This is a genomic window from Rhizobium skierniewicense Ch11, assembly GCF_023757665.1.
Classification (GTDB): Bacteria; Pseudomonadota; Alphaproteobacteria; order Rhizobiales; family Rhizobiaceae; genus Agrobacterium; species Agrobacterium skierniewicense.
Genome location: NZ_RXPG01000005.1, coordinates 355,297 through 412,602 on the forward strand (window position 1 = coordinate 355,297; position 57,306 = coordinate 412,602).

The following is a 57,306-nucleotide window of genomic DNA, read 5'->3' on the forward strand; positions in this document are numbered from 1 at the left end:
GATCTTCCACGGTGTGAGGCGCGTTCTTCAGCGGATTGTTGGTCTTGTCGGACCGGCCTTCCTCGATGTCGCGGGCTTCCTGACGGATAGCGAGCATCGCGTCGCAAAAGCGGTCGAGTTCGGCCTTTGGCTCGGACTCGGTCGGCTCGATCATCAGCGTACCGGCTACAGGCCAGCTCATCGTCGGGGCGTGGAAGCCGCAGTCGATCAAGCGCTTGGCAACATCGTCCACCGTCACGCCACAGCTGTCGTTCAGTGGACGGGTGTCGATGATGCATTCATGTGCCACGCGTCCGGCCTCGGACTTGTAAAGCACATCGTAAGCACCCTTCAGCCGTGCCGCGATGTAGTTGGCGTTCAGGATCGCGACCTTGGTCGCCTGCGTCAAACCTTCGCCGCCCATCATCAGGCAGTAGCTCCAGGAGATCGGCAGGATCGAGGGTGAGCCGAACGGTGCTGCCGAGACCGCACCTGAACGCCCATCGCTGGCCGGGTGGCCGGGCAGGTAAGGCGCCAGATGCGCCTTGACGCCGATTGGGCCCATACCGGGACCGCCGCCGCCGTGCGGAATGCAGAAGGTCTTGTGCAAGTTGAGGTGCGAAACGTCGGAGCCGATATCGCCCGGACGGGACAGGCCGACCATAGCGTTCATGTTGGCACCGTCGAGATAGACCTGGCCGCCATGCGCGTGCGTGATATCGCAAATTTCCCGGACCGTCTCTTCAAACACGCCGTGGGTCGATGGATACGTGATCATGCAGCACGAGAGGTTGTCTGCGTACTGCTTTGCTTTTTCACGGAAATCATCGATATCGATATCGCCGTTTTCACGCACTTTCACCGGGATGACGCGCATTCCCACCATTTGCGCCGAGGCAGGGTTTGTGCCGTGTGCGGATGTCGGGATAAGGCAGAGATCACGATGCGCATCACCCCGTGCGAGGTGGTAGTTGCGAATGGTCAGGAGACCCGCATACTCGCCCTGCGCACCGGAATTCGGCTGCATGGAGAAAGCGTCGTAACCGGTGACTTCGCACAGCTTGGCAGAGAGATCGTCGATCATCTCCTTGTAGCCCAGCGCCTGATCGGCTGGTACGAAGGGATGAATATCGGAAAATTCCGGCCATGTGATCGGCAGCATTTCGGCTGTCGCGTTCAGTTTCATGGTGCAGGAACCGAGCGGGATCATGGAGCGATCAAGCGCCAGATCGCGGTCCGAGAGACGGCGGATGTAACGGGTCATCTCGCTCTCGGCGCGGTTCATGTGGAAGATCGGATGCGTCATGTACTGGCTGGTGCGCAACAAATCTTTCGGCAGGCGGTACTCCGGTTCGAAATCCGAGATCGAGAAATGACCGCCAAAGGCACGCCAGACGGCTTCGAGCGTCGCCGGGCGTGTGCGCTCATCGAGACTCATGCCGATCTTGGTTGCGCCGATCTTGCGAAGGTTCACTCCACCTGAAACAGCCGCGCCCAGGATAACGCCCTGCATGTGGCCAACATCGACGGTAATGGTGTCGAAGAATGTCTCAGGCTCGATCACGTAGCCCAGCTTTTCGAGCCCCTTTGCCATCAGCACGGCTTTCTGGTGGGTCTGCTGAGCAATGGCCTTGATGCCTTGCGGGCCGTGGAATACGCCATACATCGAGGCCATGACGGCGAGAAGCACCTGCGCGGTGCAAATGTTGGACGTGGCTTTCTCGCGGCGGATGTGCTGCTCGCGTGTCTGGAGCGACAGGCGGTAGGCACGGTTGCCGCGCGCATCGACGGATACACCGACAAGACGACCAGGCATGGATCGCTTGATCGCATCCTTGACGGCCATGAAGGCTGCGTGTGGGCCACCGTAACCGACGGGAACACCGAAACGCTGAGAGGAGCCAATGGCGATGTCAGCCTTCATTTCGCCGGGCGATTTCAGAAGCGTCAGCGCCAGAAGATCGGTGGCCACGGCCGCAATCGCACCGGTCTGGTGCAAGCGCGAGATCAGGCCCGTGAAATTATTCACGTGGCCATGCGTTCCGGGATATTGGAACAGCGCACCGAAAACATCGACAGGGTCGAGATCGGTGAAGGGATTGCCGACAATGACGTTCCAGCCCAGTGGCGCGGCACGCGTTTGGATGAGCGCAATGGTTTGCGGATGGCAGTTGGCGTCCACGAAGAAGGCCGTCGCCTTGGACTTCGCCACGCGCTGGCACATGGCCATGGCTTCGGCAGCAGCCGTTGCTTCATCGAGGAGCGAGGCGTTGGCGACATCCAGACCCGTCAGATCGGAAATCATGGTCTGGAAGTTCAACAGCGCCTCAAGACGGCCTTGAGAAATTTCCGGCTGGTACGGCGTATACGCGGTGTACCAGGCCGGATTTTCCAGAATGTTGCGCTGGATGACGGGCGGCGTGATGGTGCCGTAATAGCCCTGACCGATGAGCGAAGTCAGGACCTTGTTCTTGTTGGCGGTTTCGCGAAGACGATCCAGCGCCTCGCGTTCCGTCAGCGCAGTGCCCCAGGCGAGCGGCGTCTTCTGGCGAATGGAGGAGGGTACGGTCGCATCGATGAGCGCATCCAGGCTGTTATAGCCGATGACCTTCAGCATATCCGTCATTTCCGACGGTGACGGCCCGATATGACGCCGGTTGGCGAAGTCATAGGGCTGATAATCGGTGAAATGGAACTCTGTGGGAGTCGTCATTACGCAATAAGCTCCTTATAGGCCGCTTCATCCAGCAGCGCATCGGCGTCGGACGCGTTGGCAAGCTTGAGCTTGAAGAACCAGCCCGCACCCTGCGGATCGGAGTTGACCAGCGACGGGTCGTCGACGATGGACTGATTGATCTCGGTGATTTCGCCGTCAAGCGGACAATAGACGTCCGATGCTGCCTTGACGCTTTCAACCGTTGCGGCATCTCCATCCTTGGAGAAGGTTGCGCCGACTTCCGGCAATTCCACGAAGACCAGATCGCCCAACTGTTCTGCGGCGTGGGTGGTGATGCCAACAATTGCGACATCGCCTTCAATCTTCAGCCACTCGTGTTCTTGAGTAAATTTCAGCATTGGTCTCTCCGGAAACTAGCGTTTGTACGTGGGTGTAATGAAGGGCAGGGCAGCAACGGCCACTGGCAGATACTTGCCGCGAACTTCCGCGAAAATAGCCGTGCCAGGTGTCGCGAATTCTTTTGGCACGTAACCCATGGCGACAGGGCCTTCGACCGTCGGGCCGAAACCCCCCGATGTGACTTCGCCGATTTCAGTCTTGCCTTCTGCGTCGGCAAACAGCTTGGCGTGGCCGCGCACGGGCGCCTTACCTTCCGGCTTCAGGCCTACGCGGCGGCGGGTCGTGCCGTTTGCCAGCTCACCCAAAATTCGATTTGCACCAGGAAAACCGCCCTCGCGATCACCTCCTGTCCGACGCGACTTCTGTATCGCCCAGTCAAGCGAGGCTTCGATCGGCGAGGTCGTGGTATCGATATCATTGCCGTAAAGGCAGAGACCAGCCTCGAGACGCAGGCTGTCGCGAGCACCAAGGCCAATGGCTTCACAGTCAGGGTGTGCAAGCAGCGCGTTCGCAACCTCTTCGGCCTTGTCGGATGGAACAGAAATTTCAAAACCGTCTTCGCCGGAATATCCGGACCGGGAGACGATGCAGGGAACGTCATGCAGCGGAATTTCACGCACATCCATGAATTTCATGGCGGACACGCCCGTCCAAAGTTCGACCAGAACAGCCTCGGCACGGGGACCCTGGAGAGCAATCAAAGCGCGGTCATCGAGCAGTGTGATATCGCAGCTATCGGAAAGATGCGCTGTCATATGCGCAACGTCCGCGTCCTTGCAGGCGGCGTTTACGACGACGAAAAGATGATCGCCACGGTTGGTGATCATCAGGTCGTCCAGAATGCCACCATTGTCATCGGTGAAGAAGCCATAGCGCTGACGGCCTTCTTTCAGAGTGAGGATATCGACGGGAACCAGCTTTTCGAGTGCCAGCGCTGCGTCTTCAACCTTCCCTGACTTTGCCCTCACGATAACCTGACCCATGTGGGATACGTCGAACAGCCCGGCGGATGTGCGGGTGTGCAGGTGCTCCTTCATGACCCCGGCAGGGTAATGCAGAGGCATATCATAACCTGCGAAAGGCACCATGCGCGCGCCAAGAGACATATGAAGGGAATGCAGTGGTGTGACTTGTAACTCGGCTGTATCGGCCAAGGACGCCTCCAGGGTTACGCGATGTCGCGCGGGCTCATGTCAAGACACCGTTGAAAGTGCCGGGTTCAAGAGCCCCCTCTGTCCTTGTCGCCTGAGATTGTTATCCCTTCGGCGAGCCGTCCTTGTGCAGGTGGCTTCTCTCCAGAGTTCCGTCCTTTTCCGCTGGTCCTTTTGCCTGAGAGTTTCCGGGGCGGTTGCTCCTTCGGCCCCGCATTGAAGCGGTGTCTCCCAGCGGGATAGACCTTCATTATCTGCTAAGCCAGTTTCTTGGCAAGGACCAAATGACGCAGCCAAGCAGTTTTTTGTTCCGCTTGCGCCATCCCTGACACGAGACGGCGGCACGTCGCCTGCGCTTTTCGCGAAGGCAGCTAACCGGCTTTTTTCTCCGGCAGCTTTTTGTGCTTGGTAGACGCCAAATCCTCAAGTTCCTTTTCTGTCATGGACTTAGCCATGGTTTTTGAAGCACCTTGTAAGCGTGATTTTGGCATGTCGCCGCGTTTGGCGGCAAGTGCGGCCCCGGCTGCTTTCTGTTGGGCTTTGGACTTTGCGGGCATGATGATCTGTTCCTCAGGGTTTTCGAATGGTGGGGAAACGTGTCTTTGAATGCGGTGGTTCCCATCGCGCGCAATTGCGCTTTGATTTACGACAAAAACCGAGATATCGCTTCGTGTCATGAGAGCCTCGATGAGCAAGCAACTGGTATCGGCGACAACGATTCTGCGCATCTTTTGCGCCACGCTGATGCTGTCGCTGGGTTTTGCTCACAGGCCGGTCGAGGCTTTGGCGGCTCCTGCGCGTGCTTTCGATGAAGCCTACCGTTTTCCCGACGGAAGTTTTGCCGAGATTTGCGAAGCGCATGCAGATGTCGATGCGCCTCATAAAACCAGGAAGTCGGATCACTCAGGCATGCCGTCGCTCTTTTGCGACGCCTGCCGTCTGGCGTCCTCCATTCTTCTCCCAACACCGGACGCGACGTCCTGGGTGAGGGCGCATTTCGCGTGGCTGGACAATCGCCCTACGCCTTACATGTCGCCATCGCAGAGTGTCGATGACCACCGCCCCAGAGCCAGGGCACCGCCTGTTCCTCTTTGATCCTGATAATAACTTTTGCCTGAAACGATGATTGCCGCGCTCCAGGAGCCGCAATCGAGAGGATTCAAAGATGAATATTCGTCACATTTCGCTGTACACCGCTTTGCTGACATCCGCTTCTGCCCTGCCGGCGCTCGCTCACACCAGCTTCGTCAACACCACAGCCGCACAGGAAAGCACCATCGTCGCCGCCCTTCAGGTTCCGCATGGCTGCGAGAGTGGCCTTGCCACCACAGAGGTGCACATCAAGCTTCCGGAGGGCTTCATTTCGGCGAAACCACAACCCAAGGCAGGTTGGGACATCGAGGTCATGCAAGGCGATTACCAGAAGAGTTACATGAACCACGGCACCGAGGTTAAAAGCGGACCGGTGGAAATTCGCTGGAAGGGCGGCGATTTGCCGGATGCCTATTACGATACCTTCAATGTGCAGGGGAAGATTTCCGGCGTCGATGCGGATACCAACCTGCCATTCAAGGTGACGCAGGTGTGCGGGAAGCAGGGAACAGCACGCTGGGATGAGATTGCCGCAAACGGCCAGGACCCGCATGCGCTCAAAAACCCGGCACCCACCATTCACATCGTCGCCCAGCAATCTTCAGGCATGGAGCATGACCACAGCTCGGCTGCCCCAGATCACGGCGCCATGGAAGCGATGGAGGATGTCGTCAAAGTCGGAGATTTGGAAATCTCTGATGCGATGAGCAAGGCCATGCTTCCCGGGCAGCCGGTCGGCGGCGGTTTCGTTACGATCAAGAATGATGGTTCTGTTGATGATCGTCTGGTTTCGGTGGCGTCGCCACTCGCCGGTCGTGCCGAAATTCATGAAATGGCGATGGTCAATGATGTCATGAAAATGCGCAAACTGGATGCCGGTATCGCCATTCCCGCTGGCAAAACGGTTCAGCTGACGCCGGGGGGCCTGCATTTCATGTTCTTTAATGTCAGCAAACCCTTCGCCGAGGGCGATAAGGTACCGGTAACACTGACGTTCGAAAAGGCCGGGAGGGTCGATGTGATGATGAACGTCGGCTCAGCCAGGGGTGGCCAGGAAAAGCATCAGCACAACTGATCAGAAAGAGCTGCCGGGGAGAGATCTCGACCCGGCAGCCAATCTTGTAGACGAAATCGCTCAGATATCTGCGCGACCCTTGTTTTCCTCATAGGCTTCGATGACTTCCTCAAGAGTAACCTGCGGGTTCTGATGTTGTCCGGCGGTCAGAAAATGCGCCGACATTGCGGATGGCATGACGACGGCGTTCATCACATTGATGTCAGTCTCGTCCCTCTGACCCGTCTTGCGCGTGAGCTCGCGAACGGCCTGCTCGACCTCCGCCTTTCTCGACGGACGCTGGACAGACTTGATGCTATCAGCCACATATCCGGCGGTGGTCGCTGAGACTGTCAAAACTTGCACCATGCGATCACCCTCCTGATCTTGAATTGTACCACGTTATCAGCGGCGAATTTATTCTCAATTAAATCCATCGGTTGTATTTGAGGCGTGTCTTCATGAATTCGTCAATGGATTTTTTATGACGTTTGGGATGTTGGGTATTTTCTCTTTCCTGATCTTTGTCGTAGACATCGTTTCGGCTTTCATTGTTGTCCGTTCCTGCTGGAGAACCCCATGCTCAACATTGCCCTTGTGGCTTTCGGAGGCGCAATCGGCTCGGTTGCCCGTTATCTCGTTGGCGTTTGGAGTGTGCGTCTCGCTGGCCCGAATTTCCCTTGGGGTACGATGACCGTCAACATCGTTGGTGCGTTCCTGATCGGCCTCCTGGTCGAGGTGGTGGCCCGCCGCTTTGACGCTTCGGCCGAAATCCGGGTGTTTGTCGTCACGGGTGTCCTTGGCGGCTTCACGACCTGGTCGTCCTTCACGCTGGATGCGGTGGCGCTTTTCGAGCGTGGAGACGTCGGGCAGGCGGCGCTTTATCTCGCGGGAAGTCTCACCCTTTCTTTCACCGCCATCTTTGCCGGGCTGGCCTTGGGACGCAGTTTGTTCTAAAGGCAACACAAATGCCGCACATCAACGATGCGGCGCCCAATAAAAGAAAGACTAGAATCGTCATGGCAGGTATCGAGCACATCAAGGTTGAAGCCGAAGAGTCCGGCATGCGGCTCGATCGCTGGTTCAAGATTCACTACCCTGGCCTCGGCTTTGGTCCGCTGCAAAAGCTGATGCGCTCCGGTCAGGTTCGTGTCGATGGCGGACGGGTTAAGACCGATGCACGCGTGGAAGCCGGACAGATGGTTCGGGTTCCGCCACTGGATGTCGATTCAAAGGTCAAGGGCGGGCCGATCAGTTCGACCGATCTCAAGAACTCCGACGATGTCGATCTGTTGAAACGCATGTTGCTGCATGAAGACGAAAAGGTCTTCGTGTTCAACAAACCCGCTGGCATTGCCGTGCAAGGCGGTTCTGGCATCAATCGCCACATCGATGGATTGCTGGAGGCCTGGACGAGCTCCAAGGGCGAAAAGCCGCGTTTGGTTCACCGCATCGACCGCGATACATCAGGCGTTCTGGTCGTGGCTCGCACCAGAGGTGCCGCGCAAAAGCTGACCGCCGCGTTCCGCGAGCGCGACACCAAGAAGACGTACTGGTCGCTGGTCAAAGGCGTGCCGCGCAAGCATCAGGACAAGCTTTCGACCTGGCTTGTCAAGGAGCAAACGCCGGATGGTGACCGTATGCGCATTGCAAAGCATGGTGAGGAGGGCGCCGACCACGCCATATCCTACTATCGCGTCATCGATACCGCTGCGCAAAACCTCGCATGGCTGGAAATGGAACCCTATACGGGCCGCACCCACCAACTGCGCGTTCACGCGCTTCACATGGGCCATCCGATTATCGGCGATCCAAAATATTACGTCGAAGACACCAACTGGGATTTCCCCGGCGGTGTCCAGAAACGCCTGCATCTGCATGCGCGAAAGATTGACATTCCTCATCCCTCTGGTGGACGCCTGCGCGTAACGGCGCCCCTACCACCGCACATGGTTCAGACCTGGAACCTGCTGGGTCTCGACGTGGCCGATGGCGACAGGGACGACGAATGAAACTCGTTCTTTTCGATTGCGATGGCACGCTGGTCGATAGCGCCGGACTGATCCATGAGGTCATGGCCCGCACCTTCGTCCATTTCGGTTATGATCGACCTGACGTCTCGCTGACGAAATCCATCATCGGTCTGACGCTGGATATCGCCATTGCCCGCATGCAGGGAAAGCCGCATGTGGATGACGAAGCCGTCGCGATGACCGCGCATTATAAGGCGATCTATGCCGAAACGCGCGCAGAGGCGGGCTTTGAAGAGCCAGTGTTTGAAGGCATCCATGCCATGGTCGATGTGCTGGCAAAACGTGACGAACTGTTGATGGGCGCGGTCACGGGAAAGTCTCGTCGCGGCCTGAACCTCATTATGGACACGCACGGTTTCCGTCAGCATTTCATCGTCTCGCGCACGGCAGACGATTGCCCTTCCAAGCCGCATCCGGCCATGGTGACGGAATGTTGCGGCCAGACGGGCATCGTTCCGACAGATACCATTGTTATCGGCGATGCGATTTACGATATGCAGATGGCGAAGGCCGCCGGCGCCAAGGCTATTGGCGTTTCGTGGGGCTACGCATCCGTCGATGATCTCTGGAAAGCGGGTGCTGACGCCATCGTCAACCACCCCAATGAAATTCCCGGTCACATTCCGGGTTGATGAGGACGTATCATGCGTGACCTGTTGAATGATTTGACAGAGGGTCTAAGCCATCCGGACCCCATTCGCCGCTCGCAAATCCAGATGCAGAAGCCTTTGCCAAAGCGTTTCTACAAGCATGTGACCGTGGGTGAAACGGAGGAGGGTGGCTTTACCGTTCTGCTCGACGGCAAGACGATGCGCACTCCCGCGAAAAGCGTGCTGACTGTGCCGACGCGCGCGCTTGCGCAGTTGCTGAGAGATGAATGGGATGCGCAGGTCGAGGTCGTTGACCCGACGATCATGCCGGTTTCCCGTCATATCAACACCGCCATCGATGGCATCGCCAGCGATCCGCAGGCGGTGTTCGAGGATATCCTGCGCTTTTCGTCCAGCGATCTTCTTTGCTACAGGGCAGGCGAGCCGCAGGCTTTGGTCGAACGCCAGTCGGAGCAGTGGGACCCCATCATTGACTGGGCCGCCAACACGCTTGGAGCACGGTTCATTCTGGTCGAAGGCGTCATGCATCAGGACCAGCCGCGCGAAGCGATCGCCGCGTTTGCCGTGACGGTGAGGAAATACGATACTCCGATCGAGCTTGCGGCGCTCCACACCATGACGACGCTGACCGGCTCTGCTCTTCTGGCGCTTGCCTTGGCTGAGGGTGAACGCAGCGTAGAAGAGATTTGGGCACTGGCCCATCTGGATGAAAACTGGACGGCCGAGCAATGGGGCGAAGACGACGACGCTCAGGTCAGAACCGCAAAGCGGTTTGTAGAGATGCGCGCCGCCGTTGACGTCCTGCATGCTGCCAGGGCAAACCACGCTTGAGGTTTTAACGGTTTTCTAACCGTAAATGATGATGATGGACGCAGAGCCTGACGTAGGGGGAGGCGTCTATCATGCATCATTCGCTGAAGCGCCTTTGCGTTCTTTTACCCATGTCGCTCGCCCTCATGTCCTTCCGGCTTGAGCCCGAGGCGCGTGATGCAGACCGCTTGCTCTACGATGTCCGTGGCGCGTTCGTGGCTGCCAGACCCGACATTTCGGCCGAGCTGATGCAGTCGATCCAGTATGAGATATCCAACGCCATCGATTCTACCACGCGCGATAAAACCCGCCCGCGTGTTGTTCTGACCATTCGTCTCTTGAACGTTTCCAATGCGTCGCTGATGTTCGGAGAGCGCGCGTCTGCTCGTGTTGTCGTGCGTGCCGCCGCCGTGCAGACCGGCGAGGTCATTGCAGAAACAAAGTTTACCGCCACCATTCTTGGCATCGATAGATCCTTTATCCAGCGTGAACTTGCACATGGCATTGCCGAGCGGGTGATCACCGAGTTTCGTCTGAACCACCCATCTGCTGTCACGACGGCCTTGTTTCCGAGCCGTTTTTAATTCACCGTCACAATCTTTGTATAGGCAATGGTTGAAACGGCTGACGGAGGATAAGGTGAAGTTTATCGGTATCATTGGTTTGACGTTCTCTGTCCTCATGCCCTTCAGCCTTCACGCAGACGAAAACCGCATCGACAGGGTTAGACCGGACGCGCCGCTTCTCGCTCCCTACGGCACGTTTCCCGTCGGCGTCCGCAGCCTCAAGGTTGTCAATCCAAAGCAGATCGATATCGTTCATAGAGAGCCCGGCAAGGAGCCTCCGCGCTATGACCGTCCGCTGCAGCTGGAAGTCTGGTACCCGGCCGATCATGCCGATGGCGGCGGCACATACAGCGTTCTGTTGCGCGACGGAGAGACATCGGTATCCCTCACGGGTCGCGCCAAGCGTGACGCAGAGCCACGCAAGGCGAATGGCGAAAAATTCCCGCTGATTATTATGTCGCATGGTTATCCGGGCAACCGCTTCCTCATGAGCCCGATTGCAGAAAATCTTGCCAGCAAAGGATATGTCGTTGCGTCGATCGACCATACTGACAGCACCTATGACGACCAGAAGGCTTTCGGCAGCACGCTTGTCAACCGCCCGCTCGATCAGCGCTTCGTTCTCGATGAAATCGGGAGACTGTCCACTGACAAAAACAGCTTTCTGTCAGGTGTGGTCGACGTCAACAATACGGGGTTGATCGGCTATTCCATGGGTGGGTATGGCGCCGTGGTGACGGCTGGTGCGGGTGTGTCGGCGACGGCGGTGGGCGCTGACTGGAGCGCGAAGGATGGCGCACTGGCTATTCACCAGGCAGGAACCAAAGAGCACCAAGCCCTCTTCGATCCGCGCTTCAAAGCCATCATCGCCATCGCGCCGTGGGGCATGCAGCGTGGTATGTGGGACGACAAGGGATTGGCTGAAATCAAGGTGCCGATCTTTTTCATGGCAGGCAGCGCCGACGATGTCTCCGACTATCAAAAGGGAATCCGCAAGATATTCGAAGGCAAGATGCCGGTCGACCGCTATCTCCTGACCTTTGCTGAGGCCAACCACAATGCTGCCGCCACCATGCCAGCACCTGCGGAAAGCTGGGCAATGAACGAGAAACTCGGCTTTGCGCCGTTCGAGCACTATGCCGATCCCGTATGGGACACGGTACGCATGAACAACATTGCGCAGCACTTTGCCACCGCATGGTTCGACATTAAGCTTAAGAACGACGAGACAAAAGCGCGCTACCTCGACCTCGTCGAGCAGTCCGACGATGGGGTGTGGGCCGCCAACAAGGATGGTAGCCTGAAACCCGAACATACCTATTGGGCTGGTTTCGCCAACCGCACCGCCAAGGGCTTGCGACTGGAACATCGCAAGCCGGACTGATCTTTTGGCGGCGCCAACAATCAACCCAGGCGTTCGGCATGCCACTTCAGGTGATCGTCCATGAAGGTGGAGATGAAATAATAGGAGTGGTCGTAGCGATCATGCATCCGCAGCGTCAGACCAATGTCCGTATCTTTGATTGCTTCCTCAAACAGCCAGGGACGCAGGCCTGATTCCAGGAAGTTGTCGGCCTTGCCCTGATCGATCAGAAACTCCGGGAAACGAGCGCCATCTTCCACCAGCGAGCAGGCATCGTACTGACGCCATGCGGCCCGGTCTTCTCCGAGATATTTCTCGAAGGCAGGTGCGGACCAATCGGCAGACGAAGGGGCCACGATGGGCGCGAAGGCCGAACAACTCTTGAAACGGTCAGGGTTTTTCAAGGCAATCGTCATAGCGCCATGGCCACCCATGGAGTGTCCGAAGATGCCTTGGCGGGTCATGTCTACCCGGAACTGCTGAGAGATGAGGGCAGGGAGCTCTCGTGTGATGTAGCTGTACATCTGGTAGTGATCGGCCCAGGGCTTTTCAGTCGCGTCGAGATAAAACCCGGCGCCCTTGCCCATCTGCCAGTTGGTGAGTTCATCTGCGACGTCATTGCCACGCGGGCTAGTATCGGGGCAGACCACGATCAGTCCGAGCTCCGACGCCATGCGCCTGTATTCCCCCTTGTCCATCACATTGGCATGGGTGCAGGTCAGGCCAGACAAATACCAGAGAACAGGGCAGGGCGCCTCGATCGCTTTTGGCGGGACAAAAACTGCAAACGTCATCTCGCAGTTATTGACCTCCGAATCATGTGTGAAAACGCCCTGCATGCCGCCAAATGCGGTGTTTTGAGAGATGATTTTCATGGTTATTCCTATTCTGGGTGAGCAGATTACGTCGCGAGCGACACCGCGGCATTGACGGCCGCCGCGACCAGCACGGTGTTGAAGAAGAAGGACACGATAGAATGCAAAAGCACGACCTTGCGCATCGATGTGGTCGTCACTGAGACATCCGATGTCTGCGCCGTCATGCCGATGACAATGGAGAAATACAGGAATTCATAAATGCTTGGCTCTTCTGTCTGGGGGAAGTCCATGCCACCGTGCGTTTGCTGTCTGCCGGTGGCCTTCGTCGGACGCCAGAACACGTGGGCATAATGCATCGCGGTCATGGTGTGTATCGTCAACCAACCGAAAACGACGGACAGAAAAGCCAGAGTGAGCGACCAGACCGTTTCACCACTCGTATGATTGAGCGCGCTGAAAAGAGACACGACCGCTACACTTACGGCCAGAAAGGTGATCGCGATGATCAGAATGGCGGGCAGGTCGTCGCTATCGGCATGCGCCTTCAAATGACTTGCGGTGAGGCGAGGGAGCCGGAACAAAATGATCACCAGATATGTCAGGAAGAAGACGACGGCAGCACCCTCAACCGCCAGGGAGGGCTCGGCGATGAGTGAGCCGATCAAGACCAGCGCAGCCAGAAATATCGCGATCAGAAAAGGACGATGGCGGTAAAAATTGCTGACCCGGGGCTGGGTGGCTTTCATGATGGTGCTCCGATCCACTGCCTATCTTTTGACGCGGCGGCAGAGGCGGTCAAGCGTTTCAAGAAACTGCGAGCGGTCGCGCGGAGAGAATGCAGCGTTATAGCCCTTGCTTTCACCTGTCTCACGTAAATGTGCGCCCAAATCTCGCATCGCAGTCGCCATGCCGATATTGGTCTTGTCAAAGACTCGACCCGTTGGCCCGGTGACCTGCGCGCCGTTGGCAACGCAGCGTCCAGCCAACGGAACGTCGGCGGTGATGACGATATCGTCGTCGCCAGCGCGCTCTGCAATCCAGTCGTCCGCCGCATCGAAAGAACTTGAGACAATCACATTCTTGACCATGGGATCACGGGAAGGTCGCAAACCCGAGTTGGCCACGAACGTCACCTCCAGTCCATGCCGCTCCGCAACTTTCAAAATCTCGGCCTTCACAGGGCAAGCATCGGCATCGACATAGATTTGCGGCATCGTTCTCTTCTTACGCTTAATCTTCAGATCGCTTTTAGAAGGACTGGCCAAAATACCCAAGAGCTATTTGCGGCGGTTGATGGCACTCATTCGAAAATGGAAAATGGAAGCCGCAGCTTCGTGGGGCGCCGGCCAGCCCGTGAGGCGTGTGACACGGGCTCCGACAATCAGCTCTAGACTTAACCTGCGGGCCGGGTTGCAGCGGAAGGAGCGGGGCATGGACGTCGCTTTTTTGCCTTTGGCCTTATCAATTCCCGGGGAACACAGGGTCGCTCGTTGACAGAGAGAGTTTTCTCACAGCTTGACAATTAAACGATATATATAATAATATATTGTATATCGTATTGGAGGATTCCGTCATGCAAGCCGTCGAACTATCACCAAAACTCTCCGTCGCACCGCAGCCTTCTATCGAAGATATCAGGGTTCTTCGTGACCTGGGATTTACGACACTCATCAACAACAGGCTGGATAAAGAAGACGATGTTCAACCGGGCACCCGCGCTGAAAGAGATGAGGCGGAGCGCTCTAACCTCTCCTATTCATTCATTCCCATCAGCGTTACGACGATAACGGAGGCGGACGTTCGTGCGTTTCAGCAGGCAGTTGATCAATCGGAAGGCCGCGTATTTGCCCATTGCAAAACCGGAACCCGATCCCTCAGCCTGTATCTGATAGGTGAGGCTCTTGACGCTCGCATGTCCGTTGATGGGGTGGTTGAATTCGGGCGCCGTCACGGCTTCGATACCAGTAGCGCTGTCACTTGGCTAAGTCAGCATGCAGCGCGAAAGCCGCGGGTAAAGGGATTTTTCGATAAACACACATCAAGCATTCAGTATGTCGTGTCCGACCCATCAACGCGGAAATGCGCAGTCATAGACCCTGTGCTCGACTTTGATGAGAAGTCCGGTGCGATTGCGACGACCAACGCCGACGCGATCGTCGACTATATCCGTGACAATGACCTCACCGTCGAGTGGATACTCGACACCCATCCTCACGCCGACCACTTTTCAGCAGCTCACTATCTGAAGGGAAAGACCGGTGCGCAAACGGCAATCGGTGAGCGCGTGGTGGATGTTCAAGAGCTATGGAAAACGACCTACCACTGGCCGGATTTCGCAACTGACGGCTCACAGTGGGATCGACTACTTGCCGATGGTGAGACCTTCAAGATCGGCTCGATTGACGCAAAGGTCGTGTTTTCGCCCGGGCATACGCTCGCTTCCATAACCTATGTCATTGGCGACGCGGCCTTCGTAAACGACACGCTCTTTATGCCAGACGGCGGAACCGCCCGTGCCGACTTTCCTGGAGGCGATGCTCGCCGTTTGTGGCAGTCTATCCAGAGCATCCTCACGTTGCCGGATTCGACGCGGATATTCACCGGCCACGACTATCAACCGGGCGGTCGGTCACCGCGCTGGGAAAGCACTGTTGCCAGTCAAAAATTATCCAATCCTCATATCGCCGGTCTTGGGGAGGAAGAATTCGTTGCGCTTCGAACGAAACGCGATAAGGAACTTCCCATGCCGAAGCTTATTCTGCATGCATTGCAGGTAAACATTCGGGGAGGGCGTCTGCCGGAACCTGAAGCCAATGGCCAGCGCTATCTAAAGTTTCCGCTGAACGCACTCAAGGGGGCCGCATGGTCATGAACTTGGATCCGAAGATAAAGACTAAACTGCCGCCTGCGGAGATGGCCCTGCGTGCTGACACGGTTTCAAGTCTGTTGAAGGTTTTATCGCACCCCGCACGGTTGATGATTGTCTGCACGCTGGTGGATGGCGAATACTCCGTTGGTGAACTGGAAGACAAAGTCGATGTTCACCAACCGCATCTGTCACAACACATGACGGTCCTACGCAGTTCCGGGATCGTTGAAACGCGAAGGGAGGGCAAGCAGATATTTTATCGTCTAACGGAGAAAAAGGCCGCACAACTGGTCGGCGCGCTCTATGATATTTTCTGCGTGGAGGACGATCAGTGAATACATTTCTTCTCTCCACAGTCGGAGGCATGCTGATTGGTACGTCCGCCGTCATGCTGTTGATCCTCAACGGACGCATTGCCGGGATCAGCGGTATCGTTGGGCGTCTGGCGCTGGGGATCGATGTGGTGACCAATCTCGCCTTTATCCTCGGGCTGCTGCTTGGACCCATCGTCTATCTGTTTTTCTTTGGCGGTTGGCCCGTCATACAGATGACCGGTGGCTGGCCGCTCGCCATCATTTCCGGGGTGCTTGTCGGGTTCGGCACGCGCATGGGGTCTGGATGCACCAGTGGTCACGGCGTACTGGGCCTGGCACGACTTTCTCCGCGATCCATAGTCGCCGTCGTTACGTTTCTGACTGCTGGCGTGGTCGCCGTCGCCGTCCTTCGAGGTCTCGGATTATGAAAAGAGCCATATCTCAATTTGCGGCGGCGCTTGGCTCCGGCTTGGTCTTTGGATTTGGATTGTCACTGTCTGGAATGCTGAACCCGGTACGCGTTCAAGGTTTCCTCGACATCTTTGGTTTATGGGACGCCAGTCTCGCATTCGTCCTTGGTGGTGCAGTCATGATCGCCTTTGTCGGAACGCAGATAATAAAACGCATGCCGCATCCGGTTCTGCGCGACACCTTCGATCTGCCAACAAACCGGCGGGTCGATGCACCGCTTATCGGCGGCTCAATTCTCTTCGGTCTCGGCTGGGGACTGGGCGGCTTTTGCCCTGGTCCGGCCATTGCATCCCTTTCGGTAGGGCTGCCTCAAACCGCTCTGTTCGTAATCGCCATGCTGGTCGGCATGACCTTACATGACAGATTATGGAGCAAACGCATGTGAGCGCTTCCGACGCCAGCTTTAAAGACAGAGGCAATCAGTGGACTCTCTACCGCCTTGCGACGTTCACCTCGATCAATAGGGGAGTAAGAGCTCTCCATTGCATCTTCCTTTGACTGATAACCCATTGGTATCATTGATGGTACGCACTTCAAGCGTGAACTCACCCCCGCTAAGTACAATGTCAAAGCTGATTAGAGATGCAACGCCGCTGGCCCGTTAGAAACGCGACACTGACCGCCGGCGTGCTCTGACGGTCAGCCCCCGAGCGGACGGGCTGGGCCGGGTTGCAAGGGTCGGGAGGCGGCGGGTGATGGAACGGCTTCTTCGGCTTTAGCTTCCTCAGTCCTCACGTCTGCATTGTGCCAATAGCGGACGTTGTGCCCTTGATGGATTCCTTTAGCCAGCGAGCTTCTGCCCGAGGTAGGTTCCCGCGAAAGCTCCGCATCCCGCCGCAATGCATAGTACCCAAAATGGAGCGTCGAAAGCACCTGCAAACGACGATGATAGACCAGCGGCGATGCCGCCTAAAACACTTGGCAGATGTTTTTTCATTTGATCTCCAAATTTGAATGCCAGTTAATTTGGAAGAGCTTAGCTCAACTTTTGCTTGGAACAACTCCTATGTCCATAGTGGGCCAAAAGCTGCCTTCATTCAGCTGCTTCCAGTCGAGCGAGAGCTTTCTGTCGTCTTGCAATCACTTCCGGATCGTTCATGAAATCCGTCCTGCGCCCACGTTTTCGGCCACGTTTCTGATAATCGTTGCTCTGGCTGCCATCTGGAATCTCGAACATGCTGTTAGTCTGTCCGGTTCTTCGCGGCCCACGCTTGCTGCGCTGTAGATCGCGGCCTTCCTGCATCTCCGCAACCAGTGACAGCATGTCATCCAGTCGCTTGTTCTCAACCACAGGCGGCCGCCTGGATAATCGCAAACGATGACTTTTTGACCTGCGAGCGACGTTGCCCGTTCCGTTGGATCTAGGGTGAATATCACCTTGTCATAGCGCAGCTTCAGAGACTGAGACAGCGTGCCGACTTCTTTGCGGCACATGGCGCCGTCGAGGTTCTCATGGGCGGCGAGGGGACGGTACATATCTTTCGGATTGCGTGGTGGCTTGCCGAAGCGGGCATTGAAATCGACAATAAATTCTGGAGCATAATTATTGGCAGCCTCTATCGTGTCGATACCGCGGAGCCGCAGCTCCTTGACCAGTCGATCCTGCAGAGTCTGATTGGCCCGTTCAACCCGGCCCTTGGCCTGTGGGGTATTGGCGCAGATGATGTCGATGTTCAGCTCATAGAGTGCGCGTCCAAACTGCGTTAGCCCACTCGTTCGATCTTTCTGCGAAGCATGTGTAGAACGAAACACGCCATGCTTGTCGCTGTAGAAAGCCAGCGGTTTACCCCATTGCTGCAAATAAGCTTTTGTCGCATGCAAATAGTCGAATGTGTTCTCAGATCCGGCAAAGCGCAGGTGCAACAGCTTTCCGGTGGCGTCATCGATGTAGACGAGCAGGGCGCATTTTGGGCCGCGGTTCTCGAACCACCGGTGATGAGATCCATCGATCTGCACGAGCTCGCCAAACCAATCGCGCCGGCCGCGTGGTTGAAAGACGCGTTTCGTGCGTTCTTTCCGTGATATCCAGATGCCTGCCTCGGTCATCCACTGGCGCAGCGGTTCCTTGCCGATCGCCAGTTGGTGCCGTTCAATCAGCTTCTCACGAGCCAAGGTCGGGCCGAAATCGGCATACCGTTCTCTGACAAGATCGAGAACGGTGTTGCGAAAATCCTTGCTGTGACGCCGGTTGCTTGGTTGCTGACGCTTCTTAGAGACCAGACCGGGCATGCCGTACGTCTCATATGCATTTAACAACCGATGCATCTGGCTGCGGCTGATGCCGAGCACGCCGGCGGCCTGGACAACACTCAGGCGCCGATCGTGAATCTTCTGGATGACTTCGAGGCGATGCAATTCTTTCTGCGACATGGTGATCAAAAAGGACATGGCAACTCCGAACCCTCCTGACCGCTGTCAGGCTGAACATCGTCGCATCCTTGCTCCCAACGTTGATATTGACCAGCGTCGTCGTGCGAGGAAGGTGTCGCATTACTAAAAGGGCGTTACATACAAAGATTGCATAATATATATTATGGAACAACCGAGCCATTTTGTTTTTATTGCGTTCGCGTTGCTTTTACGGAAATGGCTCTCTGCTGGTCCGGTAAAAGAGCCATTTGGTTGTTGCGAAATTCATTCGCCAACGAGACCGTTGCATTCAACACATGACGTTCGGATCACTGAAAACGTCCTCGATGATCCTCCAAGCGATTTCCATACCATCCGGCGCGTCTTGTTTGTCCAGCGCTGGGATTCGTTCAGACAGAAATGACAAAGCGCATAGCTTTCGTCATCGAACGGTTGATGCCTAAAGATGCCGCATCCGTCGACGATAGCTTTCGACGATGTGGAGCCAAGCATTGACCGCCCAGTCGTGTAGCGAGAAAGCCCAGGGATTGTGACCGAGCCGGAAAGCTGCTCATGCCATTGTTCCACGGCCCTAACGATGTCTGTATTAGACCTACGGAGTACCTTAGGAAGGCCTTCAAGGAACTGATCTAGCGCGCGCGCCACCTTTACCGGATCACGGGCTTTCCATACGCGGTGGAAGGCCTTGCGGGCTGCATAAGCGTGTTCCAGGTAAGGATTTACTTCAACGATATTCAACGATCGTTGGACAGGTTCCGCAAACGACCTGAAGGACAATAAGTACGGATCAGTCTTCTTGAATGCCTTAAACTGGCTTTTCGACAGGAGTTCCGAGCCAATCTCCAGCATTCGCTCGCGTATCAGGAAGGGATTCACTGCGATCATGGAATCCGGCAACGTCTCTGCCACGACATTGAAAAGACTGTCCACGGTGTCGACCACCGCAACCACGATGGCACCTTTGTCTGGCATACCTTGAAGCCACCTGCGGATGTCGGCCGCCCTACCTGACATGATATAGTGAATGACGCGACGATCGCAGACATCCCACATCACAGTTGCCGTCCGACCGCCGATCTCGCACTTAGCAACACCTAGTACTTGCGGCGTCGACTGAAGGTGCTTCAACAAGCTTTTTTCCGCCTGATCGACAAGAATTTTGCGAACCGTCTTTCGGTCAAGGCCAACTCGCACCGCCAATTCGGACACTGAGACGCTCGAGTCTGCCTCTCGTCGCAGATATTCGACGAGGCGAGAAGTCGTCCGAAAATTTTCCTCAACTCCCGGAATCGTCTGGCGATAGGATGTCAAACACTTATGACACCACATCCGATGGTAGCTCACGAGCAAAGCGACTGGAGACCCCGACCGAGGGACATCAGATATGAGGATCTGCCTTCGTCCATGCATCCGCGCCCGCCCTCCGCATGTGCAAAAGAGCCCTACCCTAGCCGTCTCGACGCGTGTCACGTACTTCTGTGTCGTTACATTGAAGTCCGGCGGCGCGAGAGCGACCAGTCCCTCTGGAGGTTCGATTGCAGCGTCAATCATGGCCATGCACCTGATACTGTATACGATCTGCAACCAAAAGATCCCAGATGACTGCTTGCCAACATAATTATTTAAGATGTTTTGTCAATGTTCACAATTACTTAGTCTTGCTTTTAAAGCTTGCGAATTCACTCACTCAGCGCAATATTGAGCCCAACCGGAGGTGACGCATGAGTGTTATTAATCTTGACGGAATGGTCGCGTGCGTTGACGTGGACGGCGGACCGCGACTGTGGGCAACCTTGTGGTCTGAACTTTGGCCTCTGAATTTGAGCGAGGACGTCATCAGGAGACGGCTTCGTAGCGCCGAGCGGCTGTATGAGGTTACAGACGAGCTATTCGGCCCCGGCTCCCTTGATCGTTTCATGACGCACTGCGATTTGGAGAAGCTAGAAGTAGCTTTAGATGCATTGTTTCATCGCTTACGCAATGAAGCACGGTCCAACGACACCAACATGAGCAAAACTTTCCACCGCTCCAAATCCTTCATCTCAGAAGCTATGGCGAGCTGGCATCCGAAGGCTAACACACGTGATTTGCAGGCTGCACTCGCTGAGATCGACGACTTTCACAAGAATACCGCGTTGGGACGAGAAGCATCGGCAGCCGCCATTCGCTCTCTTCCTCCGATTGTGATCGTGGAGCTTGGTAAAATCTTCGATCCAGGGTCCCCGCGAAATCCTTTCCGCACATTTGTCGTCAAGTTTCGCAACTACCTAATCTTCTTAATCCTTCTGAGGTGCGGACTCCGGCGAAGTGAGCTCGCTCTTGCGACCACTAACGACATCATTTCCGAATTCGACCGTCGGCTGGACCGAATGGTCTATCGCATAAATGTAGTGGAGACGGGCGTAGAAGACGAACGAGCGCAGCGCCCTTCTTTAAAAACGATCCAGTCGCGCCGTCAGATTTTCATTCCGGAATATTTATACAAGCTAATCCGGCGCTACGAAATCGAAGTACGGCCACCGACCACTACGCCGTTTCTCTTTGTGTCGCAGAAAAGACGTCCAATCTCGACGCGGCAATTGAATAATATCTTCGAGGTTGCGTCGAAAGCGCTTTCCGAGGACGCAAAAGCTGCGCTCGCGCAGCAACAACTCGACAAAGCTTCTTGCCATCATTTGCGCCATACCTGTGCGGTCGGTCGCATGAAAGCGCACCATGCCAAAGGTACGCATCACGACGAAATCATGAGAATGATGCGCGTGTACTTCGGGTGGGACAAAGACTCCGAAATGCCCCTCCACTACGCCCGCGCGTATTTTGAATCGGAGAATGCGAAAGTATGGGACGCGGCGTTGGACGCCAGCGTCGACGTTTTGCGAGCAGCCGGGCTCTGCTCATCTGAGGAAGATTGAAATGGAGACGCTTCCATCCGGTTTTCAGGAACTCCGACTTCCTAAGCTCCCCAAACGGCTATCTTACTATGACGACTTCGCCTGCAAGGAGCGGATAATTGAAGATATCGAAGGGTGCGATACCGTGAGAATTATGATCGGCGGTGATGTCCACTGCTGTAATCTGCAGGTTTTCGGTGACGCAGCCAAGACGATGAGGGTGGTTATCAGCGAATGGGTCCGAAAGGTAAAACCAACGACTGCTACGATACAGTTCGCAGGGATGACCGCATTCGTCCGTGAGTGCGGAAACGACAAGTTAAAGGAACTTATACTGCTCGATCCGCTGGAGCTCGCTCGATGCTGGAATTTTACGATCAAGCCGTTCGTGACCTACGAAATGGCCAGCGCGATACGCTCGTTCCTGCATGTCCTAGCGTCGAATGAGATAGCGCATTGGAGACCGTGCGACGCCGTCAGGATTCGTCACTCGATCCGTAGCCCAGCTAAGGACAGGTTCGCAAAGATCAGAGCCGGTGCAAGCTATCTGCGGCAGGACGAGCAGTCACGAGTAGTCAATTACCTCGATCATTTTAGCGCCGAAGTCTCTGACACGACAGCATTAGCGGAGGTCATTCAAGCCGCGCTTCTTGTACTTGGATTTCAGCATGGGCTACGACCAGGACAGTCCGCTCGACTTTTAGAGAACGAAATGGAGTTTTTCGACGACGGCACGATGCACATAACGGTTCCATATCTCAAGCAGCCGCGCGGAACCGTCCGACGTGTGAGCATTCGCTCGATCAAGAAGGAATGGGTTTCAATCTTTCGTGAGTTATCAGGTCGAAATAAGCGGAATCTCACCACAGGAGGTACGGAATCCAGGCGATACCTATTGCGTCTAACACCAAGACAGGTGACGTCCGAGACAAGTCAAGCGCTGGCCTCTCTTGCGATCGAGAGGAGCGCTACTGACTTGCGTCACACTGCGGCGCAAAGGCTCGCGGACAATGGAGCTACTGCTGCGCAGATCATGGACTTTTTGTGTCAAACGAGCGGAAAGATCGCTCAGCTCTACATCGACGCCTCTCCATCACAAGGAAAGATAATAAACGATGCTCTCGGGCTCTCGCCTTTCCACCAAGACCTCCCAGCGAAACACGCTTCTCGGTTCTTGACAAAAGAGGAACTGCTCGCACTGCAAACTGGTAAGAGGCGTGCCACATGGGTTCGCTACCGGAGTAGTTGGTGGCTGCGCCAATGGCCAGAGCTTGTGCGCGCGCAGCCCGGTTACCGCATGCTACGACTGCGACCGCTTCATCCCGAGTGCTGACATTGAAGTACATCGGGAAGTGGAGGTCGGATTAACGCGTGTCGTTCAGCAGTTTCAGAGCCATGGTAACTGGCACTCCGGCACCCCTGCCTTTAATCAGCTTGGATGGACCATCAAGAATGTGAAAGCTGTGATCAAGGCACTTTCTCTACGAGCTTCGAAATGAAGGAGTTCGCACGTTTCATTAACGATTCCAGAGAATTAGCAGAAAAGAAAAACGTCTCTTGGAATATTTCCGTCGACGCAGTGGGCAACATCGTGAAGGGCCACCGATTGGAACTTGGAAGGATGGCAGGATCGCGTCAAAACGGCCCTTCTTTTTCTCGGACGATGCCAGATGAAAAGACCTTGGATTTGATGAACATAATTAGGGCAAGACAGAGACTTGACCCGATTTTTTGCAAGGCACCGGCGGAACCGTGGATCGACCTAATGATGGCAGTCATCATCGACCAGATTTTCGTCAAGGTCAACAGGCCTGCACAAGTGCAGCGGCATTTGCTCATGATCAGGATCATAGCGGCCGAGAGCGGCCCTACGCCGCCGTGGCAACTAGAGCCCTCAACCGTCCGCCGTGCCTATAATGTCGCTCTTGGCATAGGGGCATCCGGCAAGAGTGCCTTGGATCTCTCCACCACGATTAAAGTCTATTTCGACCAACTGCGACTCGCAGAGGTCCCAGCTCTCGGGAAGTATTGCGTTGCCTACGATGATGCCGCGGGCGAAGAGCGCGTGCGATCCAGAAAGGCGTATCAAAACGACCGACATGCCAGCAATCAGATTCTGGATCGACTATCAGATCGGCGCTCTCCGGAAAAGCTGCCCGACAAGAGATCATATTTCATGATTGTCGATATCGTATTCGCAATGGAGCCGCACAACGTCTCCGACTGGATACGATTCTCTGCAATCAAGCTGATGATCGTGACGGGACTTCGCGCCGAAGAGGTCCTAGGAGCGCCGGTCAATTGCCTTTCCTGGCGTGAATACCTTGACAGTGACGGCAACCCGCCTGCCCTTGGCGGCGGCGTTTCGAGGGAGGTGTTCTTTCGATATTTTGGTCTCAAAAAGGAGTCAGAAAGTAATCGTGGAAGCGCGGCGCTCTATGAAACAAGTCAAAACGTACCATTGCTTTTTCAGAGGATATTTGAAGACACGGTCGACGATGTTCGACGCGTCACGGCACCTGCTCGGGAACGCTTGGCTGCGCAGGCAGCTTCGGGCCGGCTGCTTCCCGAATACGGTCGACACGAGATCGTCCCAGCGATGGAAATTTTCTCTCGCCTCACCGGAAACCTCAAATATGCTGACTGCGAGCTCCCACCAGAAGTCGTGGCGGCCTATCGGAAGAGCCTTGATTTCGAGCATTTAAAATCCTTGCGCGACTATCAGGAGTCGTGCGGTCGCGTCTCGCATACTGTCATATCGTTCTTCTCACGAAAAAGCTTCCAACCATACGATCATCATGGCACCCCTATCCTCGGGAAGAACAAAAACTGGTTCTCATGCTATTTTCGCGTCGGCGAAGTCGAGGACGCACTACAATGCGAGCTGGTAACAAAATCGCCGGAACTTAACTCGCTCGTGATGCAAGGAGATCGACGTTACGGCACACATGATATGCTGTTTCTTATGCCCGTCCGAAACTTGGTCGAGGGCCGAAATCGAGGCGTGCTGGATGTCGAACGCTACTATGCGTTTGGGAGAGCTGACTACGGAGACATCGATCTCGCTCTTGATGGTAGCAATCCGAACTCGATTTTTCGCCGCTACCTTGGCGAAGACGGCAGCTCCCTGTGCGTCAACACCCTCGAGTTCAGACATCTTCTCAGTGACGTTCTGTTCTGCAACCACGTCTCCGACGTTATCAACGCCAAGTTTTTTGGACGTCACACGTTGAAACGAACGGCTCAGTATGATCACACGACTTTGTCAAAGGTTCTCGAGGAGATGGACATAGGCGTCGAGGAAGACGAGCTTCTCGATGATACGCAGCGCGAGATGATCGCCGAGATCCTTCGCGACAGCATCGGCGGCCTGAAGGTGGAGCAATTTCGCAAAATCCAGCGCGAAAAAGGCGATAAAGCGGCTGTTCGGTATCTGGCCGGCGCTGTGGCTGGGTTCACTATCACCCCACTTGGAGCGTGCACCTCGAATTTCGTAGCGGCGCCGTGTCCACGTCATCTAGAATGCTTTCGCCGTTGCGAGCATCTGACACGGACCTCCGACCCCGCCGAGGCTCAACGACTTGACGACCTCTTGGAAGGGTTCGAGATTCAGCGAGACGCTATCCTCGAAATCCCCGAGGCACGACGCACTCTCGGTTGGCAAAGCCAGCTATCCCATGTGAATGTGCAGATCGAAGGCACGCAAGCTGCGATTGCCGCCGCGCCAGGTAGCAAGGTCTTTGCGAATGGGGACGATCTCTTCTTACCGGTAGAAGATGAGGAAGACATTCTTCCCAGAAAGCCTCCGCGTGGCTGACAAGGACGCCCTACTCGCCGAGATCCTTCAAAAGATGCTTGCGGATGATAGGAAAATTACACTCGGGGCCGTTGTTCGGCATTCAGGCGGCGCGTTCAAGCACGCTAGTGATTTATGCCGCGTTAGAAGCAGAGATCTTCTCGTGAAGGCCGCGATTGTACAGCAGGATCAGCTCCGATCAAAATTAGAGGGCATCGATGTTCTCGATGTTGAAACCTTATCGATTGAGCTGGCGAGGAGTAGGGCTAACGAAGAGCGTCTTAAACACCAGAAATGGGTTCTATCGTCTGCTTTGTGGAAGCTAACCAGCATCATGACAGAAGCGGGTAGGATCAAGATGCAGGAGTATATGCGCCGGCATGCTGAAGTCTTCGATGATTTGGAAAAGGAAGCCTCGATACTTCAGTCGAGAGGAAAACAGGCTGACTGACCGCACAGGCAAGAACGGCACCATGATCGCCCAGGAGCATGTGGACTCGTTGGTCGAGTACTTGGAGGCCATGACTGGGCGTCCCCTGCCCCGTCGTGGAACGGAACTTAATAAGACGCTCGTCGCACGAGCATGCGGTTTCGACAGGCAGGTTTTTAGAACCAACCCGCGGTGCGCAAACCTGCTCGCTAGGGCGGACGAGGACGATCGCGTTGCCAATCTCGATCTTTTGGCTCAGGGCGAGCTCAAGCGCGAACAAAGAAGCTCGAGCGACGCTCAGTTGCACGCCATAGAGGAAAAACTATTGCGAACCACTGCGGAGAACCGTTCTTTAAGACAACGACTTGAGCGGCTTTTAAGGCTTGAGGCTCTCCTCATCGAAACAGGTCGACTGCCTTGACCAGCAAAACAGCATCCGAGACTCCCCGAGAGCACACGATGGAGGTTGTTGTAACATCCATTCATCCTTCTGCTGCCGGGGATATCATCCTCATTGGTCGCGACAAGTTCGAAAATCTCGTTCGCGCTTTGGTTCCGGGCCGGCTGTTTGCGGATTCTCCACGCGAAGGCGAGACTTGGCGGATATCCGGAAGCCGGCGAGTCCACCCTGTTTACGGTGACCAGACCTATGCTACCGTTGCGTTACCTTTACTACCAAGTGGCAAGTCAATTGTGAGGTTTCTTGCCGTCAATCCTCGCTTTGTGGGAGTCGGCTGGGCCACGGCCGAGCTTTTGTGGACGAGGTTTGGTATCGCCCTCTACGACACCATCCAGAGCGCCGACGTTGCAACGCTCGCAAGCGTCTGCGGCATAGAGCGTGCAGCGACGATCGTCGCGGAGTTCGCTGGTTTTGCGGAAAATCTGGAAGTCTTCAAAGAACTCGACAAGTACGGGACCTCCCCGCAGACCGCCGGCGCTGCGGCGAGGCTGTGGGGGCGAGCCGCCATCGCCAAGATCAAGTCGAACCCCTACTCGCTCACCCTTCTCGAACCCTGGTCGTCGGTGGATGACCAAGCCCTAAGAATGGGAGTTTTAAAAAACGACGCCCGGCGTCTCGTTGCGGGAGCCGAGCAGGCTTTAACCACGGCTCTCAAGAAGGGACACATGTTGCTCTCTCGGAAAGAGGCCCTTCGAGCCACCCAGGCAGTTATTGGATCGGGAGCCGATCCTCGTCGAGCACTCCATGTTGCGATCGAGTCTGGATTAATCGTCAACGTTGCTGAAGACTCCTTACAATTGCGCGGCTGCGAGTTCATGGAGCGGGAGATCGAGAGGCAGATCGGCCTTCGACTCAAGTTAGCCCGAAAGGTTGAAAGCGACAGTATCTTAACAACGCTTCGAAACCTCGCTGCACTCCAGCGCTTTGAACTTACCGATAAACAACGCGATGCCGTGTTCATGGTCGCGTCCGGCTCGGCAAGTATTCTTACAGGCGGCGCGGGAACGGGAAAGACCGCGGCACTGCGCGCGATCGTCGAATGCGAAGAACCGATACACGACGAGACATCCGACGCACGCATTCGTCTCGTCGCCCTCTCCGGACGGGCGGCCCGTCGTATGGCGCTGGCAACAAGAAAGGAAGCATGGACGCTGGCTCGGCTGCTCACGGCGTTCGACACTGGTGTGAGGATGGAAGAGGGGCTGATTGTGTTCGACGAGGCGAGCATGCTCGATACACCCAATGTCTACCGCGTCCTTTCCAAGCTGGGAGAGGACGTACGAGTTCTTTTCGTCGGGGACCCCGGACAACTCCCTCCGATCGGGCCGGGATTGCCGTTTCAGAAGCTCGTCACGTCCCCGCACGTTCCACAGGTAAAACTTGATCTCGTCCATCGCCAGGCAGAGAACACCGGGATTCCGTTCGTTGCCTCTGCCATCCGGCATGGATCCTTACCGACGTTTCAGACCTTCGACTTTGCTTTTGCACACAGGCCAGGGGTCTTTCTCGTACCTTGCCGAACCGGGGATGTGCCCACTGCCGTCCGCAAAGTCTTCCGAGCGATGGTAGGACCTCCGCCACGAGCTGGCTTCGCCGACGCTCTGTGGAAACGTGACGTTCAGATCGTGACGCAGATCAATTCCGGACCGGCGGGAGCCAGAGATCTCAGTAGGGATATCGAAAGCGAATTCATGGTTAAACAAGTACCGGTTGAGGACTGGGGATTTCACGAGGGTTCCCGCCTCATTTGGCTTAAGAACGACTATAGGAAGGCACCCGTCGTCGATGCCAAGGGAAAGGCGGTCATCGATCCAACGACCGGAGAGCCTCGTTTTAACGGTTTTTTCAACGGATCACTTGGCATCCCTCGACTCGTTGACGGGCGCTGTCTTCTTTCCTTGGACGACGGAAGCTCTGACTTCATCACCCGGTCGGATGTTGAAAAACTCGCTCTCGGGTGGGCGATCACGATTCATAAGGCGCAGGGTTCGTCATTTGACACTGTAATCGTGCCCATCACTCCCTCCCCTTTGCTCGACCGAACAATGCTCTACACTGCCGTCACCCGCGCTGAGAATACGGCGGTGCTTGTTGGCGATCCTGACTTAATCCGAGAAACGATCGAGTCTGTGGCTAGAACTACATTCAGGGGCTGCGGTCTGGTGTTCCACATCGAACCAGAGGCCCCTTATCTTACTTAGCGAGCGGACCCTTCCGGCTGCATGGAGCTTGAAAACGTGTCCACAAACCCATGTTCCTTGTTCGATCCTCCAGAGGATCGAACATCGCGCACAGCGCGATCCTAAGATGTTCCCCGTCCCGATACCTACATAAGGACATGAATACGGAGCCGGTCACCGAAGGCCGAAACGAAGAGAAGGACGGCAACGCCGTTGACAGGCTTCGTCTTCATGTCACTCTCGACGCTCTAGTGAAATCGATAGTTTGGAGTCGTTTGCGCGATGCCGTTGGACCGCCGTCTCTGTCTCACAGCATGGCGCACTAATGTAAGGCCTGACCGGAACAAGTCCGCGGCTCTCCGTCGAATGGTAGGGGGATACTCCTCAGCTTCTTCGATTTGATATGTTTCCCGCACAACGGGAGCATCGTAAGCGGTGTGCCGCTGGCACATTGAATTCGCACCCCTAACAAACATGCAATTGCGGCGCGGGCATTTCACAGGATCATGCTTGATCACTTGATGGCGCATATCTGGCTCATGCGGGTCGAATTTTGTAGAAATCAGCACAGATAGTCGCTAAATATTGCCCACAGCGCGTGCTGCGGTGCTGCGGGTTCCCCCGAAATCCACGGAGACTACGATCAACCTCTCACAAGGAGCGCGAACCCATGTCTTCAACGATGTCCAAGGGCCGCATTCAATCCACTCTCCGCCACTTTCTCGATAACGAGGCATCAGGCGGTGTCATCCTGATGTTCGTTGCCGCACTGGCAATCGCGACAGCGAATTCGCCCTTGGCGGACGCGTATTTCAATATCCTTCATGTCTATATCGGGCCGCTCAGCATCCAGCACTGGATCAATGACGCACTGATGGCTGTCTTCTTCTTGCTGGTAGGACTGGAAATAAAGCGAGAGATGCTGGACGGCCAGCTATCGACCTGGAGCAGACGTATCCTCCCAGGAGCCGCCGCCGCCGGAGGGATGGTGTTTCCGGCGCTGTTCTACATTTACTTTAACTGGAACGATGCGTCCGCGCTCAGGGGATGGGCCATTCCGACGGCGACCGATATCGCTTTTGCGCTCGGCGTGCTGTCGCTGTTCGGGAAACGTGTCCCGGCATCGCTGAAAATCTTTCTAGCCGCGTTGGCAATCATCGATGATCTCGGGGCAGTCATCGTAATTGCACTGTTCTATACCGCCGACCTCAACCTGCTGGCACTTTCCGGCGCGGCTATTGTCGTCGGCAACCTAATCATTTTTAACCGGATGGGCGTGAAAGCATTGTGGCCCTACCTGATGCTGGGTGCAGTGCTCTGGGTTCTGGTGTTCTCATCCGGTGTCCATGCTACGCTGGCGGGTGTTGTATTGGCGCTGACGATTCCGCTGAAACTCACGCCGGGCACTCCGGAAGCCACTCATGCACAATCTCCTTTGCATAAGCTGGAGCACCATCTTCACAAGCCCGTGGCGTTTGCCATCGTCCCGATCTTCGGGTTTGCCAATGCTGGTGTCTCGTTTGCCGGGGTTTCCATGTCAATTGTCACCGAGCCGCTGACCATGGGTGTCGCCGCCGGGCTGCTGCTCGGAAAACTGGTCGGCGTTCTTGGCACGGTTGCAATTCTCGTGAACCTCAAACTTGCCGAGCTTCCTGCACAAGCGAGCTGGGGACAGATGGCCGGGGTAGCACTCTTGTGCGGTATCGGCTTCACCATGTCTCTGTTTATCGGACTGCTGGCATTCAACGATCCTGATGTACAGGATCACGTGAAAATCGGTATTCTGCTGGGTTCACTAACATCGGGCTTGATCGGTGCGGTTTTGCTCACCGCATTTGGCCGTCGATCCGAGACTTAAATCGGGCGCTCCACGGTAGCAGGTCATCGATCTGACTCTGCTTGTGGCCGTTGGCGATGGCGGTCAGGGTGGCGCTCATGTAGGCGAACGGATCGACAGCATTGAGCTTGCAGGTTTCGATGAGTGAGGCGATTGTCGCCCAGTTCTCCGCTCCCGCATCGTGTCCCGCGAAGAGAGCGTTCTTCCGGTTCAACGCAATCGGCCTGATGGTCCGCTCAACCGTATTGTTGTCGATCTCGATGCGGCCGTCTGTCAGGAAGAGCTTCAAACCATCCCAGTATTTGTTGATGTAGGCCAAGGCCTCGCCAAGCGGGGACTTGGTCGCGACACGGCTACGGTGATGGGCAAGCCAGGCCTGCATGTCGGCGACGACCGGCGCTGAGCGTTCCTGTCGTCCAGCAAGACGAGCCTTTGAATCACGGCCTCGTAGCTCGGCTTCAATGCGATACAGCTCCCCGATCCGTTTGACGCCGTCCTCGGCAATGGGTGCTGATCCGTTGCGCGTGATCTCCACCAGCTTGCGCCGTGCGTGGGCCCAGCAATAGGCAAGCCGAATGTTTGGGCCAATGCGCTCTGGTGCGATCAGTCTGTTGTATCCGGCATAGCCATCCACCTGCAGGATGCCGGAGAAGCCTTGCAATATCCGCTCGGCATGAAGGCCCCCTCGACCAAGAGCGTAGGTGAAGGCCACGCCCGGTGGAGCGCCGCCGCCCCATGGGCGATCATCCCGCGCCAGCGCCCAGAAGTATCCGGTCTTGGTCTTGCGCGAGCCGGGATCGAGAACCGGGGCGCGGGTCTCGTCCATGAACAGCTTGGTAGAGCGCTTCAGGTCGGCGATCAGAGCATCAAAGACTGGACGGAGTTCGAATGCCGCCCGCCCGACCCAATCGGCGAGCGTCGAACGGTCGAGATCGATACCCTGGCGGCTCATGATCTGTGCCTGCCGATAAAGCGGCAGATGTAGGCCATCACCAGACCGCTGCCATCCCAGTAGATCAGCTTCAATCGGTCCGCCTTGCGTGATCGGAATACGAAGACCGTCCCCGTGAATGGGTCCTTGTGCAGTTCATTCTTGACCAGCGCCGCCAATCCATCGTGACCCTTGCGGAAATCGACAGGCTTGGTCGCCACCATGATCCGAACCCGGTTCGAGGGAAAGATCATGCAGGAACCGCACAGGCACGTGCAACAGCGGCGATCCGGGAGGCGGACGCGCCTTCTTCCAAGCGGATCGTGATAGCGCCGATGACGATCTCGGGACGGCTGGCCTTCTTGAGGGGCGGCTCCACAACGGGCGGATCGACGATCACCGCTGCAAACTCCATCGCATCCTCGGGTGGAGGCAAAACCAGCTTGCCCTGCCGTGCCATCGTCCGCCAAGTGGAAAGGTGGTTCGGCTTCAGGCCATGTCGCTCTGCCACTTTATTCACCAACGCTCCGGGCCGAAGGCTCTCTGAAACAATCTGCGCCTTGACGTCGTCTGGCCAATGCCGCTGCTGTTCACGCCCAGACTTTCTGGTCGTGAGAAACTCCAACGTACTCTCCATGGAGAAACTCCCTTTGCTCATCCATGGAAAGCGGATCACAGATTAGGACGGACAGAACAACGTGGGAGCGGGACACCGGTTACGGAGCATCCCGATGCAGACTATGCATCCGTCGCCTTTACGCGTCACAGAACGCGTGGCGTCCAAAAGTCCTGCGGAAAATTAGAGGAATCTAAAGGATTTAAATATCCTTGCGTGGAAGTAACTGCTAGAGCGATTCCGTGAAAATGGGATGGAGTCGCATGGCTGGTCTCGCGGTAAAAATCCAGGAACTCGATGACAAACTCCTTGAAGAGTTCATAGACATATGGCTCACCCGGAAGGCGACGAAGTATCTTCGTGTCGAAACGCTTGGGAAGGCGAATGACAAGGGTCGCGATGTTGTCGGGTTCTGCTCTGATGATCTGCACGAGGCTGACTGGGATCTGTATCAATGCAAGCGGAAAACGCATGGAGCCAAGCTTGGGATGCCAGAATTCCTCGCTGAACTTGGAAAGGTTTTCCACCATCACACGACAGGCACCTACAAGACGATGCCGCGGGAATTTTTATTTGTGGCACCGCGGGGAGTTGTCGGGCCGGTGCAAGACCTCCTTTTGAATCCTTCGACAATCGCTCCCGCGTTAGTCGCGGGATGGGATCAGTACTGCCGGAAATCGATTACGGCAAAGGTAGACATTCCACTCAGCACGGCCGTTTCCGCGGCTATCGCAAGTTTCGACTTCAAGCAGGTAGACTACTATTCCGCGGCAAGGCTCGCCAAAGACCCGGATGCGAACCCGGCGATGAGCAAGCTGTTCAATCTCCTTCCCGGCGACGCGCCGGAGGGTACGATGCCGGACGAGATTGCAGTCAGCGAGTTGACCTATCTGGCACAGTTGACGCAGGTTTACAGTGAATTCGCAGGCAAACCCTTCTTTTCTACTGATGACGTCCTCTCCCATCCCGAACATGGAAGACACCTCAGGCGACAGAGAACCAGATTTTTCGAGGCCGCCGCCTTTGAAAGATTTCACAGAGACAATACTGCGCCAGGTGCGGTGGAAACGTTCAAGAAAGATATCTACGATAGCGTCATAGATGCATACGAGCGATCGCACTCTACAAAGCTCGATCGCGTCGATGCCGTTCTTAACCACGCACTGTTGGTTCCCACAGATCTGCGTGGAAAGATTGCGCGAGGTCCTGTTCGCCAAGGGATGTGTCACCATCTCGCCAGCGACGGAAAACTGAAGTGGGACTAATGTCGGAAGAATTCGGGGAACTGTTCAACTCGCAGCTCGAGGCAGGCATACGCGCCGTCGTCGTGCTCGAGAACCTGCGTCCAGTGGCCGCCGACCTTTCCGAGATGGTTCTCTTCGATCACATCGTCGTCCATTCCGCGGATATTGGCGGCCCCAAATCTCTTCATGCCGACGTGCCTGGCCGGAAAGGGGAACTCCTTGTTCGAAGAAGGCTAGTAGAGGCTGGGCTCGACCTCATGCGCCGGTGTCATCTTGTCGAAAAGGCAACTGACGACAACGGCTTCGTCTGGAGGGCTTCGGACGACGCGGCATCGTATGTCGAGCTTCTCGAAACCAAATACTCCGAGCATCTCAAGACGTGCGCTGTCCGGCTCGCGACGGAAGTCAGACGTCGCTCGAAAGAAGGGTTCAAGGAATACGCGCGGGAGAGACTTGGCGACTGGGGTGAGTCCTTCGGCACCAAGGGCGGGGCTTGATATGGCTGCTGATCGGATCGTCATCAAACGCCTTGCGTTCACGGGGCCGGAGAAGGCGCTGAAGGATCTCCCGTTCGTTCCGGGGCTGAACGTTCTATGGGGAGCGTCCAACGCCGGTAAGTCTTTCATGATCAAATCGCTGGACTTCATGTTCGGCGGTGGAACGCCGCTGCCTGGAATCGCACAGCTTCAAGGATACGACCGCTGCTGGATTGAATTGGATCTCCCCCGCTCTGGCGCGACGACCTTGTCGCGGTCACCGAGAGGCGGCAGCTTCGCCGTATACGCTGACCCCGTCGAAAACGCGCTCGGGACGGATCCAGAAGGAACACTGTCGGCTACCCACTCTTCTGGGACAGATAGTTTATCCGGATACCTCCTTGACCAGGTCGGCATTCAGGGCAAGCAGATCGCATCGACGTTATCCGGCGACAAAGTCGGGTTCAGCGTCCGGCACTTGGCCCGCTATATGTTTACGGAGGAAACTCCGATGATGTCGGAGGCTGCTCCGATTAGGATATCGGAGCGGAACAGTGAGACGCTGGATCGCAATGTCCTCAAATTCATTCTTTCAGGCATCGACGACAGCGCCGTGGTGGTCTCGAAGAGCACCAAGGAGCAGAGGACTGCGAATTCCGGGAAGATAGAGATCGTCGACGAAATGATCGCTAGCACGCAGGCTGAGCTTGCGAAATTATTTCCCCAAGACGATGCCATAGACGAGTTGGATCTCGCAGCGCAGAATGAGCGTCTGACGGCTTCGCTGCGCGCCTACCATACCACCCTTTCGGCAGCGCAGCAGCGTCTCGACCTCCTTGTGCAGGGCCGCCGTCGGGCTAAGGACGAACTCGAGAACCTCCACTTCCGCATCGCTTCGATCAATTCAACCGTCGACCGCTTTGGGCTGCTTGAAAACGTCTACAACAGCGATATGGAGAGGCTCGAAGCTCTTGAGGAAGGCGCGGCTGCCCTTATGGCTGGCGCTCGCCGACCCTGCCCTCTATGTGGAGCCGACCCCGCCCATCAACATGAGGCGCACGGTCTTGAGGTTGTTGAGCTGTCGCGGGCTGCGGTGGTCGCAGAGATTGTCAAAATACGAGGTGAGAGTTCCGATCTCAAGCTCACCGTCCGATCACTGACCGCGGAGTGGGAAGGACTGGTAGCTCGAGCAGCTCAAATACAAGAGCAGCTCGCTCAAGCCGAAATCAGGATCGCCGGTGCCCGACCTGCCGAAGTCCAAGCTAGAAAGTCCTACGAAGAGATCGACCAAGCGCGGCAGAGGATCAAGGATGGTCTTGCCTTGAAAAGGCGTATCGACAGTCTGAAAGTCAGGAGGCAAGAGCTCGAGTCCTTCAAGGCTGTGAAAACCTCCGACCCAGTTGTTCCTGGAATCAGCGGCCCGCTGGGGCACGAGTTCGCCATGACGGTACAATCAATACTCCACGAGTGGCAGTTCCCCGGCGAACCCGTGGTCTCCTTCTCGGAGAAGCACGACATCCTCCTGAACGGTTCGGATCGAGGAAGCAACGGCAAGGGCGTCCGTGCGCTTATGAACGCAGCCTTCAAGATTGGCGTCCTGATCTTCTGCCGTGAGCATAATCTGCCGCATCCTGGTATCGTGGCGCTCGACAGCCCGCTCCTAAGCTATCGTGACCCCCACACATCGAGGCACGGCGAGCTTTCTGCGGACGAACAGCAGGTAAAGAACGCCGGGCTAAACACGTATTTCTACGAATATCTCGAACGGCAATCGTCGCACGCGCAATTCATCATAGTCGAGAACGATCCGCCGCCCTTCAAGCTCGGCCCAGACGCAATGGTGACGACCTTCAGCGGCCCTGTTTCCGTGAGTGGTCGTAGTCCCACAAGCCAGCGAAGCGGACTTCTGTAGAAATCGGCAATCCTCCGTGACCTTAGGTGCTTCTCTTCAACCCTGCCTGGTCAGCACCAACTATGGATGATCCTGCCTTTCGACATTCGGATGATATGGACGTCGTCTTTTGACGAAGGGTCGCGTGCCACCGAATTTTGGTCGGTTCCATTAGGGGCTCAATTAAACGATTGCCCCTACGCAGGGCGGAAACACTTAAAAAAGCATGTATTCCGGTTGCGCTTTGAGGAATGCACCTTTCGTGACCGTAGAGAAGTAAGATTCTTGAATGAGGTTTTTTTTCTCGGCCGACCAGCTATCAACATGCGACGGTCGAAGGAAAAAATTCTCCGTCGTATCAAGCGCCAAAGTAGAAAGCGCGAGCAATCGCTCTTCGCCCCTCTTCAGCATAACGGGCGCAATGTATTTCCTGGCGTTTGCTGACTGCGCTTTGGGATAGCTGAAAATCACCGCCGTTTCACTCCCTGAAAGCGGGATCATATTCAATGCAATGCGCGGCATTTTATTGTCTTTTGGATTTTCGATGGTTGGAAAGAACGACGACGACGCCAGCACTGCGGCGCGATCCGAGATCACGAAAATCGAATGCGTTATTTCTCCGAAGCGGCCTTTCAGCATGTTCGTGTCATAGTGGTCGAGGCGATACCGCCACGTCATCCATGCTTTGTGCATAGCTTCGACGGGTGCAATAGCTGACATGGTTCTGTCATTGGGATTGACCAGCCCCAGTTTTACATTGGTCTCGTGGGTAAATTGCAGTTTCGCTGCACCTTCTAAAATGGCATGTAGTTCCCGCGTTAAAGAGCGATACGCTATTAAAAATAGTTGCTCGGCATTTTCCAGATCGAGTAGTTTGGTATCGATAGGACGGAAGATTTCCGTGTCGTGTCGATTGCAGAATCCCGTGAATGTAGACGCATTGTTACGGCCGACCCTCTCAAATTCGCAGACGGGTTTCGCACCAGCGAAATTTATCTTTAGGCCGTAGACGTGCTTATCTTCTTCAATGAAAGATAGAGCCGTCGACTTCTGGACGGAGTGAGCACGAATTGCAGGTTTTTCGCAACCCATGTCCGGACACAAGCATTTGTTGAATTTCTGATTTATCGCCTCGAAGAAGAGCCCTTTGTGTCTGCCGTCAGTCATCGTTTTCATTCTCACCCCTATCCGCGCCTGCAGTATTCAAATCGATTTAGTTGACATACGTAGAGATAAAATCGACCAAGCAGCGCAGTAAGTAATCAACAGGAGGTACGATGCCAAGTTGGCTCAACAGCTTCTTTTCCTTAAGCCATGAAATCCCCTCCAAGACCGCTCTAACTGTATTTTGTGCAACGCTCCTGATACTTTTTCTACCATCAGAGTGTTTTCAGGCACAACGAGATTGTTGGACACGTGTCAGCCCAGCCTGATCCATCGGGGTCCGTTCCTGGCGCAAAGTTGCCGAGACAGCAGTTGGCCCCAAGAGGTGATAGGCGACCAAACGCGATGGCGCAGCTTCGCGCCCTCATTTCGGTCGTGCGGGAGTTTCGATAGATGTGCCGAGAGCCGCCAGACCACTTAGAGGCAGCATAAGGGTCATTGCCCGTGGGCATTAGCGGTGCCTGAAGGGGGCAGAGCGAGTCGGCCGCTCCTGACGACGGGGCTCAGGAAAGCAGGGTCTGCTTGAGTTCGAGAAGTATAGAACGTTGGGGATTTGTACCCATGCCATAGTCATCCACATTTCTTAATGTGGTGCGGCATCCTATATTCTTGGCCTATGACCGAATCAACAAATACCGCATCCGAAAAACCCAAGTATGCTCCGTCGCGTTACATGCGTGACCGCCACCCCGACCTGTTCTCCGACTCGGTGTCGGAAGTGGAATATGAGGTCGAGCGCGAGGTGTTGTCATACCACCTCGAAACGCTTACCAATCAGAAAGGCGAAACCGCATTCGAGAACTTCGCTCAGCGCCTTTGCGAGAAATTCATCGCGCCGAATATTCGTCCTCAGACGGGTCCGGTTGGCGGGGGCGACGGTAAGACCGACGCAGAGACATTTCCCGTGTCGAGTGAAATCTCTACGCGCTGGTTCGTGCCCGACAATGACAAGGCCGGCGAGCGCAAGGCTTTCGCATTCAGTGCCAAGAAGACTTGGCGCTCAAAAATCAAGTCTGACGTCGCCGCCATCGCCGGTACCAAACGTGACTACGATCAAGTCATCTGCGTCACGAACCAGTTCGTCCCCGCGAAGAAGTCTGCCGACCTTCAAGACGAGCTTTTTAAGGAACATGGCATTCCAGTCACCATTCTGGATCGCACATGGCTCCTCGACCGCGTCTTCAAGCACGACAGTATGGCGATTGCCGTCGAGGAGCTTGGCGTTGGCAAGGGCACGGAGAAGCAGACCAAGAAGCTGGGGCCGAATGATACCAAGCGCGCGGCGGAGCTGGATGCCCTTGAGGCAAAGATCGCTGATGGTTCGCAGTATCAGGGGCAAACTGTCGCGCTGGTCGAAGATGCGCGACGTGCTGCGCTTCTGGCTCGAGGATTGGAGCATTCGAGCGCCGAAGTGAACGGGCGTTTCGATCGCGCACTCCGTCTCGCGCGAGATAACCACATCAAAAAACTTGAACTCGCTATTGCCTACGAGTGGGCATGGACCTCCCATTTCTGGCATGAGGACCACCTTCGCACGTCTGAACTCTACGACGATGTCGAACGTCTCGCTTTCGGTTCTGACGATGCAATTGACTTGGAGCGTCTAAGCAATCTTCTGCCCCTGATACGCATGAGCGTGCACACGGGCTCGATGGACGCATCGAAAGGAAAGCTCAAGAACCGCACCGCTGCACTCAAGTCCGCGCTGGAAGCTCTGATGGTGCAGACCAATCGGCCCAACAACGCGCTACATGCTGAAGCCATGTTGCTGATGACTCGTGTCTCCGAAAAAGGTGTTGAGCATCGCGACGACCCGCTGAAGAACATCTGGGTCTCGTTCACCGACGTTATCAAACGAGCCGAAGGGCTAGGAACATTCCCGTTCACGAGCATCGCAGATGCCCTCACACAAATCGGCGAATTCATCGCTGACAGCGACGAATTCGACACGCTGTTCGAGACCATCACCGATGCCCTCGCGGCACGCAGCGGCCAAGGCGAGGCTGCAAGGAAGAATGTTCAAAGGGCGTATCAGAAGCTTGCGAAGGGATTGCCCTATGACGCCATCCGCTGGTTCGGCCGTGCCGTCGCGCTGCTCATCAAGGAGGAGTACGGGGACGAGCTCATCGATGCGTTGCTAGGCGCAGGATTCGCCTTCGAACAAGTCGGCCTTCCGTGGGCTGCAAGGAATTACACCCTCGCCGCCGTCAGTCAGGAATTCTTCGCCTTCAAAAGATACGGCAGCATTGGCGCGTTGCGGTCCTCGGTCTTGTCCAGGTACTTCGACACGGAATTCAAACTCGGTCGAGTTCCACAGATCCTGAGCGCGCACGAGCTCGAAATGATCGTTTGTACTGCCCAAGCACGCACGGACGGGCAGCGCCGCCGCCTCAACAAGGTGCAAGAGTCGCACATGATGCAGATCGCATCGCTGCTTCTGCAAACTCCCCTCGATAAATTGAGCGAGATCGCTCAGCTTCCTGATGCGCTCGAACGGCTCGCATTGCCAATGTCGCGCACCGCTCTTCTCTACCTGATGGGAAATGAAGACATCCTGAGAACGGAGGGCTGGATACCGGAACAAGAGACCCCCGAAGGCGCAGAGATCTTCATGCGAGACCTGCGTGATTACGGCGTGAAAGCGGACTACCCTGCTCCAGACTTAGCCCTTGGGGAAACCGTTACGCTCTCGTCCAACGTGCTCGGATGCCGCATCGAGTTGGCTTGTGCCAACAATCTAGTCTCCATCGGCATTGGCGAGGCTGTCCTCGGGTCACTGGAAGCCTTGCTAGCGACGAGTCTCGATCATCGCATGTTGCCTCAGGTGGATCACTTGCAACTGCGGGTTACGCCGTCCGACACCGTCGGACTCAGCCCCGTTCTGACGTTTGCCGATGTTGACGGCGAGCCCATCGGCACGATCGCGCATCGCATGGTCATGGAATACAAGACCAAAGAGGATGCGCTATCGTTTCCGCATTGGATGAGTGATGCGGTTCTCGAAATCTTCCTTCGCTTCGCCGCGCCTCAGGATGCCGAGGCGTGGGGTAAGGCGCTGTTCGAAGATGAACGCGCCCTAGATCGCGCGCTGACGTTCTCGAACGTTCCAGTCATGCTCGCTAATCTGCACGGTGATCGCGCGCAGCTTTCTCTCGCTGATTGGATCGATCCTGCCGACCCCACCTATGAGGTCAAACGCACGAAAGTATGGCCCCCCGCACCAGCTCCCGAGGCGATCAAATCGTTTGGCAACACACAGCGCGGCGAAGGCCTTGCGCCCAAAGAAATGCGCGATGCGGCCAAAGGCAAGCACTCTAAGACGCGCTGGCTCTCGCCTATCGATATGCAGAAGTGGGACAAGGCGAAATGGAACGGCACCTTCTTCATGTGGTCCCCGCCCGGCCCCGACATGCCGCCTCCCATGCTGGGACTCGCGTACGAGAATTCTTCGGTTGCTAAAGACATCTTCAAGTCATGGCGTAAGCGGTATGGCGATGACGACGTTAAAGACGATCTCAAAATTACTATCGTTCGCGGCATATCGCGCGATTATCCCGCTGCTTATGCCGTGATGGTCAGTCAAAATCCGGACAATGTTCCAATATCGGAGGGGAATATCATCGGATTTGTGTCACGCATCAATCGCATGTACCCGAATTCAACACAGAACCTCGATCGGTTCGTCGCGGACTATTCGCGTCACGGTCGGTACGTGCTGTTTCCTGCCCACTTGCCAAACAAGCTGGCGCAGCCCGAACCTATTTTCGACCTGCCTATAGGCAAGCACAATCTGACCGTCATTAACGCCTGGGAAATCACCACCAATGATATCGTGGCCTCAGTCTTGGATTTGGATGAACCGCCCTTTATCCCAGCGGACCAGCCGAATGCGCCCGTCCTCAAAACGCTGGAATGGCTAAAATCCTTACGCCTCGAGTAAGTGATGTCCGGATTGGCGGTGGTTTTGATCGGCGAAGGATTGGCTAGCGTAAGCACACGAGTGACCGCTTCGGGCCAGCTTGAGACCTTGGCCTGGCTAACCTGAACGCCCGCGTCCTCGATATGGACGCTGAAAGTGGTCAGTCTGGTTCCGGCCCCATTACAGCCGTTAACCGCGACGCAGCTCAATGTCTCCTGTTGGCGGATACTGTTGAAAAACTCCAGCAGGCCGCTTTTCATTCGGGCTCATTGAAATAATATCGCGCATTCCACGCTCCCAGCACGTCAGACGCAAAGTGGTTTCCTCTCTCCCGTACCGACAGAAAACTATGCCTGACGGTCGGGCAAGCCGCGCCTTACCGATGCTCAGGGGAGTATTTCAACAGTATCGGCGCAATCCGGCCATTAACCTCGCATCTTCGAGACGACCTTTGGTCGTTTGGTCCATGTACCAAGACCTACACAAGATTCATCTTTCCGAACCTAAGGGGCGTTACACGACGCGGGAATGTTGAACAGGCGGCTGCATCAGCTCAATTGTGATACCATCCGGGCCAGAGATGTACGCGACCATTGTTCCGCATCGGGGTCCGGCCGGTATCGGCTGCGGCGAACCCTTCACGGCCCACCCCGCCCTCTCAACCCGCGCGATCGCCCTGCGGATATCCGTAACCGTGAAGGCGATATGCGCGGCGCCGATCGCACCCGCGCTCTGAGGTGTCTCCCCCAGCGTACGGCCTGTCGAATATTCGAGAAGCTCGATAGGGTAGCCATTTGGAGATGCCACCAGCGCCATTCGGCAGCGCGGATCGTCAACCCCCGTGGCCTCCCGTAGAAACTCTCCACCCATCTCTCCTCGGCGAACAAGGTCGAAACCCATCGCCTCAGTCCAGAACTGGATCGCATCCTCCAGCGAGGCGACTGAGAACCCCGTGTGGTCCACAGCTATCACGCCTGCATGTTCGGTCATTTTAATCCTCTCATATCTACCAGTTAATTCTTTGACCGAGCTAACCACGGCTCGATAGCCTTAGAATCTTTCTTTCGTCTCTCGACATCGTTGGGAGCAAAACTTCACGTTGTCCCAAGTCTTCTTCCACTTCTTTCTCCATGAGAATGGCCTGTTGCAGACCGGACAGAACTTAGTGGGCAGGTCTGACTTCTCACGACGCTTCGGCATCCGTTACTCCAGACAGTCTCCATCGATAACGAGACCTTGCCGTGCGTGGCCAACTCAAGCCGACGGTAGCGTGCGCGCGGTCAGCTTGTTTCCATCCGGGTCGCGGAGATAGGCGACAAATGAGCCATTCGGGCGTTCTGACGGCGGTGTCTCGATCGAGTTTCCTCCGTGGCTTGTCCCGGCGTCGTGCCATGCTTTCACATGCTCCGGGCTTCGAGCGACAAGACCGATCGTCCCACCGTTGGCGACCGTCGCTGGTTTCCCATCAATCGGCGTTGTTACCATAAGGCGGCTTCCGCCATGTTTGTAGATAAGCCTCCCTCTGGCGTCGATTTCACCGGGCTCGCCGCCGAGGGCAGCGAAGGTGGCGTCGTAGAAAGCTTTCGATCTCTCCAGATCATTGCTGCCAATCATTACGTGAGTAAACATCGGTCGTCTCCTGTCAGCGGTTGCTTCCAAATATGGCCGAAATTTAACACAAAGGGATCTCAAGTCTCGGAGCCCTGATGCCGGAAGAACCCAAATCGACTACACGAGAGTTCGTGGTACAGACCTGACAGAATCAGTTGGCAACATTGTGTGTAATAGGATCAGCATGAAGACGATCGGGATACTCGGCGGCATGTCCGCCGCTTCCACGCAAATCTATTATCGCGAACTCTGCCGGATGACGCGATAGCGTCTCGGAGGGCTTCATTCGCCGGAATTGCTCATCCGTTCGCTTGATTTCGCGACGATAGAGAGCCTCCAGGCATCGGGAAGATGGGAAGACGCGGGCGACATTCTGAACCGGGAGGCGAAAGCCTTGGAGCGTGGCGGTGCAGATTTCATCATCCTTGCGACAAACACGATGCACAAGCTTGCTGATGCAATGATGCAGGGCGTCTCTATACCCTTGCTGCATATTGCAGACGCCACTGCGGCGCGCATCAAGCAGCAGGATTTGCGAACGCCTGGTCTCATGGCTACTGCATTCACGATGGAGCAGTCCTTCTACGTGGACCGGCTGAAAGCTGCGGGTCTTTCTTATATCCTCCCGGATGCGCCGGACCGAGCCGAGACCCATCGGATCATCTACGAAGAGCTCTGCCGCGATGTCATCACAGCGGACAGCGGGACAGCCTATCGCGATATTGCTGCGCGTCTCGTCGAGCGCGGAGCTGACTGCTTGATCCTCGGCTGTACTGAGGTCGGGATGTTGCTCAATCAAGAGCTCGTCGCCGTACCCGTATTCGATACGACGCTAATTCATTGTGATGCAGCGCTCGCAATGGCATTGGACGATTAGCTTTATCCTGTAACTCAATGAAAATTTCGCGCCTTAACTTTCAACGTATCAATGTGCAGATCCCTGATGAAGATGTCCCGCGCCTCAGGCACCGGTTTCTGTCTATCTCGAGAATCTCCACCACCTACTGAGCCGTGAGCGAACTCGTCGCCGCGTCCGGATGGTGCTTTGAACACGACATCCATGTCAGCCAGACCGGAGAGATCCCCAGAAAGGTCGAATAGCTGCTGGGCGACCAGATGCACGACCTCCCCTTCCCGCTGAATTCGTCCGTTGATGGCCATCATGCTCGATCCAAGCACAACGCGGCGCCGCCTCTCGAATAAACTCGGCCAGACGACCACGTTCGCGGGACCGGTTTCGTCTTCTATCGTGATAAACATCACGCCTTTCGCGCTTCCCGGCTTTTGTCGAACCAGGACAAGACCTGCGGTGTAGACCCATCTGCCGTCGCGGGCAGACATTGCGTCTTCGCACGTAATCATGCTGCGCTTGGTCAAGCTCTCCCGCAGGAATGCCATGGGATGTTCGCGCAGTGTCAGGCCGACGTGTCCGTAGTCCGCAACCACATTATGCCCCTCGGTCATCTGCCGGAGCTCGACTTCAGGCTCCGCCTGCTCAGCGATCGATTTCTGCTCGCGGTCTGCGGCAGCCGCAAACAGCGGCAAAGGCTCGTCACGCAGCGCCTTGATCGCCCAGAGCGCATCGCGGCGTTCGAGCTGAAGCGATGGCCGGAAGGCGTCGGCCTCTGCGAGTTCTACGAGAGATGCTGCCGGAACACCGGATCGTCGCCACATATCATCGACGGAACTGAACCCATCGTTCATGCGCGCGGCAACGATTCGAGCCGCATCCGACGCTGCCAAGCCCTTCACCATCCGCATCCCAAGGCGCACGGCATGACGGTCGGTATTTCCGATCGGCTCCAGCGTGCAGTCCCACCTGGATCGATTGATACAGACAGGCCGGATCTCGACGCCGTGCGCACGGGCATCGCCAACAATCTGCGCAGGGGCATAGAAACCCATAGGCTGGGAATTCAGCAATGCAGCACAGAACACATCCGGGAAATGGCACTTGATGTAATTCGAGGCATAGGCGATCAGCGCAAAAGAGGCAGCGTGGGATTCCGGGAAACCGTAGGACCCAAAACCTTCGAGCTGCGAAAATGTCTTCTCGGCAAATTCGGCGGTATAGCCGTTTCGCACCATTCCGGAGACCAGCTTCTCCTTGAACCTGCTGACGCCGCCCGTAAATTTGAAGGTCGCCATTGACTTGCGCAACTGATCGGCCTCACCTCCCGTGAACCCAGCGCAGACCATGGCGACGCGCATGGCGCTTTCCTGAAACAGCGGCACGCCCAGTGTTTTGCCCAGCACGGCTTCCAGTTCCGGCGTTGGATAGTCCACCTTTTCCTTGCCTTCCCGGCGGCGCAGATAGGGATGCACCATATCCCCCTGAATAGGACCGGGACGCACGATCGCCACCTGAACGACCAGATCATAAAATGTCCGCGGCTTCAGACGTGGCAACATCGCCATCTGGGCTCTGGATTCGATCTGGAACGTGCCGAGGGTGTCGGCTTTGCGGATCATTGCATAGGTCGCCGGATCCTCTTGGGTGATCTTTGCGAGATCCAGATCGTCGTCCTTATGCTTGCGGATCAGGTCGAATGCTTTGGACATGCAGGTGAGCATGCCCAGTGCCAAAACATCGACCTTCATGAATTTGAGGGCTTCCACATCATCCTTGTCCCATTCGATGATCTGCCGGTCTTCCATCGTGGCAGGCTCGATGGGAACGAGGTCATCGAGGCGGTCGTGGGTGAGCACGAACCCGCCGGGGTGTTGTCCGAGATGACGTGGTGCGCCCATCAGTTGCTGTGCGAGTTGCAGCGTCAGCTTCAGCCTGCGGTCATCGGGATTGAGGTTCAATTCCCTCACATTGCGATCACTGACCTCTTCCGACCAGGACCACATGCCCGACGACAATGCCTTAATCACATCCTCAGGCAGGCCAAGCACCTTGCCGACATCGCGAATGGCACCCTTGGCACGGTAACGGCTGACGGTCGCACACAGTGCCGCCTTCTCGCGGGTGTAGGTCTTGTAAATCCACTGAATGACCTCTTCGCGTCGCTCATGCTCGAAATCAACATCGATATCCGGCGGTTCGTCGCGCTCTTGGCTGATGAAGCGTTCGAACAAAAGGTCATTTGTGGAAGGGTCGATGCTGGTGACGCCGAGAATATAACAGACGGCAGAATTGGCAGCCGATCCGCGCCCCTGACAGAGAATTCCTTGCGCGCGCGCGAACTGAACGATCGAAAACACCGTCAGAAAATACGGCGCATATTTCATCGCCTTGATAAGATTGAGTTCGTGCCGAACCGTCGCCAGAACGTCTGGTGGCATACCCTCCGGGTATCGGTCCGGCACGCATTCCCAGACATAATGTTCGAGAGACTGTTGCGCGTCTTTACCCGGAACGATCGCCTCCTCGGGATACTGATAGGTCAATTCCTCAAGTGAAAACTTGCACTGATCGACAATCTCCATCGTCCGCCGCAATGCTTCGGGATAGCGCGGAAACAGGCGTTCCATTTCCTCTGGCGGCTTGAGATATCGATCAGCATGACGTTCACGTTCGAAACCGACGTCGTCGATGGTTGATTTGGTGCGAATGCAGGTGACGATGTCCTGAAGCTGCCGTCGTCCCGGCTCGTGAAACAGGACGTCGTTGGTGACGACGGTTTTGACCTTGTGGCGCGTGGCCATATTGGAAAGATCGTGGAGCCGAAGCTGATCGTTTGGTCTGCGGCGCAGGCAAAGGGAAACATAGGCGCGATTTCCAAACACCTCCGCGATCTTCCTGAGCTGCAAGGCACATGTATCGTCGGCGAGATCGGGAATGAGGATGCCGATCATGCCATCGGCGTAGGTTCTCACATCGTCCCAATGAAGGACACAGTTGTTCTTGCCGCCTCGCCCCTTGCCAAGCGTGATCAGCCGGGTCAGACGCGAATAGGCGGCCCGGTCCGTCGGATAGACCAGGATCGACATGCCATCCTGTAGGTCAAGCCGGCAGCCGACGACAAGCCGCAGGCCGGTGGCGCGAGATGCTTCCAGTGCCCGGATAATGCCAGCCAACGAATTGCGATCCACGACACCGATGGCGTCGATGCCGAGGCTTTTCGCCGTCTCGAACAGTTCGGTCGCGCTGCTGGCACCGCGCAGAAACGAAAAATGGGTGGTCACCTGAAGCTCGGCATATCTCATGCGAATATCCCCTGTACGAACCATTTGTGCGACCCGGTTTCGCTATCTACGCCGTCGCCAGCCCGGAAAACCCAAAGGCGTTCGCCCGCTTCGTCCTCGATGATGAAATAGTCCCGGACTGCGGCCCACTCGGATGTTCGCTGCCACCACTCGCCGAATATTCGTTCGGGACCATCGGCGCGTTTCACCTTGCGGCGTTTGCCACGCCATGTGACGGAAACGGGAGGATGATCGGGCATCAAAGCGATGACCTCGACCAGTTCGGGATGAGCGAGCAGTCGTACCGGACGCGGCCAGTGATGCGACCAGGAGACGACAATGTCATCTGCAATGGGTGCAATCCGCTGAACGCTGCGCTCGGGAACATCGGAGGCAACGGGTGCGAGGCGGTAGACACGCTGTCCACGGTTGCCGAAAATGTCGATGAGCGGGGTGATGTCCGCGATCTCGTCTTCGACAAGCGAAGACGCCCTCTGTGTCTCTTCAAGCGGCTCGACCATGATGGCCGCAAGGGTAAGCTTCTCGATCCCGAAACCCGGATCAATCTTCTCGGTCCTGTCGCGAAACAGTTTCGTCAACCATGAGACATCGCGGGCGGCCTTTGCTGTTCCTGCCCGCAGTGCCTGGGTCGTGTTGTCGACCTTGTGGACGATGAGATCAACGCGGCGAACACCCAGACCCTTTTTCTGGAGTTGGTTACAGAGTTCGATGACCAGGCGACCGACATATTTGTCGATCGTTTCGGCAGCGCCGATCGGCTCCTGGAAAATGCGGCTGACTTCGATCAGTTCGGGCGTGCGAATGGGGTCTATGGGTTCGCCGATGCGGCCGAAGATCTGGTCGAGGCGGCGTGCGATTTCTGGGCCGAAGCGCAGTGTTAGCGGTGCCCGCGGCGTCGCAGAAAGCTCACCGATGGTTCGAAAGCCGAGCGTTCTTAGATCGCCCACCACCTTTTCAGGCAGACGCAACAGAGAAATCGGCAACCGCTCGACCGCTTTTACGGTTTCGCCGCGCGGCACGATCACCGTCTCTCTGGCGATGGCGCGTGCGCAGGCATGAGCGGCACCCCAGGTGTCGGCGATCGCGACACGGGCCGTCAGCCCCCTGCCCCGAAAGCGATTGGCAATTCCCGTCAACATGGCAAGCTCTCCGCCCCGGAGATGGTCGGCACCATCTGTGTCCATGACGATGCCATCAGGCGCATCGACTGCGACGATCGGAGAGTATTGGCTCAGTGCCCAGAAGGTAATGCGCTCCAGCGCTTCGGCGTCCGCCTTCGGATCGGCATCGATCATCATCAGTCCCTGAAACAGAGCCTGTGCCTTTGCAGCCTGCATGCCGACACGTAGGCCTGCCTTCTTCGCTGCAGCATCTGCCGCCGACACCCAGCGTTTCGAGCCGGATTTCCCGATCACGGCGATGGCCTGTTCAGCCGGAATGCCGGGATCGGCGCGACGAATGCGATCCGTCGACAGATCTGGAAGATAGATCGATACGACCCTGGTCATCACACGCTCCAACAATAAACTCGGCACACTCGCCTGCGCGCGACCGCATCAATTCCAGCAACCATCTCGCCCGCCCAACACCCGGCACTGGTAACTCCTGCGACGGCAGCGCACTCACCCTCCACCGGGTCATCGACGCCGTCGGCTGGCCAAAATCATTGGCTTCCGTCTGTCTTCGCCACCTGCGAACAACAAGCGCTAGGCTCCCTTTCTTTTCCGCTGCAAGCTGAAGCCGCCGACTTGCCAGCATCGGCAGTCGCACAACCTCGCCGACGACCGCACCAAGGCCACCGAAGGAGAGCGCCTCTTCCATTGAGGCAAGCACGTCCTCCTCGCGATCGCTTTCCACGAAGATGACCCGGTTTGCGTCAAGACCTGCCTGCGCGAGCGCAGGAAAAAACAGATCCGGGCGCGTCAGGCACCAGACGATCTGGCCTTTGGTACGAGCGGCGACGCCTGCGACGAACAGGGCTGCGGCTGCCCCATCGACGGTTCCAGCCCCACCACCTGCAAATTCATGAAGAGCACCTCTGGCAAGACCGCCTCCCGGCAGCACCGCGTCGATTGCGCTCACCCCGAACGGCAGACATTCCGCTTGCTTGGCCACGACGCCTTCCAACGAGGCGATGCGATCACGCAGATCCGCTATGACATGCTCGCGCGCAGCAGCCATCGTTCACGCAATCCTTCCGGTTCGTGTCGTTTGTGGGAACGGCTTCATGCCGTTTTCAATGTTGAAGTTCACGTTCTGTTCCTGCGCTCAACAGGAGTCAAGAGGCGCTAAATTAGGAATGCAGTCCTCTATTTTTAGCAACTCAAGAGATTCGCAAATTGAATCAGTGAGTAAGATTTGGAACGGTGCTGGGTGACGCGTACAAAATAAATTTCAGGGGAGCCTGATCAATCCCTCAACATCGGCTGTCGATGCGTGCAAGCCCCGCTGATCATACGCTTCATATTCAGGAACCATCCTACGCCGATCGCGCTTACCAATGCTGAAGCTTGAAGAAAGGTAGCACCGAAGTGGTCGAAGCCAGGGTACGCGTCATCGATCTAGAAACAGGCGGCAATGGCCCGAACGACGTTTGCGAGATCGGGTGGCAGGATGTCGTCATCGATCACGCTGGAAAGTGGCAGGTCACTGACGAGCGCGGGACGCTGTTCGTCAACCCTGGCCGTCCGATTTCACCCGACACGATGGCGATCCATCATATCCTGGATGCCCATGTCGCGGATGCTCCGTTCTGGAAGGAAATAGCATCAACCGTTCTCCGTCCACCCGGCCGTATCGACGCCTTGGCAGCTCATCGAGCCGCTTTCGAGCAAAGATATTGCACACCTCGGTTTACAGGCGGAACTCCCTGGGTCTGCACATGGAAATGCGCGCTGCGCGTCTGGCCAGAGCTTCCGCGGTTTTCCAATCAGATGCTGCGTTATCAACGAATGCCCACCGGACTGGTGCATGAAATCGGCCTCCCAGCGCACCGGGCGATGCCCGACGCCTACGTTACGGCTCATCATCTCCGCGACATGTTGAACCAGACCTCGCTTGTGGATTGCTTGGCATGGAGCAGCGAACCAGGCCTTCTGCCACGCGTGCCGGCAGGACCAGATCGTGGAAAACCGTGGGACCGCATCAGCCTCGAAACTCTCAACGCGTTTATCGCAGATCGGGATGTGGACGTCCGCTTCAGTGCACAGATCGAACTGGCCCGTCGAAATGAGGACAAGCCGTCTCAGGATGCGGAACCGGCGCAAGGGACGCTTGGGTTCGAATGAGCAACATGTATCCGGATACGCCAGATGGTCGATACTTCGTCGTGAAAGGCAGGCTGTGGCGTCGCAGCAATCCTAATCTCGATGAACTTACTCGCACAGCCCTGGTCAAGGCTTTGATGGCCGCACGCCGGGCAGTTCGCGACGCATCGGCAGGCTCGCCAGAGATGAAAGAAGCTCGCAAGAAAGTGGATGCGGCCAAGGTCGCGCTTGGTGAACGCGGCCCTGTCTGGTGGGATGACGGCGCGCCGGATTTCAACCGGCACCTTGCCAAGAATACTCCTTACGCAGCCTGGTTCGAACAGTTGGAAACGGACTGAGATGTCATGGCATCCGGAAGACAAAACTCTGACCCGCTGAGCGAAGGACACAGGCATGGAATTTGATCTGGCGCGTTTCATCAAAGCGCAACAAGACACGTACTCAAAAGCCTTGCAGGAGTTATGCAACGGGCAGAAGAGGTCTCACTGGATGTGGTTCATCTTTCCGCAAATCAACGGACTTGGTCGATCGGAAACTGCACGATTTTACGCGATCTCTGGACGTTCTGAAGCCGAAGCCTACCTCAAACATCCTGTTTTGGGAGCCCGTTTGGAAGAGTGCACGAACGCCATGCTCAGCCATCCCCACCTCAGTGCACACGACATTCTTGGCTCTCCTGATGACCTCAAGTTTCATTCCAGCATGACGTTATTTGGCATCGCTGCCCAGAGTGGTTCGTCATTCGAGACCGCCCTTCACGTTTTTTATGGAGGTGAAGGCGATCAAGCCACGCTTTCAGCGTTGAAGAACGATGGATGATCAAACGCTTACCGACTTTTGCAAAAGTCAGACTTAAACTGGAATTCGGCCGCGTGAATTAGCTTCCGCGTAAAGCTATTTCAGGGTTGTCGCGGTGCCCAAACCTGAATTCCGATACGTCAAGGATGCATTTTTGCTCCCTTTACGATCTTATCGACCACCTTCTTTTCGGCTCTGAGTGCCAGTCCTACCAGCTTCGAATTGCCTGGGCTGAACTGAGCGAACACCTCCCTGTTGGCAGCGTCGTGCCCTGTTGAAAACATCTCCTCGATATAAGCCGAGGCTGTAACGTCGCGGTCGAGAACCCGGCTATGAATCGTGCGCAGCGTATCCTGATCCGCGGCGAGGACCACGATTGGCTGGATCGTCATGGGATTGTAGACATGACCAACCGCATCCCGATATGGTTCGCCGATGATGGCTGGTGTCTGGGCAACGATGCCGCTGGTCAGGAAGGCGGTGACGTTCAACTTCTGCCAGGTTGCGAGGTCATTGCGGATAACGATTGCGATCTTGGTGTCGAACATGCGGTTGAACTCCATTCAGGGTATCGAGGGAAAAGAAGACCTAGCTCCGAGCAAGGCGGGCGGTCTTGAACGTTCGTGCAAAGTCGGATTTGCCGACGGCATGCGTTTCGCTGCGCCCTCTCATGGTGTTGAGCGGATTGAAGCCCGGTTTCATGGCAACGCATTTTCGCCGCATCGTCACGACACCTACGCGTTAGGGCTGACGCTCCACGGCGTACAGACATTCCGCTATCGCGGGACCGAGCGTTTCAGCAGCCCCGGAAACGTGATCGTGCTGCATCCCGATGAGCTGCATGATGGCGCTGCAGGTACCGAGGATGGGTTGATCTATCGGATGATCTATTTGCCTCCCGACCTGATTGGCGCAGTCAATGGTTACCGTCACGCCCTTCCATTCGTTCCCGATCCGGTCGTTGCCGACATCGGCCTCTGGCAGGCACTGGCAGAGATTCTTTTCGATCTGAGCGAAGAGCCAAGCGACCTGATCATGGACGACGTTGTGATGCGGCTGGCATCGGGGCTCTCTCGTCAGGCAGGTGCTTCGCCGAGACCGATCGCAAGGTCGGCAAAGTCTGCGGTCCTCCGGGCCCGCGACTTCATCGAGAGCCACCACACAGAAGTCGTTCACTCAGAAGCACTGGAAGCTGCGTCTGGGTTGGACCGTTACGAACTGGCCAGACAGTTTCGCAGAATGCTGGGTACCAGTCCGCATCGATACCTCATCATGCGCAGACTGGAATTGGCGAATCGGTCTATCGCGGCTGGCAAAGGTCTGGCGCAGTCGGCAGCAGATGCGGGCTTTGCCGACCAGGCACATTTTACCCGCCATTTCCGCAAAGCCTTCGGCATGACGCCAGGGCACTGGCTGGCAATGCGTTCTGCAAGCTCTGGCTGAGTTTTGATTGTATTTGAATTGCCATCGGACGCGACCAAGCTTGGTAAAGGCGATCGCGGGCGAATACGATCCGCCCGCTTGTGCATCATGCTGCGTCGATTACGGGATAGTCCGTGTAACCTTCAGCGCCGCCGCCTGCGTAAAACAAAGCAGGTTTTGGGTCATTAAGCGTAGCACCCGTCTTGAGACGCCGCACAAGATCGGGATTGGCGAGTGCCATGACGCCTAACGCCTCTATATCGGCAAGTCCTGCTGCGACATCGGCACCTATCTTTTCACGCGAACGACCAGGCCGATTGAGGATCAGTGGGCCACCGAAAGAGCGGCGCATATCTTCCAGCAACAGATCGGTGCGAGTGTAGAGAACATGTATATAAGCCAAACCCATCTTGCCAAGTTCGACTGCGAGATACCGATACAGTTCATCGTTGTCCTGACCTTCGGCAATGCCGCCTGTCGCAACACCCGGTGAGAGGCGAATGGCAGTTTTCTGCGGACCGATAGCATCGACGACCGCACGGACGACATCGATAGCAAATCGCGCCCGGTTTTTCATCGTGCCGCCGTACTCATCGGTGCGATGGTTGCTGTCCGGGGCGAGGAACTGGTGTACCAGATAGCCGTTCGCACCGTGGATTTCGACGCCATCTGCACCGGCTTCGATAGCGCGCTTTGCGGCATAAGCAAAATCCGCAATCGTATGCTGGACTTCCTCCGTCTCCAATGCGCGAGGTTGTGGCACCGGCTGCATCCCGCCCATCGTGAACATGAAATCTCCGGACGCGATTGCGGAAGGAGCAACGGGCTGGCGATGATGCGGCGTGTTATCAGGGTGAGACCGTCTGCCGACATGCATGAGCTGTATGAATAGGCGCCCATTTGCCGCATGGACGGCGTCAGTGACCTTGCGCCAGCCAGCGACGTGCTCGTCAGTGTAAATACCAGGGGTCGCCAGGTATCCTTGGCCATCGTCAGACGGCTGGGTTCCTTCGCTAATCAGTAGCCCGAGCGATGCTCGCTGTGCGTAATATTCCGGCGCGAGGTCTCCGGGTGTTCCGTCAAGCTTGGCGCGGCTGCGGGTCATCGGTGCCATGGCCAGACGATGCGGCAGGGTAATCCCGCCAAGTGTGAATGGGCTCCAGATATCGGTCATCAGATTCTCCGGTGAAAGGTGTAGGGGTAGCTGGCGAGCCTCCTCGCCAGTTGCGGTTCAGTAATTTGGCTTGGCTGTCCGTCGGTCTTGTTAGCTGGCCGAAGCAAGACTCTCCGCAAACTCACGGTAGCTGTGCAGCGGGCGCTTCAGCATCGCCACAAGCCGTTCGACATCGCCTTCATTCGGGATCATGCCGTCGGTAACGTAGCGTTCTGCCATTAAACGCATTTCATAAGCGGTCCACTTCGGCATAAAGCTCGCCATGTTCTGTTCGAAACCCCTCGGATCATCACCGCCATAGACGATATCGCGACCCAGGACCTCGGACCAGATTGCAGCAACCTTGGGTCCCGTAAGCGTGTCGGGACCGACAAGATTGATCGTTTCGACTGGCAAGAGTTCGGAGGCCTGATCTCGGCGGATCAGTTCGATTGCAGCGACCTCGGCAATATCGCGCGCATCAACCATTGCAACGCCCTTGGAGCCGATCGGCATCGGATATACGCCGTGATTGAGAACGACATCCTTGATCATTATCTCGTTGTCGATGAAGTAGGTCGGGCGCAGGATCGTGGCGCTGAATCCCATCTCGCTCAGCATACGTTCGCCACCCGCCTTCACAGCAAAATGCGGGACGTTGACGGAGTTTTCGGCGTTGAACACCGAGAGATAAACGACGCGTTCGACACCCGCCTCTTTGGCAATGTTGAGGGTGATGAGAGCCTGAGTGAACTCGTCGCCCGTAACCGCATTGAGAAGGAACAAGGTGCGGACACCTTTGAATGCCTCGCGAAGAGCATCGAGGTCGAGCAATTCGCACTGGGCAATCTCGACGCCCTCCGGAAAGTTTGCCTTCGCGGCGTCGCGCGTCAGAACACGAATCTTGGCGTTGCGTTCAATGAGTTGGTTTACGACGTGGCGGCCAACACGGCCGCTGGCACCTATTACGAGAATGGTCATGAATGTAGCTCCTTGTGAGGCCGCTAGGGCGCTGTTGACATCTCCAAAGTTAGATGATCCAAATTTCCTCAAATAGACATCATTTCTGGACGCATCATCTCACAGGTGGAACACATGGATTTGCTCGCACTGGCGGATTTCAATCTCGTTGCTCGGCATGGCGGGTTTGGCAAAGCAGCGCGCAATGCCGGGCGACCGAAAGCCACACTATCCCGACGCGTCGCCGATCTTGAGGCGAGCCTCGATCTTCGGCTTTTCGAAAGGGGAGCACGGGACTTGAAGCTGACGGAAGAAGGTCGAGCCCTCTTCGAGCGGACTACGCAACTGCTGACGGAGCTAGAAGAAACCGCAACTGCTATCGCGTCAGGGGGGGTGTCACCACGTGGACGTCTGCGCATCAGCGCGCCGCTCATGTTTGCACAGGCAGCCTTGGGAAAGCTGGCGGCAGGCTTTGTGCTGAAACATCCCGAGATGCGGGTCGAGATCGTCGTGGAAGATCGTACCGTGGATATGATCGAGGAGGCTTACGATCTTGTCATCCGCGTCAATCCTCAACCCGATATCAACCTCGTTGGTCGGCCCTTTCTGCGTGACCGACAGGTCATTGTCGCTGCTCCAGGCCTCGCCTGGCCGGAGCCGGATAAGGCAGTGCCATCAGTGGTTCGCAGTTTGATCGGCAAGCCAGACACCTGGACTGTCGTTACGGATTCAGGGTCTGCAAAGCTTGCGACCACGCCGGTGCTTGGCATGTCGTCGAACACGATGCTGCGGGATGCGGTCTTGATGGGTGCGGGCGTCGCACGGCTTCCGCTTTCTTTGGTCAGCAAAGACATCGCCTCCGGTCGTCTCAACCACTGGGGCGATGTCGAAGGCGCCGAAACGGCGCTTTGGGCGCTCTATCCTTCGCGGCGTCTGCTCAGCGCGCGCGTATCAGCCTTTCTCGATTATCTTAAAAAGGCTTTTCCGCAAGGCACCCCGGAAGAACTCGCTGCCTATTTGAGCTGACGTCGGCGTCGACACCGCATGGCATATCCAAGCGAAAGCAGCCTATTCAGAGACGAGTTTTGAGCGCTGGTGCGCGCCCCGAATCGCCTGAGTTCGGTTCGCCCTTCGGTTCTATCAAGAGCACCTTCACCTCATCTCTAGCCCGTGGTCGATGTACCACGCCCTTGGGAACGACAATCAGCTCGCCGGCTCTCACTGTTCGAGACGGCTCGCCTTCGATGTCGAGCTCCATCTCTCCTTCCAACACAAGGAAAAAGTCATCAGTCGTGTCATGCTTGTGGAACGGATATTCGCCCTTGAACTTCACGACCATCACATCGTTCTCGTTGTAATCGGCGATCACATGCGGGTCCCAGTGACCTGAAAACAGGCTAAGCTTCTCATCGAGATTGATGGATTCCATTTGCTATCCTTTGTTGGCTTGAAAGCAACCGCTCAGCCCAACAGTTACACTGGACGTCGAACTGGGTATTGAACGATCGTGCAAGCACGACGGGTTCCTGCAAAATGGTTGCGGAAAAGGCTTCAGATCGCGGAAACCTTTTCCAGAGCGGAACGTCGTCATTCGTTGATGAGGACGACCTTCCCCTGCATGCTTCCCCGCCCTGCCCTGTCATGGGCAGCGGAGGCCTCAGCCATTGGGAACGTACTGTCGATCACCACCCGGATCGTGCCGTCATCTAGCAGACGACCCGCCTGTGCCAATTGTGCACCATTGGAGCGCACCTGAGCCGTTGAGACGACAATGCCGCGTCGTTGGGCCTCTTCATGGCCGGAAAAGCCGAGAGGATTGACCAGATAGAGCGCACCACCTTTTTTTATGACATTCAGGAAGCGCTCCATGTTGGAGCCGCCCACCGCGTCGATCACCAAATCGACATCTCGCATGACCGTCTCGGCTGACTGTTTGGTGTAGTCGATAAATGCGTCTGCGCCGAGATCGGCAAGAAGCGCCTCGTGCCTTCCGGAAGCAACTGCAATCACGCGGGCGCCTTTCCATTTTGCCACCTGAACCATCAGGTGTCCGACCCCACCGGCAGCGCCATTCACCAGCACGGTCTTTCCCTCGAGCGGAGCCGGTGCATGGTTGAAGCTCTGGAACGGGTTGGGTTTATCGTGGCCACGCTCTACGAGAAACTGCCATGCCGTCAGCAGCGACATTGGAGCGGCGGCGGCCTGCACGTGATCGATACCTTTAGGCTTCAGTGCGAGATCCGAGGCCGGGACGTTGACATAGTCGGCATAGGCATTGCTGCCGGTCATGAGGTCGTGGGGGAATCGCACCATTCCATAGACCTCGTCCCCGACGCCGAATGCTTGGACATCGTTCCCGACTGCGGTGACGATACCGGAGATGTCTGTGCCCAAGATCAGTGGAAAGACAGGGCTGGGTCGCCACTCCGGCGGAAGCGCACGATAGCCGTCCCGCAGATAAAGATCAGGGGGATTGAGACTTGCCGCACGCACCCGGACAAGGACTTCGCCCTGTTCGGCAACAGGCCGCGGAGCCTCTTCGTAACGCAGGACCTCTGCGCCACCAAATTCGTGCAGGCGGACTGCTTTCATCATCTCGGTCATATCGAACTCTTTCAAATTGAGATTTCGCTGACCAGATGTACGCGCATCCTTTACGATTGATAATGGCGCTTCAATTCGCTTTAATAGTGCCATGAAGGAACAAATTGGCATCGAACGGTTGACCGGCTTGATCGCCTTTGCGCGCGCCGGATCGCTGGGCAGCTATACGGCGGCAGCGCGGTCGCTTGCCATCTCGCCGTCAGCGGTCAGTAAAAGCGTCCAGCGACTGGAAAGCCACCTTGGCGTTTCGCTGTTCACCCGAACGACGCGATCTATTACCCTCACCAATGAAGGACGTGACCTGCATGAACGCGCATTGCGGCTGCTGCGGGATGCTGAGGACATCGAGCAGGCCGCAAAGGCCGCGCGCTCCGAACCGGCGGGAACGTTGCGCATTGCCGCTTCTCTGCCGATAGGTCTGCATGTCATCGCACCTTTGCTGCCCAGGTTTCGCGCACGTCATCCAAAGGTTTCGATCGATCTCAGACTGAATGATCAGAGGGTTGACCTCATCGAAGAGGGAATAGATCTGGCTGTTCGCATCGGCGACCTTCACGACTCCCAGCTTCTATCACGGAAACTTTCTCCGCATCTGCTTTGCTGCTACGCCTCCCCGGAGTATCTGGCCACGAATGGTGCGCCAACCCTCCCGATCATCTTCAGGAGCACCAGACGGTCAACCTGCGCTATCAGAGCACTGGGCAGTTATTTCGCTGGTCGTTCCAACTCAAAGAGCGAGAAATCGAGATCATACCGTCGTCGGCAATCATCGTCGATGCGAGCGAGGCTGTCTTAGCAACGATCGCAGCGGGAGCGGGAATAGGAATGGCGACGAGCTTCATGGCAGCGCCATGGGTAGCCCGTGGTCAACTGATCCCTGTCCTATCCGATTTCTCTTGCGAACGTCACAACATCACAGCCGTTT

The 57,306-nt window shown here is 56.3% G+C and carries 50 protein-coding genes, 5 pseudogenes and 1 riboswitch (2 of these 56 cut by a window edge); of the genes and pseudogenes, 30 read left to right on the top strand and 25 right to left on the bottom strand.

Features of this window, described 5'->3' with window-relative positions; translation table 11 throughout:
• The 4 genes from gcvP to EKM04_RS05125 all read right to left on the bottom strand — a co-directional run.
• Window positions 1-2,692, bottom strand: partial view of an aminomethyl-transferring glycine dehydrogenase gene (gcvP, locus tag EKM04_RS05110; RefSeq protein WP_183896849.1) — the 5' portion only. It extends 173 nt beyond the left edge of the window; 2,692 of the gene's 2,865 nt are visible here — the first part of the coding sequence; its start codon is at window positions 2,690-2,692; its stop codon lies off the left edge, out of view.
• On the bottom strand, window positions 2,692-3,054 hold the full coding sequence (gcvH, locus tag EKM04_RS05115; RefSeq protein WP_174153220.1) for a glycine cleavage system protein GcvH: 363 nt from the start codon (window positions 3,052-3,054) through the stop codon (window positions 2,692-2,694). Before gcvH ends, gcvP begins: the two co-directional genes overlap by 1 nt.
• A 15-nt stretch (window positions 3,055-3,069) precedes the next feature.
• The gene (gcvT, locus tag EKM04_RS05120) at window positions 3,070-4,209 is read right to left on the bottom strand and encodes a glycine cleavage system aminomethyltransferase GcvT (RefSeq protein ID WP_183896850.1); all 1,140 of its coding nucleotides are present in this window, start codon (window positions 4,207-4,209) and stop codon (window positions 3,070-3,072) included.
• A 153-nt stretch (window positions 4,210-4,362) separates the two neighbouring features.
• Window positions 4,363-4,450: riboswitch (glycine riboswitch) on the bottom strand.
• Between the two features lie 127 nt (window positions 4,451-4,577).
• Window positions 4,578-4,763 carry a DUF3008 family protein gene (locus EKM04_RS05125; protein WP_174153251.1) on the bottom strand — a complete coding sequence of 62 codons (186 nt, stop codon included), beginning with the start codon at window positions 4,761-4,763 and terminating at the stop codon, window positions 4,578-4,580.
• A 130-nt stretch (window positions 4,764-4,893) separates the two neighbouring features.
• Here EKM04_RS05125 and EKM04_RS05130 point away from each other — a divergent pair, with 130 nt between their 5' ends.
• Window positions 4,894-5,301 carry a hypothetical protein gene (locus EKM04_RS05130; RefSeq protein ID WP_183896851.1) on the top strand — a complete coding sequence of 136 codons (408 nt, stop codon included), beginning with the start codon at window positions 4,894-4,896 and terminating at the stop codon, window positions 5,299-5,301.
• A gap of 70 nt (window positions 5,302-5,371) precedes the next feature.
• Window positions 5,372-6,373, top strand: coding sequence for a copper chaperone PCu(A)C domain-containing protein (locus EKM04_RS05135; protein ID WP_183896852.1), 1,002 nt, complete (start codon window positions 5,372-5,374; stop codon window positions 6,371-6,373).
• A 60-nt stretch (window positions 6,374-6,433) separates the two neighbouring features.
• Here EKM04_RS05135 and EKM04_RS05140 read toward each other — a convergent pair whose 3' ends face one another.
• Window positions 6,434-6,721 (bottom strand): hypothetical protein, encoded by a 288-nt coding sequence (locus EKM04_RS05140; protein WP_183896853.1) that lies wholly within the window; start codon window positions 6,719-6,721, stop codon window positions 6,434-6,436.
• A 210-nt stretch (window positions 6,722-6,931) separates the two neighbouring features.
• Between EKM04_RS05140 and crcB the strand changes: the two genes are divergently transcribed.
• From crcB to EKM04_RS05170, 6 genes are all read left to right on the top strand, one after another.
• A complete protein-coding gene (crcB, locus tag EKM04_RS05145) occupies window positions 6,932-7,309 on the top strand; it encodes a fluoride efflux transporter CrcB (protein ID WP_183896854.1) in 378 nt (125 codons plus the stop codon).
• Between the two features lie 62 nt (window positions 7,310-7,371).
• Complete coding sequence (locus EKM04_RS05150; RefSeq protein ID WP_174153252.1) at window positions 7,372-8,364, top strand: RluA family pseudouridine synthase; 993 nt, start codon at window positions 7,372-7,374, stop codon at window positions 8,362-8,364.
• Window positions 8,361-9,017 (top strand): HAD-IA family hydrolase, encoded by a 657-nt coding sequence (locus EKM04_RS05155; protein ID WP_183896855.1) that lies wholly within the window; start codon window positions 8,361-8,363, stop codon window positions 9,015-9,017. The genes EKM04_RS05150 and EKM04_RS05155 overlap by 4 nt, the downstream gene beginning before the upstream one ends.
• Before the next feature lie 12 nt (window positions 9,018-9,029).
• On the top strand, window positions 9,030-9,827 hold the full coding sequence (locus tag EKM04_RS05160) for an ATP12 family chaperone protein (RefSeq protein ID WP_183896856.1): 798 nt from the start codon (window positions 9,030-9,032) through the stop codon (window positions 9,825-9,827).
• A 71-nt stretch (window positions 9,828-9,898) separates the two neighbouring features.
• On the top strand, window positions 9,899-10,390 hold the full coding sequence (locus EKM04_RS05165) for a hypothetical protein (RefSeq protein WP_183896857.1): 492 nt from the start codon (window positions 9,899-9,901) through the stop codon (window positions 10,388-10,390).
• 55 nt (window positions 10,391-10,445) lie between these two features.
• Complete coding sequence (locus EKM04_RS05170) at window positions 10,446-11,756, top strand: alpha/beta hydrolase family protein (RefSeq protein ID WP_210290128.1); 1,311 nt, start codon at window positions 10,446-10,448, stop codon at window positions 11,754-11,756.
• Between the two features lie 20 nt (window positions 11,757-11,776).
• Here the strand turns inward: EKM04_RS05170 and fghA are convergent, their stop codons facing one another.
• The 3 genes from fghA to EKM04_RS05185 are packed head-to-tail and all read right to left on the bottom strand — an operon-like array spanning window position 11,777 to window position 13,767.
• Complete coding sequence (gene fghA / locus EKM04_RS05175) at window positions 11,777-12,610, bottom strand: S-formylglutathione hydrolase (RefSeq protein WP_183896858.1); 834 nt, start codon at window positions 12,608-12,610, stop codon at window positions 11,777-11,779.
• A 26-nt stretch (window positions 12,611-12,636) separates the two neighbouring features.
• The gene (locus EKM04_RS05180; RefSeq protein ID WP_183896859.1) at window positions 12,637-13,299 is read right to left on the bottom strand and encodes a DUF1345 domain-containing protein; all 663 of its coding nucleotides are present in this window, start codon (window positions 13,297-13,299) and stop codon (window positions 12,637-12,639) included.
• 21 nt (window positions 13,300-13,320) lie between these two features.
• Entirely contained in the window at window positions 13,321-13,767 is a 447-nt protein-coding gene (locus tag EKM04_RS05185; RefSeq protein ID WP_183896860.1) for a YaiI/YqxD family protein, read from the bottom strand.
• 359 nt (window positions 13,768-14,126) lie between these two features.
• Here EKM04_RS05185 and blh point away from each other — a divergent pair, with 359 nt between their 5' ends.
• From blh to EKM04_RS05205, 4 genes are read left to right on the top strand one after another with little or no spacing between them, the layout of a single operon-like run.
• Window positions 14,127-15,425 carry a bifunctional sulfur transferase/dioxygenase Blh gene (blh, locus tag EKM04_RS05190; RefSeq protein ID WP_183896861.1) on the top strand — a complete coding sequence of 433 codons (1,299 nt, stop codon included), beginning with the start codon at window positions 14,127-14,129 and terminating at the stop codon, window positions 15,423-15,425.
• Complete coding sequence (gene bigR / locus EKM04_RS05195; RefSeq protein WP_183896862.1) at window positions 15,416-15,757, top strand: sulfite-sensing transcriptional repressor BigR; 342 nt, start codon at window positions 15,416-15,418, stop codon at window positions 15,755-15,757. The genes blh and bigR overlap by 10 nt, the downstream gene beginning before the upstream one ends.
• Window positions 15,754-16,164 carry a YeeE/YedE family protein gene (locus tag EKM04_RS05200; protein WP_183896863.1) on the top strand — a complete coding sequence of 137 codons (411 nt, stop codon included), beginning with the start codon at window positions 15,754-15,756 and terminating at the stop codon, window positions 16,162-16,164. Before bigR ends, EKM04_RS05200 begins: the two co-directional genes overlap by 4 nt.
• On the top strand, window positions 16,161-16,592 hold the full coding sequence (locus EKM04_RS05205) for a DUF6691 family protein (RefSeq protein WP_183896864.1): 432 nt from the start codon (window positions 16,161-16,163) through the stop codon (window positions 16,590-16,592). The genes EKM04_RS05200 and EKM04_RS05205 overlap by 4 nt, the downstream gene beginning before the upstream one ends.
• A 648-nt stretch (window positions 16,593-17,240) precedes the next feature.
• Here EKM04_RS05205 and EKM04_RS05210 read toward each other — a convergent pair.
• Window positions 17,241-18,595 (bottom strand): annotated as a pseudogene (locus tag EKM04_RS05210) (ISNCY family transposase).
• A 246-nt stretch (window positions 18,596-18,841) separates the two neighbouring features.
• Window positions 18,842-19,786: a transposase gene (locus EKM04_RS05215; protein WP_183896865.1), complete on the bottom strand. Its 945-nt coding sequence runs from the start codon at window positions 19,784-19,786 to the stop codon at window positions 18,842-18,844.
• 512 nt (window positions 19,787-20,298) lie between these two features.
• Here EKM04_RS05215 and EKM04_RS05220 point away from each other — a divergent pair.
• From EKM04_RS05220 to nhaA, 7 genes are all read left to right on the top strand, one after another.
• Window positions 20,299-21,489 (top strand): tyrosine-type recombinase/integrase, encoded by a 1,191-nt coding sequence (locus EKM04_RS05220; RefSeq protein WP_183896866.1) that lies wholly within the window; start codon window positions 20,299-20,301, stop codon window positions 21,487-21,489.
• A gap of 1 nt (window position 21,490) precedes the next feature.
• Window positions 21,491-22,801 carry a site-specific integrase gene (locus tag EKM04_RS05225; protein ID WP_183896867.1) on the top strand — a complete coding sequence of 437 codons (1,311 nt, stop codon included), beginning with the start codon at window positions 21,491-21,493 and terminating at the stop codon, window positions 22,799-22,801.
• A gap of 162 nt (window positions 22,802-22,963) precedes the next feature.
• The gene (locus EKM04_RS05230) at window positions 22,964-25,285 is read left to right on the top strand and encodes a hypothetical protein (RefSeq protein ID WP_183896868.1); all 2,322 of its coding nucleotides are present in this window, start codon (window positions 22,964-22,966) and stop codon (window positions 25,283-25,285) included.
• Window positions 25,278-25,715: a hypothetical protein gene (locus EKM04_RS05235; protein WP_183896869.1), complete on the top strand. Its 438-nt coding sequence runs from the start codon at window positions 25,278-25,280 to the stop codon at window positions 25,713-25,715. Before EKM04_RS05230 ends, EKM04_RS05235 begins: the two co-directional genes overlap by 8 nt.
• A gap of 70 nt (window positions 25,716-25,785) precedes the next feature.
• Complete coding sequence (locus EKM04_RS23190) at window positions 25,786-26,115, top strand: hypothetical protein (protein WP_491074746.1); 330 nt, start codon at window positions 25,786-25,788, stop codon at window positions 26,113-26,115.
• Window positions 26,112-28,355 carry an AAA family ATPase gene (locus EKM04_RS05240; RefSeq protein ID WP_183896870.1) on the top strand — a complete coding sequence of 748 codons (2,244 nt, stop codon included), beginning with the start codon at window positions 26,112-26,114 and terminating at the stop codon, window positions 28,353-28,355. The genes EKM04_RS23190 and EKM04_RS05240 overlap by 4 nt, the downstream gene beginning before the upstream one ends.
• A 649-nt stretch (window positions 28,356-29,004) precedes the next feature.
• Window positions 29,005-30,192, top strand: coding sequence for a Na+/H+ antiporter NhaA (nhaA, locus tag EKM04_RS05245; protein ID WP_183896871.1), 1,188 nt, complete (start codon window positions 29,005-29,007; stop codon window positions 30,190-30,192).
• Here nhaA and tnpC read toward each other — a convergent pair.
• The 3 genes and pseudogenes from tnpC to tnpA all read right to left on the bottom strand — a co-directional run.
• Window positions 30,161-31,216 (bottom strand): annotated as a pseudogene (gene tnpC / locus EKM04_RS05250) (IS66 family transposase); the annotation flags it as partial. The gene nhaA and the pseudogene tnpC overlap by 32 nt on opposite strands.
• Window positions 31,159-31,356: pseudogene (tnpB, locus tag EKM04_RS05255) on the bottom strand (IS66 family insertion sequence element accessory protein TnpB); the annotation flags it as partial. The pseudogenes tnpB and tnpC, both read right to left, overlap by 58 nt.
• Complete coding sequence (gene tnpA / locus EKM04_RS05260) at window positions 31,353-31,739, bottom strand: IS66-like element accessory protein TnpA (RefSeq protein ID WP_183896873.1); 387 nt, start codon at window positions 31,737-31,739, stop codon at window positions 31,353-31,355. The pseudogene tnpB and the gene tnpA, both read right to left, overlap by 4 nt.
• 242 nt (window positions 31,740-31,981) lie before the next feature.
• Here tnpA and EKM04_RS05265 point away from each other — a divergent pair, with 242 nt between their 5' ends.
• The 3 genes from EKM04_RS05265 to EKM04_RS05275 are packed head-to-tail and all read left to right on the top strand — an operon-like array spanning window position 31,982 to window position 35,350.
• The gene (locus tag EKM04_RS05265; RefSeq protein ID WP_183896874.1) at window positions 31,982-32,983 is read left to right on the top strand and encodes an ABC-three component system protein; all 1,002 of its coding nucleotides are present in this window, start codon (window positions 31,982-31,984) and stop codon (window positions 32,981-32,983) included.
• Window positions 32,983-33,459, top strand: coding sequence for an ABC-three component system middle component 2 (locus EKM04_RS05270; RefSeq protein ID WP_183896875.1), 477 nt, complete (start codon window positions 32,983-32,985; stop codon window positions 33,457-33,459). The genes EKM04_RS05265 and EKM04_RS05270 overlap by 1 nt, the downstream gene beginning before the upstream one ends.
• A 1-nt stretch (window position 33,460) precedes the next feature.
• Complete coding sequence (locus EKM04_RS05275) at window positions 33,461-35,350, top strand: hypothetical protein (RefSeq protein WP_183896876.1); 1,890 nt, start codon at window positions 33,461-33,463, stop codon at window positions 35,348-35,350.
• Between the two features lie 195 nt (window positions 35,351-35,545).
• Here EKM04_RS05275 and EKM04_RS05280 read toward each other — a convergent pair whose 3' ends face one another.
• Window positions 35,546-36,505, bottom strand: a complete 960-nt coding sequence (locus EKM04_RS05280; protein ID WP_183896877.1) for a hypothetical protein — start codon at window positions 36,503-36,505, stop codon at window positions 35,546-35,548.
• A gap of 604 nt (window positions 36,506-37,109) precedes the next feature.
• Here EKM04_RS05280 and EKM04_RS05285 point away from each other — a divergent pair.
• Window positions 37,110-40,433: a hypothetical protein gene (locus EKM04_RS05285; RefSeq protein WP_183896878.1), complete on the top strand. Its 3,324-nt coding sequence runs from the start codon at window positions 37,110-37,112 to the stop codon at window positions 40,431-40,433.
• A 492-nt stretch (window positions 40,434-40,925) separates the two neighbouring features.
• Here EKM04_RS05285 and EKM04_RS05290 read toward each other — a convergent pair whose 3' ends face one another.
• Genes EKM04_RS05290 through EKM04_RS05300 form a run of 3 tightly spaced genes read right to left on the bottom strand, consistent with a single transcriptional unit; the run spans window position 40,926 to window position 42,041 of the window.
• On the bottom strand, window positions 40,926-41,402 hold the full coding sequence (locus EKM04_RS05290) for a VOC family protein (RefSeq protein ID WP_183896879.1): 477 nt from the start codon (window positions 41,400-41,402) through the stop codon (window positions 40,926-40,928).
• A gap of 60 nt (window positions 41,403-41,462) precedes the next feature.
• A complete protein-coding gene (locus EKM04_RS05295; protein WP_183896880.1) occupies window positions 41,463-41,612 on the bottom strand; it encodes a DUF2256 domain-containing protein in 150 nt (49 codons plus the stop codon).
• A gap of 54 nt (window positions 41,613-41,666) precedes the next feature.
• Window positions 41,667-42,041, bottom strand: a complete 375-nt coding sequence (locus EKM04_RS05300) for a VOC family protein (protein ID WP_183896881.1) — start codon at window positions 42,039-42,041, stop codon at window positions 41,667-41,669.
• A 166-nt stretch (window positions 42,042-42,207) separates the two neighbouring features.
• Here EKM04_RS05300 and EKM04_RS05305 point away from each other — a divergent pair.
• A pseudogene (locus EKM04_RS05305) lies at window positions 42,208-42,900 on the top strand (aspartate/glutamate racemase family protein).
• Window positions 42,901-42,914: 14 nt separating this feature from the next.
• Here the strand turns inward: EKM04_RS05305 and EKM04_RS05310 are convergent.
• The 3 genes from EKM04_RS05310 to EKM04_RS05320 are packed head-to-tail and all read right to left on the bottom strand — an operon-like array spanning window position 42,915 to window position 48,359.
• Window positions 42,915-46,178, bottom strand: a complete 3,264-nt coding sequence (locus tag EKM04_RS05310) for an error-prone DNA polymerase (RefSeq protein ID WP_183896882.1) — start codon at window positions 46,176-46,178, stop codon at window positions 42,915-42,917.
• A complete protein-coding gene (locus tag EKM04_RS05315; protein ID WP_183896883.1) occupies window positions 46,175-47,686 on the bottom strand; it encodes a Y-family DNA polymerase in 1,512 nt (503 codons plus the stop codon). Before EKM04_RS05315 ends, EKM04_RS05310 begins: the two co-directional genes overlap by 4 nt.
• On the bottom strand, window positions 47,607-48,359 hold the full coding sequence (locus tag EKM04_RS05320; protein ID WP_183896884.1) for an ImuA family protein: 753 nt from the start codon (window positions 48,357-48,359) through the stop codon (window positions 47,607-47,609). Before EKM04_RS05320 ends, EKM04_RS05315 begins: the two co-directional genes overlap by 80 nt.
• A gap of 329 nt (window positions 48,360-48,688) precedes the next feature.
• Between EKM04_RS05320 and EKM04_RS05325 the strand changes: the two genes are divergently transcribed.
• The 3 genes from EKM04_RS05325 to EKM04_RS05335 are packed head-to-tail and all read left to right on the top strand — an operon-like array spanning window position 48,689 to window position 50,263.
• Window positions 48,689-49,465 (top strand): exonuclease domain-containing protein, encoded by a 777-nt coding sequence (locus EKM04_RS05325; RefSeq protein ID WP_210290130.1) that lies wholly within the window; start codon window positions 48,689-48,691, stop codon window positions 49,463-49,465.
• The gene (locus tag EKM04_RS05330) at window positions 49,462-49,782 is read left to right on the top strand and encodes a hypothetical protein (protein ID WP_210290131.1); all 321 of its coding nucleotides are present in this window, start codon (window positions 49,462-49,464) and stop codon (window positions 49,780-49,782) included. Before EKM04_RS05325 ends, EKM04_RS05330 begins: the two co-directional genes overlap by 4 nt.
• Before the next feature lie 55 nt (window positions 49,783-49,837).
• Window positions 49,838-50,263, top strand: a complete 426-nt coding sequence (locus EKM04_RS05335; RefSeq protein ID WP_183896885.1) for a DUF1810 domain-containing protein — start codon at window positions 49,838-49,840, stop codon at window positions 50,261-50,263.
• A 119-nt stretch (window positions 50,264-50,382) separates the two neighbouring features.
• Here the strand turns inward: EKM04_RS05335 and EKM04_RS05340 are convergent, their stop codons facing one another.
• A complete protein-coding gene (locus EKM04_RS05340; RefSeq protein ID WP_183896886.1) occupies window positions 50,383-50,790 on the bottom strand; it encodes a DUF2000 family protein in 408 nt (135 codons plus the stop codon).
• Between EKM04_RS05340 and EKM04_RS05345 the strand changes: the two genes are divergently transcribed.
• Entirely contained in the window at window positions 50,789-51,685 is an 897-nt protein-coding gene (locus EKM04_RS05345) for an AraC family transcriptional regulator (protein ID WP_183896887.1), read from the top strand. The two genes, EKM04_RS05340 and EKM04_RS05345, sit on opposite strands and share 2 nt — an antisense overlap.
• An 85-nt stretch (window positions 51,686-51,770) precedes the next feature.
• Here EKM04_RS05345 and EKM04_RS05350 read toward each other — a convergent pair whose 3' ends face one another.
• A complete protein-coding gene (locus tag EKM04_RS05350; protein ID WP_183896888.1) occupies window positions 51,771-52,838 on the bottom strand; it encodes an alkene reductase in 1,068 nt (355 codons plus the stop codon).
• 90 nt (window positions 52,839-52,928) lie between these two features.
• Window positions 52,929-53,798 (bottom strand): SDR family oxidoreductase, encoded by an 870-nt coding sequence (locus EKM04_RS05355; protein ID WP_183896889.1) that lies wholly within the window; start codon window positions 53,796-53,798, stop codon window positions 52,929-52,931.
• Between the two features lie 114 nt (window positions 53,799-53,912).
• On the opposite strand from EKM04_RS05355, the gene EKM04_RS05360 reads away from it, so the two are divergent.
• Window positions 53,913-54,803, top strand: a complete 891-nt coding sequence (locus EKM04_RS05360) for a LysR family transcriptional regulator (protein ID WP_183896890.1) — start codon at window positions 53,913-53,915, stop codon at window positions 54,801-54,803.
• Window positions 54,804-54,849: 46 nt separating this feature from the next.
• Here the strand turns inward: EKM04_RS05360 and EKM04_RS05365 are convergent, their stop codons facing one another.
• Complete coding sequence (locus tag EKM04_RS05365; RefSeq protein ID WP_183896891.1) at window positions 54,850-55,206, bottom strand: cupin domain-containing protein; 357 nt, start codon at window positions 55,204-55,206, stop codon at window positions 54,850-54,852.
• 158 nt (window positions 55,207-55,364) lie between these two features.
• Complete coding sequence (locus tag EKM04_RS05370; RefSeq protein ID WP_183896892.1) at window positions 55,365-56,381, bottom strand: NADP-dependent oxidoreductase; 1,017 nt, start codon at window positions 56,379-56,381, stop codon at window positions 55,365-55,367.
• 91 nt (window positions 56,382-56,472) lie between these two features.
• Between EKM04_RS05370 and EKM04_RS05375 the strand changes: the two are divergent.
• A pseudogene (locus EKM04_RS05375) lies at window positions 56,473-57,306 on the top strand (LysR family transcriptional regulator) (it continues 83 nt past the right edge of the window).

What these genes read in the sequence shown, in the direction of transcription:
- gcvH (WP_174153220.1), bottom strand. Translation starts at nt 3,054, where the DNA reads ATGCTGAAATTTACTCAAGAACACGAGTGGCTGAAGATTGAAGGCGAT.
- EKM04_RS05125 (WP_174153251.1), bottom strand. Translation starts at nt 4,763, where the DNA reads ATGCCCGCAAAGTCCAAAGCCCAACAGAAAGCAGCCGGGGCCGCACTT.
- EKM04_RS05130 (WP_183896851.1), top strand. Translation starts at nt 4,894, where the DNA reads ATGAGCAAGCAACTGGTATCGGCGACAACGATTCTGCGCATCTTTTGC.
- EKM04_RS05135 (WP_183896852.1), top strand. Translation starts at nt 5,372, where the DNA reads ATGAATATTCGTCACATTTCGCTGTACACCGCTTTGCTGACATCCGCT.
- EKM04_RS05140 (WP_183896853.1), bottom strand. Translation starts at nt 6,721, where the DNA reads ATGGTGCAAGTTTTGACAGTCTCAGCGACCACCGCCGGATATGTGGCT.
- crcB (WP_183896854.1), top strand. Translation starts at nt 6,932, where the DNA reads ATGCTCAACATTGCCCTTGTGGCTTTCGGAGGCGCAATCGGCTCGGTT.
- EKM04_RS05150 (WP_174153252.1), top strand. Translation starts at nt 7,372, where the DNA reads ATGGCAGGTATCGAGCACATCAAGGTTGAAGCCGAAGAGTCCGGCATG.
- EKM04_RS05155 (WP_183896855.1), top strand. Translation starts at nt 8,361, where the DNA reads ATGAAACTCGTTCTTTTCGATTGCGATGGCACGCTGGTCGATAGCGCC.
- EKM04_RS05160 (WP_183896856.1), top strand. Translation starts at nt 9,030, where the DNA reads ATGCGTGACCTGTTGAATGATTTGACAGAGGGTCTAAGCCATCCGGAC.
- EKM04_RS05165 (WP_183896857.1), top strand. Translation starts at nt 9,899, where the DNA reads ATGCATCATTCGCTGAAGCGCCTTTGCGTTCTTTTACCCATGTCGCTC.
- fghA (WP_183896858.1), bottom strand. Translation starts at nt 12,610, where the DNA reads ATGAAAATCATCTCTCAAAACACCGCATTTGGCGGCATGCAGGGCGTT.
- EKM04_RS05180 (WP_183896859.1), bottom strand. Translation starts at nt 13,299, where the DNA reads ATGAAAGCCACCCAGCCCCGGGTCAGCAATTTTTACCGCCATCGTCCT.
- EKM04_RS05185 (WP_183896860.1), bottom strand. Translation starts at nt 13,767, where the DNA reads ATGCCGCAAATCTATGTCGATGCCGATGCTTGCCCTGTGAAGGCCGAG.
- blh (WP_183896861.1), top strand. Translation starts at nt 14,127, where the DNA reads ATGCAAGCCGTCGAACTATCACCAAAACTCTCCGTCGCACCGCAGCCT.
- bigR (WP_183896862.1), top strand. Translation starts at nt 15,416, where the DNA reads ATGGTCATGAACTTGGATCCGAAGATAAAGACTAAACTGCCGCCTGCG.
- EKM04_RS05205 (WP_183896864.1), top strand. Translation starts at nt 16,161, where the DNA reads ATGAAAAGAGCCATATCTCAATTTGCGGCGGCGCTTGGCTCCGGCTTG.
- EKM04_RS05220 (WP_183896866.1), top strand. Translation starts at nt 20,299, where the DNA reads ATGAGTGTTATTAATCTTGACGGAATGGTCGCGTGCGTTGACGTGGAC.
- EKM04_RS05225 (WP_183896867.1), top strand. Translation starts at nt 21,491, where the DNA reads ATGGAGACGCTTCCATCCGGTTTTCAGGAACTCCGACTTCCTAAGCTC.
- EKM04_RS05230 (WP_183896868.1), top strand. Translation starts at nt 22,964, where the DNA reads ATGAAGGAGTTCGCACGTTTCATTAACGATTCCAGAGAATTAGCAGAA.
- EKM04_RS23190 (WP_491074746.1), top strand. Translation starts at nt 25,786, where the DNA reads ATGACTGGGCGTCCCCTGCCCCGTCGTGGAACGGAACTTAATAAGACG.
- nhaA (WP_183896871.1), top strand. Translation starts at nt 29,005, where the DNA reads ATGTCTTCAACGATGTCCAAGGGCCGCATTCAATCCACTCTCCGCCAC.
- tnpA (WP_183896873.1), bottom strand. Translation starts at nt 31,739, where the DNA reads ATGGAGAGTACGTTGGAGTTTCTCACGACCAGAAAGTCTGGGCGTGAA.
- EKM04_RS05265 (WP_183896874.1), top strand. Translation starts at nt 31,982, where the DNA reads ATGGCTGGTCTCGCGGTAAAAATCCAGGAACTCGATGACAAACTCCTT.
- EKM04_RS05270 (WP_183896875.1), top strand. Translation starts at nt 32,983, where the DNA reads ATGTCGGAAGAATTCGGGGAACTGTTCAACTCGCAGCTCGAGGCAGGC.
- EKM04_RS05275 (WP_183896876.1), top strand. Translation starts at nt 33,461, where the DNA reads ATGGCTGCTGATCGGATCGTCATCAAACGCCTTGCGTTCACGGGGCCG.
- EKM04_RS05280 (WP_183896877.1), bottom strand. Translation starts at nt 36,505, where the DNA reads ATGAAAACGATGACTGACGGCAGACACAAAGGGCTCTTCTTCGAGGCG.
- EKM04_RS05285 (WP_183896878.1), top strand. Translation starts at nt 37,110, where the DNA reads ATGACCGAATCAACAAATACCGCATCCGAAAAACCCAAGTATGCTCCG.
- EKM04_RS05290 (WP_183896879.1), bottom strand. Translation starts at nt 41,402, where the DNA reads ATGACCGAACATGCAGGCGTGATAGCTGTGGACCACACGGGGTTCTCA.
- EKM04_RS05295 (WP_183896880.1), bottom strand. Translation starts at nt 41,612, where the DNA reads ATGCCGAAGCGTCGTGAGAAGTCAGACCTGCCCACTAAGTTCTGTCCG.
- EKM04_RS05300 (WP_183896881.1), bottom strand. Translation starts at nt 42,041, where the DNA reads ATGTTTACTCACGTAATGATTGGCAGCAATGATCTGGAGAGATCGAAA.
- EKM04_RS05310 (WP_183896882.1), bottom strand. Translation starts at nt 46,178, where the DNA reads ATGAGATATGCCGAGCTTCAGGTGACCACCCATTTTTCGTTTCTGCGC.
- EKM04_RS05315 (WP_183896883.1), bottom strand. Translation starts at nt 47,686, where the DNA reads ATGACCAGGGTCGTATCGATCTATCTTCCAGATCTGTCGACGGATCGC.
- EKM04_RS05320 (WP_183896884.1), bottom strand. Translation starts at nt 48,359, where the DNA reads ATGGCTGCTGCGCGCGAGCATGTCATAGCGGATCTGCGTGATCGCATC.
- EKM04_RS05330 (WP_210290131.1), top strand. Translation starts at nt 49,462, where the DNA reads ATGAGCAACATGTATCCGGATACGCCAGATGGTCGATACTTCGTCGTG.
- EKM04_RS05335 (WP_183896885.1), top strand. Translation starts at nt 49,838, where the DNA reads ATGGAATTTGATCTGGCGCGTTTCATCAAAGCGCAACAAGACACGTAC.
- EKM04_RS05345 (WP_183896887.1), top strand. Translation starts at nt 50,789, where the DNA reads ATGCGGTTGAACTCCATTCAGGGTATCGAGGGAAAAGAAGACCTAGCT.
- EKM04_RS05340 (WP_183896886.1), bottom strand. Translation starts at nt 50,790, where the DNA reads ATGTTCGACACCAAGATCGCAATCGTTATCCGCAATGACCTCGCAACC.
- EKM04_RS05350 (WP_183896888.1), bottom strand. Translation starts at nt 52,838, where the DNA reads ATGACCGATATCTGGAGCCCATTCACACTTGGCGGGATTACCCTGCCG.
- EKM04_RS05355 (WP_183896889.1), bottom strand. Translation starts at nt 53,798, where the DNA reads ATGACCATTCTCGTAATAGGTGCCAGCGGCCGTGTTGGCCGCCACGTC.
- EKM04_RS05360 (WP_183896890.1), top strand. Translation starts at nt 53,913, where the DNA reads ATGGATTTGCTCGCACTGGCGGATTTCAATCTCGTTGCTCGGCATGGC.
- EKM04_RS05365 (WP_183896891.1), bottom strand. Translation starts at nt 55,206, where the DNA reads ATGGAATCCATCAATCTCGATGAGAAGCTTAGCCTGTTTTCAGGTCAC.
- EKM04_RS05370 (WP_183896892.1), bottom strand. Translation starts at nt 56,381, where the DNA reads ATGACCGAGATGATGAAAGCAGTCCGCCTGCACGAATTTGGTGGCGCA.